The organism is Brevundimonas sp. AVps7, assembly GCF_058681545.1.
The window spans coordinates 2783321-2838294 of record NZ_CM178742.1 but is presented as its reverse complement, the minus strand read 5'-3'; the positions used below and the strand labels follow the sequence as shown (position 1 = coordinate 2838294).

The window sequence follows — 54974 nt, the reverse complement described above, 5'->3', positions numbered from 1 at the left end:
CCTATCGGCGGGATCAGCTGGCGGGCATCTATCGCGCCGCCAAGGTCTGTCTGGTGACGCCGCTGCGCGACGGCATGAACCTCGTCGCCAAGGAATATGTCGCCGCCCAGAACCCGGACGATCCCGGCGTCCTCATCCTGTCCCGGTTCGCCGGGGCGGCTGAACAGATGGGCGAGGCCCTGCTGGTCAATCCGTTCAGTCGTGAGGAAGTGGCCGACGCGATCAAGAAGGCCCTGACCATGCCGCTGACCGAGCGGATCCGGAAATGGACGGCGCTGATGCAGGTGGTGCGCGACACCGACGTCGGCATCTGGCGCGACAGTTTCGTTGGAGCGCTCAACGCGGTGGAGATCGTCGGCGACGGCGACGCGCCCTTCCATCAGGGCCACGCCGACGCCGCCTGATCGGCTTCAGGCCGCCGCGCTGCGCACGATCTCGCCGTCCCTCGCCATCGCGCGCTGATACGCCGGTCGGATCTGGATACGCGCCAGATAGTCGTCGATCAGCGGGCTGTCCGGCAGATGCTCCCGGCCCCAGCCCATGGAGGCGCCGATCATCACGTCAGCGACCGTGAACTGGTCACCCATCAGATAGGGGCCCACCCACAGGGCCTCCAGAATCCGCGCCATCGCCGCCTCATAGCGTTCCAGTGCGAAGGGATCACGCTCGGTCGCGCCGGTGATCTTGCCCCACATCGCCGGCTCCATCTCCCCCGCGGCCCAGCAGATCCAGGTCAGCAGCGGCCCGCGATGCGGCGAGTTCTGCGGGAAGCCCAGCCCGGCCTCCGGGTGCAGGCCGGTCAGATAGAGGGCGACCGCCGCCGATTCCGTGATCAGCGACCCGTCGTGGATCAGGGCCGGGACCTTACCGTCCGGATGCGGGTTCTTCGGATCGGGCGCGCCGCTTCCGTCCATCATGCGGCGGATGTCGCAATACTCGATCCGGCAGTCGGCCCCCAGCTCCTCAATCAGCCAGACCAGGCGCGACGAACGCGATTGCGGGGCGTGAAAAAGCGTCAGCATAGAGGTCTCTCCCATCCGCCTCGGCGATCTGCCTCGGCCCTGACAGATTGACTACCGCCACCCTGCTGCCAGCATGCTGTCAGCATCGGTACGCCAGGGTTCCATTCATGAGACGCGCCGACCGCCTGTTCCAGATCGTCCAGCTCCTGCGGCGGAGCTCCCAGCCGGTGACGGCGGAGTCTATTGCGGTGGAGCTGGAGACGTCGAAACGCAGCGTCTATCGCGACATCGCCGCCCTGATGGGCCAACGGGTGCCGATCCGGGGCGAGGCGGGCATCGGCTATGTGCTGGACAGCGGCTTCGACATGCCGCCCCTGATGCTGACCTCCGACGAAGTGGAGGCGGCTGTTCTCGGCGCCCAGTGGGTGGCGGGCAGGGGAGACGCGGCCCTGGCGCGCGCCGCCCGCGACCTGATCGCCAAGATCGCCTCGACCGTGCCCGAAAGGCTGCGGCCGGTGGTGCTGGAGCCGGCCCTGGGCGCACCCAGGAGCTGGAACGTCCTGCCCGAGACCCTCGACATGGCCGCCATGCGCGGGGCCATTCACGCGGCCCGCAAGGTGGCCCTCCACTATAAGGATGAGAAGGAGGTCGAGACCCGGCGCACCATCTGGCCGTTCCAGGTGGCCTATCGCGAGACCACCCGCATCATCATCGCCTGGTGCGAGACCCGTGACGACTTCCGCATGTTCCGGACCGACCGTGTGCTGGTCGCCGAGGTTCTGGACGAACGCTATCCGGCCCGGCCCGCGGCGCTACGCGCGCGCTGGCGGGCCTATCTGCGGGATCAGTACGGCGTCGAGGAGCACTGACCCCGACGCCGCCGAAGCCTGGCCTGGTAGATTTCGAACAGTCCCGCCGCGCAGCCCGAAACGCTCGCGTTCCGGGCCACTCCAGATGGATCGCGGCTTTCGGGCGTCCTCAGTAGATTTCGAACAGCCCGGCCGCGCAGCCCGAAACGCTCGCGTTTCGGGCCACTCCAGATGGGGCGCGGCTTTCGGGCGTCCTCAGTAGATTTCGAACAGCCCGGCCGCGCCCTGGCCGCCGCCGATGCACATGGTGACGACGCCGTACCTGGCGCCCCGACGCTTGCCCTCGATCAGGACGTGGCCGGTCATCCGTGCGCCCGACATGCCGTAGGGGTGGCCGATCGAGATGGCGCCGCCCGAGACGTTCAGGCGATCCATCGGGATGCCCAGGGTGTCGGCGCAGTACAGGACCTGGACGGCGAAGGCCTCGTTCAGTTCCCAGATGCCGATGTCGTCCATGGTCAGGCCGTGACGCTTCAGCAGCTTGGGCACCGCATAGACCGGGCCGATGCCCATTTCATCCGGCTCGCAACCGGCGACGACCATGCCGCGATAGGCGCCGAGCGGCTGCAGGCCGTGACGCACAGCCTCGCCGGCCTCCATGATGACCGAGGCGGAGGCGCCGTCGGACAGCTGGGACGCATTGCCTGCGGTGATGAACTCGCCCTGCTGGATTTCCTCGCCGCCACCGAAGACGGGCTTCAGCGACTTCAGGCCTTCCAGGGTCGTGTCAGCGCGGTTGCCCTCGTCCTTCGACAGGGTGATTTCCCGGGCCGAGGCCTGACCGGTCGCCTTGTCGACGACCTGCATGGTCGTGGTCATGGGCACGATCTCGGCATCGAAACGGCCGGCCTCTTGGGCGGCGGCCGTGCGCTGCTGCGATTGCAGGGCGTACTCGTCCTGGCGATCCCGGGAGATGCCGTAACGGCGCGACACCACCTCGGCCGTCTCCAGCATCGACATATAGATGTGGGGCGAGAGCTTCAGCAGCGCCTCGTCTTTCATCCGGTACAGGTTCATGTGCTGGTTCTGGACCAGGGAGATCGACTCCAGCCCGCCGCCGACGGCGACCTTTTGCTGGTCGAACACCACCTGTTTGGCCGCCGTGGCGATGCCCATCAGGCCCGAGGCGCACTGGCGGTCGATGGTCATGCCGGCCACGGTCGAAGGCAGGCCGGCCGCGAGGGCGATCTGGCGCGCGACGTTCTGGCTGGTCGATCCCTGCTGCAGGGCCGCGCCCATCACGACGTCCTCGACCTCGGCCGGGTCGATCCCGGCGCGGGCGACAGCGTGCTTCACGGCATGGGCGCCGAGTTGTTGCGCCTGGGTGTCGTTGAAGGCGCCCCGATAGGCCCTTCCGATCGGGGTTCTGGCCGTCGAGACGATTACCGCTTCACGCATTGTTCTCTCCCTGGTGGTCGATTTTGGCGACCTTGGCGATCTTGTTGGCCGACTTGACCAGATTTCTGGTCGGTTTGACGATCCGTTTGTTGATCGGATTATTGATAAGTCTGGCGGGTCAGGTGTGGGCGTTCTGGGCTTTGGTGAGTTCGATCATGCCCTGGGCGGCGCCCATCTCCGGCACGATCTCGCCGGTGCGATCCGAGATGGCCTCGAATTGGGCGTCGACCTGTTCCGGGGCGTCCTCGCCGACGATCCGCACGCCCTGGGTCAGTGTGACATAGGCTCGCTCGAAGCCGCCGGCGCCGGCGCCGAGGATGCAGCGGGTCGGCGCATCCTGGCTGACCAGATACAGAAGGCCGGGCGACACCAGCTCCGGTCCCAGCGCCTCCAGCGGCAGGCGACCCGCCAGATCCTCGGTCATGCGGGTGTGGGCCGTCGGGGCCAGGCAGTTGACCCGGATGTCGTTCTTTGCCCCCTCGATGGCCAGGGTCTGCATGAAGCCGACCAGGGCCATCTTGGCCGCGCCGTAGTTGGCCTGGCCGAAATTGCCGTACAGGCCCGACGACGAGGTGGTCATGACGATGCGGCCATAGTTCCGGTCACGCATGCCGTCCCACACCGCTTTCGTGCAGTTCACCGCGCCCATGACGTGCACGTCCATGACGAAGCGGAAATCCTCGATCTCCATCTTGGCGAACGACTTGTCCCGCAGGACGCCCGCGTTGTTCACCAGAATGTCGACCGAACCCCAGCGCGCCGTGGCCTCGGCCACCATCGCCTGCACGGCCTCGTAGTCGGTCACCGATGCGCCGTTGGCCATGGCCTCGCCGCCCGCCGCCTCGATCTCGGCCACAACGGCCTGGGCCGGGCTGGTGGAGGATCCGACGCCGTCGCGCGCCACGCCCAGATCGTTGACCACCACCCTGGCGCCTCGCGCCGCCAGGGCCAGGGCGTGCTCGCGCCCGAGACCTCCGCCCGCGCCCGTCACGATCGCCACCTTGCCGTCGAATCGCATCGCCATGACTGCCTCCCTTATCGTTGTTCACCCTGTTATCAGGATGAGGCCGCTCGCCAAGGGGGGGATATGTGTTGAAACGGCGCCACAGTCGCCGTATTGCGAACCGAAATAAGGAACTCCGGGCCAACTCTGCCGTTCGGCCCGGTGAGTGTCACGTGTAAGCGTGGCCTTTGGACATTCAACGATATGAGGACTGACATGAAGCTGAAACTTCTCGCCAGCGTCGCAGCCGCGGGGCTTTTCGCCGCTGGTGCTGCTTCGGCTGAGCCGGACGGCTGGTACGGCGCGATCGACGCCGGTTACCACAAGATCGACGACATCAACGTGGAAGCGTCCGGCAACGGCGTGAACTGGCAAGCTGAAGTGAACGACGGCTGGGCCGCGTTCGCTCGCCTGGGCTACCGGTTCAACCCGAACTGGCGCGTCGAGCTCGAAGGCGGTTACCGCTCGGGCGACATCGGCCGCATCCGCCACTCGACGGGTTCGGTTCCGTCGGGCGTGTGTAACTTCACGCCGGCCACGGGCCCCTGCTTCTCGCCGGAAGGCGACATCGAATCCACCACGCTCATGGCCAATGTCATCTATGACATCGGCGGCGAGTACTGGGGCGTTCGTCCGTTCGTCGGCCTGGGCGTCGGCGTCAACCGCGTCAACACCGAGTTCGTGGGCACGATCCGCGGCCAGCGCACGGTCTCGATCGCGGCTGACGACAGCTCGACCAAGTTCGCGGCTCAAGCCCTGGCTGGCCTGAGCTACGCCATCGGCGACCGCGCCAACATCGACCTGACGTACCGTTATCTGACGGGCGACATGGAGTTCCGTACCTTCACGAACTCGACCGCCGCGGTGAACAACTACGGCACGTTCGAAGGCGACTACGACGAGAGCCACACGGTGACCCTGGGTCTGCGTTACGCCTTCGGCGCTGACGAAGCCCCGCCGCCGCCGCCTCCCCCGCCGCCGCCCCCGCCGCCTCCCCCGCCCCCGCCGCCGCCTCCGCCGCCTCCCCCGCCGCCGCCTCCGCCGGCTCCGGTCGCGCGCGAGTTCGTGGTGTACTTCGACTGGGATCGTTCGGACCTGACGGCCGAAGCCCGCTCGGTGGTGACGCAGGCCGCCAACTACGCCAAGTCGGGTCGTCCGACGCGCGTGCTGGTCGTCGGCTACGCCGACACCTCCGGCTCGGCCGCCTACAACGTGGGTCTGTCGAACCGTCGCTCGCGCACCGTGGCTGACGCCCTGGTCGCTCAAGGCGTCGCCGGCGGCGTCATCGCTCTCGACGGCAAGGGTGAAACCAACCTGGCCCGTCCGACCGCCGACGGCGTTCGCGAGCCTCTGAACCGTCGCGCCACCATCGGCATCAACTTCTAGGACGCCTGACGAGGGTCCCGATCCCCGCAAGGGATCGGGACCCGATCAGACTGAAACAGAAGACGTCGGGGGGCGTCGGTGCAACAGGAAGGGCGACCTTCCCGATGACGACCTTTCCCGCTGATGATCCTATGATGGTCCGCCGGTTCTCCCTTTCAGGAGGCCGGCGGTTTCGCGTTTCCGGGAGGCGTTGCCCGAAAGTCTCGCTTCAAGCGCCACGGCCCGCGCCACGGCCTTTTCGAGCCCCTTCATCGGGATCGGAAGGCATGGAACTCGTCCGATGTCGCTGGAAGATTTCGTGAAATTTCGAACACGTCACTCGCTTTTTTGGACAAGTCGGTTGATCCGCGCGACGAGGCCAGCGACAAAGGCGGCCATGTCAGAGTTCCGACCCTCTCGTCCGGTCTTCGACGGAACCACGCCGCCCCTGGGTGGCGGCGGGTCCGGGTCGGGGCGCCGGATCGACGGCAGGGCCTCCAGCGTTTCATCCCGTCCCGAAGACTTCGCGTGAGCTGGTCCTGACTATGGCGGACGTTCGCATCACTCCCAGACACGCCTCGGGCGACAATCGCCATCCCGCGCCGGTGCGGGGTTCCGCGCGCGTCGTGGAGACCACTCCGGTCGCGGCTGTCGCGGCCGCCGTGCAAACGCCGTCCGCGCCCGGCGCGCGCCCGCGCCCCGGCCAGTCCCTCGCCGGACGCCGGTTCCTGATCGTGACGGCGCCGTTCGGTCCGTTCGGCCGGACGCTGGCCGAGCAGTTGACGTCCGAGGGCGCCTCGGTCGCCAGAATGCTGTTCAACGCCGGGGACGCGGCCTACTGGCGCCGTTCCGGGGCCCAACCCTACACCGGCGACGTGCGCCGCTGGCCCGCCCGGCTGGCCAAGCTGGTGCAGGATCAGGGCCTGACCGACCTGATCGTGTTCGGCGAGGGCGGCCCCTACAATCAGGGCGTCCTGTCCCAGGCCGGAAAGCTCAAGGCCGCCACAGCGCTGGAACCGGACCGGATCCATCCGCTGCGCGTCTGGGTGCTGGAGAACGGCTATTTCCGTCCCGACTGGATCACGGTCGAGGAAAACGGCGTCAACGCCTCGTCCGGGCTGCCGCGCGAGCGTGCGGCCTACGACCCGCCGATCCCCGAGATGCTGCCCACGCGTCCGGTGGGAAAGATCCTGCCGCACCACGTCATCAACATAAGCCTGTACCACGCCGCCCAGCCGCTGGGCCGGCTGGTGTTCCGCCGCTACGTCTATCCTTACACCCAGTCGCCCTGGCTGCAGTTCGTGGGCCACGTCAGGCGCTATCTGTCGCTGACCTTCCGTTCCAAGGCCGAGAGCGACGCCCAGGTCATCCGCGCGCGGGGCCCCTTCTTCCTGGCCTGCCTGCAGCGCGAGGGTGACGCCCAGTTGCTGCGGTACTCGCATTACGCTGACAACACGGCCTTCCTGGCGGAGGTCCTGTCCTCGTTCGCCAAAAATTCGGATCCCGACACCCGTCTGGTGATCAAGAACCATCCGCTGGATCCCGGTCTGGTCGATCTGGCGCGCATGACCCATGTGCTGGCGGTCGAGCGCGGCATCGCCGACCGGGTCGATTTCATCGACGGCGGCAACCTGGCCGCCCTGTGCCGGGCCTCATCGGGGATGGTGGTCAACAATTCCTCGGCGGCCCTGTCGGCCCTTGGGTTCTCCACCCCGGTCAAGGTGCTGGGCGAGGCCTTCTTCGACATCGACGGCCTGACCGACCAGCAGCCCATCGACGGCTTCTGGACCGCCCCCTCTCCCCCCGAGGATGACCTGTACAAGCGGTTCAAGGCCCACGTGATCAACCGCACCCAGGTCAACGGCAACTATCACGAGCCCAAGGCGCTGAAGCCCACGGCCAAGGCTCTCGCCCGCCGGTTCGCTGCGGCGCGCTGATCCTGCAGCTCGGAACCGCAGAAAGACTGCATTCCCGAACCGCCGAAACCGCAGACATCGCAGCCAAGGCCGCTGACCCAGCAATCGCGCCTGACAGATGGGGCGACTTGTATCCGGATGCGGTGTTCCAGCGTAGCTGAGGGTAGTCGCCTGATCAGAAGGCGGTGTCTGGAGGTTTCCATGTCCGTTCTTTCCCGGTTGGCCGTGATCGTCGCGATCAGCATCGCGGCCTGTTCCCAGGGCGAACCCGCCGCGAGCGCCCCGACGGTGCAGAGCGGTCCGGACAGCGGTCGGCGCGAGGTCGCCCTGTTCGCTGGCGGCTGCTTCTGGTCGACCGAAGCGAACTTCGAACACATGCCGGGCGTGGTCTCGGCGGTCTCGGGCTTCGCAGGCGGGACCGTGGCCAATCCCGGCTACGAACAGGTCGTGCGGGGCGGCACGGGCCACCTTGAGGCGGTCCAGGTCACCTATGACCCGGCGCGGATCACCTATCGCCAGCTCGTGGATCGGTTCTGGCGCACCATCGACCCTACGGACCCCGACGGACAGTTCTGCGATCAGGGCGCGTCTTACGCCACGGCCGTCTTCGCGACAGCCGCGCAGCGGCCCATCGCTGAGGCCTCGCGGGCGGCGGCCGCGGCCGTCATTGGAGAGCGCCGCTTCGTGACCCCCGTGCGAAACGCAGCCCGCTTCTGGCCGGCGGAAAGTTATCACCAGGATTTCGCGCGCCTGAATCCCGTGCGGTATGGAGGTTACAGTCGCTTCTGCGGCCGGGAAGCGCGACTGCGGGCTGTCTGGGGTGCCTGAGTCTTTCGGGATTCGGGGGTGTGGCGCCACGGTCACCCCCGGTCGCTGTCACACCAGTGTCACACGACTGTCGTCGATGGTTCCGAGACCGACCGTAGAGGGGGCAAGATTTTCGACGTTCGCGGCTCTCTCTGGCCGCAATTTGACGCGCGCCGGGCGCTGACCCGCAACCATCTGGGGATACACAATGAACTCTCGCACTCGTGCGCTCTGGGCGACCACCGCCCTCGTCAGCGGCATGCTCCTCGCGGGCGCCGCCTCGGCCCAGTCGTCGGGCACGGACGCCGCTGAAGGCACCGTGGTCGACACCGTTGTCGTCACTGGCATCCGCGGCCCGCGCACCATCTCGGGCGCCGTCGTCGCCCAGACGGTCGACAAGACCCGCTCGACCATCACGCAAGAGTATATCAGCCGCCAGCAGTCCGGTCAGTCGATCATCTCGCTGCTGAACAACGTCCCGGGCCTGAACTTCACCAACAACGACCCCTACGGCAACTCGGGCGGCAACATCCGTCTGCGCGGCTTCGACGGCAACCGCGTTTCGCTGACGTTCGACGGCATCCCGCTGAACGACACCGGCAACTATGCGGTGTTCTCCAACCAGCAGGTCGATTCGGAAATCATCGACCGCGCCTCGGTCAACCAGGGCTCGACCGACGTCGACAGCCCGACCGCCTCGGCCAGCGGCGGCACCATCTCCTACGTGACCGCACGTCCGCTGGAAGAAATGGGCGCCCAGATCCGCACCTCGATCGGCAGCTTCAACTACGGCCGCGTCTTCGGCCGCTTCGACACCGGAGCCTTCGGTCCTTGGGGCACGACGGCCTTCATCACCGGTTCGTACACCAACTACGACAAGTGGAAGGGTCCGGGCGAACTGGAGAAGAAGCAGTACAACGGCCGCGTCTTCCAGGACCTGGGCGACGGCGATTTCGCCAGCCTGGCCTTCCACTGGAACGAGAACCGCAACAACTCGTACAACACCTTCATCAACCTTTCGCAGTTCAACCTCGGCCTCAAGCCCGAGAACGACATTGCCTGCTTCCGCCCGATCCCGGGCGCAGGCACGGTGCAGAACGAAGCCACCGGTTCGAGCATCATCACCTACTTCGGCGGCAACGCGACCGGCAGCTGCACCAACGATCACCGCACCCGGATCAACCCCTCCAACACGGGTAACATCCGCGGCCAGTTCAGCTACGGCCTGACCGACAACATCCGCATCACGATCGACCCCTCGTTCCAGTATGTCATCGCCAACGGCGGCGGTTACACCCTGACGAGCGAGCGTGACGACCGTCTGGACCAGAACACCGCGAACAACCTGGGCACCGCCGGCGCTATCGCCGCTCCCACGGCGGCCCAGTGCATCAGCGCGGCCATCCTGAACACCGGCACGGACCTGAACGGGGACGGCGACAGCTGCGACAACGTCGGCCTGTACACGCCGTCGAACACCAACACCCGCCGCTATGGCGTGCTGTCCTCGCTGATCTGGGACATCAACGACGACAACCGCGTCCGCATCTCGTACACCAACGACTACGGTCGTCACCGTCAGACGGGTGAGGCGATCCGCTACAACGCCGACGGTTCGGTGCCGGAAGTGTTCGCCGGCGAGAACACCTGGGGCAACGAAGATCTGCGCGTCTTTGGCCGCGACGGTTCCTATCTGCGGAGCCGCGACCGGTTCTCGATCGCCCTGCTGAACCAGATCTCGGCCGAATGGCGCGGTCAGTTCATGGACGACGCCCTGTCGGTGACCCTGGGCGTGCGCGCTCCGTTCTTCACCCGCGACCTGAACCAGTTCTGCTTCTCGCAGAGCGGCACCTCGAACGTGCGCTGCACGACCGAGACGCCGTCGTTCACCCTGGCCAACGGCAACGTCAACTTCGCTTCGACGGGCTCGTCGCAGTTCATTCGTCCTTACTCCCAGACGCTGAAGTACGACGCCGTCCTGCCGAACCTGGGCGCAAGCTACCGCTTCCTGGACAACAACTCGGTCTACGCCAGCTACGCCGAAGGCATCTCGCTGCCGCGCACCGACAACCTGTACCAGCCGGTCCGCAACGCCGCCGGCGCCCTGGACTTCTCCAGCGTTCAGCCGGAGACCACCAAGTCCTATGACGTCGGCTATCGCTACACCTCCTCGACCCTGATCGCCTCGATCGCGGCCTGGTCGGTGTCGTTCGAAAACCGGATCGTGACCTCGTTCGATAACGATCCGGCCTCGCCGACCTTCAACCTGTCGATCGACCGTAACCTGGGTTCGGTCGAGCAGTCGGGCGTCGACGCCCAGTTCGAATACGCCCTGGCCGACAACTTCTCGGTCGGCGGTTCGGCCTCGTACAACACCTCGGAAGTCCAGGACGACGTCCCGCTGGGCACCGGCCGCTTCCTGCCGACGACCGGCAAGTCGCTGGTCGAGACGCCGGAGTGGACCTACAGCCTGCGCGCCAACTGGGATGTGACCGAGAACTGGTCGCTGGGCCTGCAAGGCAAGTATGTCGGCGAACGCTTCACCACCGACGTCAACGACGAAAAGACCCCTGAGTACACCGTCGTCGACTTCGACAGCCGCTACGACCTGACCGACACCTTCGGCATCCGTAACGCCTTCGTTCAGTTCAACGTCACGAACCTGTTCGACGAAGAATATCCGGCCTCGATCTCGTCGGGTAACAACGCGATCACCATCGACGTCGATCCGTCGGCGGCCGTGTTCAACCAGAACGGCGTGGTCCGCACCTTCTCGCTCGGCGCGCCGCGCACGATGATGCTGACCCTGGGCACGAGCTTCTAAGCTCGAACCCGGCACGAAACTGGATCAGGGCGGCCCTTCGCGGGGCCGCCCTTTTCTTTTGTCCTGAACCGGCTTTCGTGCCCCGGCATTGAAGTGGGGGGAGGGGGTCGCTATCTGGCGCGGTCCTCCACCGTTCTCTCCAAGGAAGTCTCCTGCCCATGGCCGTCTCGCCGATCCCCGCCGAATGGTCGCCTCACCGGGCGATGTGGGTCGGCTGGCCCAGCCACGAAGCGCTGTGGGTCGATAATCTCGCCGACGCCCAGGCTGAGGTGGAGGCGCTGGTTCTCGCTCTCGCGGGGCCGGGCCGGGAGCAGGTCAAGCTGATGATCGGCAGCGAAGAGGCGCTGGCGGATGCCCAGGCGCGGTTCGACGGCGTGGCGGGCGTGACCGTCGTGCCGGGCCGATTCGGCGACATCTGGCTGAGGGACACGGGGCCGATCTTCGGCGAGGGCTCGAAGACGGCGGCGGCCTTCCGTTTCAACGGCTGGGGCGGCCAGTTCGAGATGGAGTTCGACGATACGGTCGCGGACCAGATCGGCGAACAGTCGGGCGTACCGCTGAGCCGCAATGATTTCATCCTTGAGGGCGGGGCTCTCGACCACGACGGGGCCGGAACGATCCTGACCACGCGCCAGTGCCTGTTGAACCCGAACCGCAATACCGGATGGACCGAGGCGAAGGCCGAGGCCCTGCTGGGCGAGGCGCTGGGCGCGACGCGGGTGATCTGGCTCGGTGACGGGCTGTTGAACGACCACACCGACGGTCACGTCGACAATCTGGCGCGGTTCGTCGCGCCGGGCGTCGTGGCCTGTCCGGTCGCCTTCGGGGCCGATGATCCGAACGCGGAGGTTTACGACGCCTGCGCACGCGATCTGGCCGAGGCCGGCTTCAAGGTCGTGCGAATTCCTTCGCCGGGGCGGCTGGAGGACGCGGACGGCGAGCCGATCCCGGCCAGCCACATGAACTTCCTGATCGCCAACGGCGCCGTCGTCGTGCCGACCTATGGCAATGAAGCCGCAGCCCGCATGGCCGGAGAGGCCCTTGCCTCGGTCTTCCCGGACCGCGAGATCATCCTGTCGCCGTCGATCAACGTCCTTACGGGCGGCGGATCCTTCCACTGCATCTCACAGCAGGAGCCCGCCTGATGGCCCGCACGATCTCGGTTGCAGCGCTCCAGACCGCCTACGGCGAAGACATGGAGGCCAATATCAACAAGACCGCCGACCTCGTGCGCGAGGCGGCGTCGAAGGGCGCGCAGGTCATCCTGCCCAGCGAACTGTTCCAGGGGCCGTATTTCTGCGTCTCCCAGGAAGAGAAATGGTTCGGCACGGCGTATCCGTGGCGCGAGCACCCGGCCGTGATCGCCATGGCCGGGGTGGCGAAGGATCTCGGCGTCGCCATCCCCGTCTCGATCTTCGAACGCGAGGGGCCGCACTATTTCAACTCGATGGTCATGCTGGACGCCGACGGCTCGCCGCTGGGCGTCTATCGCAAAAGCCACATCCCCGACGGACCCGGCTATCAGGAAAAATACTACTTCCGCCCGGGCGATACGGGCTTCAAGGTCTGGGACACCCGCTTCGGGCGGGTCGGCGTCGGCATCTGCTGGGACCAGTGGTACCCGGAGACGGCGCGGGCGATGATGCTGCAGGGCGCCGAGGTGCTGTTCTATCCGACCGCGATCGGGTCCGAGCCGCATGACGCCGAACTGCATACGGCCGAGCCGTGGCGCCGCGCCATGCAGGGCCATGCCGTCTCCAACGTCGTGCCGGTCGTGGGCGCGAACCGGATCGGGCATGAGACGGTGACGCCGACCGGCCAGTCCTTCTACGGCCACTCCTTTATCTCGGATCACCGGGGCGATCTGGTCGAGAGCTTCGGCGCGGATGAGGAGGGCGTGCTGGTTCACAGCTTCGACCTCGACTACCTCGACCGGCACCGGGCGGCATGGGGTTTCTTCCGCGACCGGCGGACGGACCTCTACGGCGCCCTGACGGCGCCGCGTCCGGCCTGAACCGGGGACGGCAGCCCGCGGAAGCCCGTGGTGTTGCCGGTGACGACATTGCCGGCCGGCCGGTCGCCGTCGTCGGCGCTTGATCCGAACGGGTAGCCGGCGTCGTCGCCGCAGTAGCGCCGGCGGCCTTCGCGTGAACCAACGACGATCGGACGAGGCGTTAGCCAGGCCGCGCCTTCGAAACGGTTGCCGGTGATGAGGTTGTGCGACGGGGTCTGGTGACGGATCACGCCGTCCTCGCCGCAGTTCCGATAGAGGAAGACGCCGCCGCGGCCGCGGAGGTCGAAGCGGTTGTCCTCGATGCGGTTGCGGGCCGAGCCGTCGACGGCGATCTGTTCGCGGGCTGTGCGAATGTCGAAGACGACGTCGCGGATCACGGCGCCGGCGCTCTCGGCGTCTAGATAGACGGCCGTGGAGACGGACTGGCCGCGAAAGCCGCCGCCGGTCATGCGGAGGCCGGTTGCGCCGGGGCCGATGTAGAGCGGGATCGACCCGGTGGCGACGAACGCGACAGTGTCGAGCGTCAGGCCGCTGGGAGCCGCCGCCTGAGCCGCTGCGGTATGGCCGGGTGTGCGCGACGAGACGCGCAAGGCGTCGATGTCGTCGCGGCCGAGGCCCCAGACGCGCAGGTTGCCGTGGATCGTGCAGCGGGTGATGCGGATATCGCGAGGGACGCTCCAGCCGGCGCCTTCGCGACGGGACCAGATGGCGACGGTCGGGTCGCGGGTCGTGCTGGGCTGGCCCGGCACGCCGACCGAGCCTCCATTGCAGTCGAGGCCCGCACCCGAGGCCTCGGCGCCTTCGAACACGAGGCGCCGCCGGATGGCGGCGCCCGGCGGGAGGGCGGCGAAACAGGTCAGGCGGACGGCGGGCGCATCGGCGGCGGCCGGGGCGGTGAGGGCCGCGACCTCGGCCGATGAGCAGGGACGGGCGACGACCGGGTCAGGCGCCAGAAGGGCGAGCAGGACCACAGCAGACATCGGTGGCCCTAGGGTATGGGCATGGCGAGGGCGGCACGCTCGGCGGCGCAGGCGGGGCTGGTCAGACCGGCCGCACGGGCGCGGGCGATCTCCTCGCGGGCGACGACGGCGTCAGCCTGATACGCCGGCGTGGCGGCGATCTGCCGGAAGGCGGCCACACCCAGTTTCTCGCCCTCGGCGACGTCGGAAGGGTAGTGCATGCCGCAGACCATCCGGCTGACTGCGATTTCGTGGCCGATGCGAGTCGCCTCGGCGGCGTGGTCCGGGGCCAGCGCGGCGATGGCCTCGCCATAGGCCGAGCCGACCGTGGCGCTTCCCGATGGGTAGGAGGGGCTGGCGCGACCGGCGGGCGAGACAACCGTGCAGGCCGGGCGCTCCAGATCGGCGCCGACAGGGCGGGGGCGGAAGGCGCGGGCCTTGGCCAATTCCGCAGCCTCGTTGGCGTCACGCAGGATGCGTTCGAGGATCGACACCAGCCGGGGCGAATCCTCTGCGGTCAGACGAAAGCCCAGGGCGCAATCGAAATGGGCGAGGGCGATCGTGGGGCGCAGCTCGGCGTGGCGGGTGGCCAGCATCCAGCGGTCCGTGTTCTCCAACGCGCGCATACGGTTGGAGGCTGCGACGTCGGTCAGATCCTGGGGCGAACCGGCGACGGGCGCCGATGGTACGGCATCAGCCAGGGCCTGGATGGCCGCATGGTCAAGGTAGCTTGCGGGCGGGGTCGCTTGGCGGGCGTGGGCCGGCACGGTCATGATGCAGGCGGCGGCGAGGATCAGGGCGGCGCGTTTCACTGTCCGGCGCTCCAGGTCAGCTGGACCGAGGTCGGGCCATCCTCGGTGGCCGAGGCGACGACCTGAAAGCTGGCTCCACTGTCGGTGCTGGCGGCGCCATAGGCGCGAGCATCACCCTGGTTCATGGCCATGGCCGTCGTCAGGCCGGCAGCCTCGGCGCGGCCGCGGTGGAAGGCGATTACCGCGTCGGGGTCCGCGTCGGTCGTGTAGGTGGCGACTCCGCCCGGGCCGGACGGTCCGGAGGCTGTGACGGCAGGGGCGTCAAGGACGCCGCCGGGATAGAGGACGGTAAAGGCAGGCGCGCCGGGTGCGGCGGCGGAACCTCCGGCCGGAGCGGGGGGCGTTGCGGCTGTCGTCGGCACGACGTCAGCCGCGGGCGGCGCCGCTTCGGCGGATGCTGCCGGTTCGGGGACCTCGGCGGACGCAGGACTCTCGGCCTTCGGGCCGCAGGCCGCAGGCAATGCGGCTGCGCACGAGAGCGCGATAACCGCCAGAATACGCTTCATTCCGTGTCGTCCCTGAGACCTGTTCTTCTCCCACCGTGGCCTATCGGTGGGGCGGCAGCAAGGCAGTCAGCCGGTCGCGGCGTCTGCATCCGTGGGGCGCCTGCCCTCGGCGGGATCGGCGTCCCCTTCGCCCGGGGCGACACCGGTGTTGACGATAGCTTTGGGATCGCCATCGGACGGCGGCTGGGGAGCTGCGCTCGCGCGGCCATGATCCGCCATGAGGCGATCGACGGCGGCCTGATCTGGATCGTCATCGGAGCCCGTAGCCGCCCCACCCTGAAGGGAGCCGGCGCGCGTGTCGGAGCCCACGCCAGATCCGGTAAGCGCCTCGTTAAGCGCGTCCGGCGTGCGGCCCAGGTCGGGACGTTCGCCCATGTCCTCGGCTTCGACGGCTTCGGGAGTTTCGGGCTTGGCGTCGGTCATGGAGGGCTCCTGCATTCGGTGAAGGTTGAAGGCCCGGCGCGGCCCCCGGTTCCGGAGAGTGCAACACAAGATATATCGTGCTCTTGTGCATCCCGACAAAAGATATATCGTATAGACATGACGAATGACAAAGGAGCGAACATGTTCGGACATCACAGAATGAAGCACGGCTGGCGCGACCATCGCTGCGGGCCGGAAGGCGAGGGGCGTGGTCGTGGCCACGGCCATGGGCGGGGTCGCTTCGGCGGGCCCGGAATGTTCGGCGGACGCGGCGGCCCCGGCCGGCGCATGTTCGGCCCGGGCGACCTCAGGATCGTGGCCCTGGCCCTGATCGAGAAGGAGCCGCGCCACGGCTACGACCTGATCAAGGCGATCGAGGCCATGTTCGGCGGGGCCTATGCGCCGTCGCCGGGCGTGGTCTACCCGACCCTGTCGATGCTGGCCGACGAAGGCCTGATCGCGGGCGTCGAGGATGCATCCGGCAAGCGTGTCTTCTCATTGACCGGGGCCGGACAGGCCTGGCTGGACGAGAACCGCACGGCCGTCGACGGCGTCATGCAGCGTATGGTGCTTGCGGCGCGGCTGATCTCCGGCGAGCAGACGCCGGACGTGGTCAAGGAGGCGCTGCATACACTGCGCCAGGCCGTTATCATGAAGCCCGGCGACTGGTCGGATCCCGAGACCGCCCGGGTCGTAGAGAGCCTGATGAAGGCGGTCCGTGAGGTCAGCGGGCAGTAGGCCTTCGGGCAAAAGAGAAGGGGCCGCGATCGCTCGCGGCCCCTTTTTGTGCGCCATCGCCCGGCTCACGGAGCCTCGCTGCTTGAGCGCGGCCTACTTGCCGAAAAGCTTGGCCCAGCGGCGCTTGTCGCGGTTTTTCCAGGCGCCGCGATGGTACGCGTCGGAGCCGATCAGCGGAACGACCGTGGTGGCCTCTGCGAAGACCATCTGTTCGTGGGTGGTCTGGACCTTGCCCCAGGAGGCGGCTTCCTTGAGCGTCGACGACGAGCAGGCGCCGTCGCGGACATCGGCGACCGTGATCTGGACCGCATACCGGTGCATTTCGGCCTCGATGCCGAGGATTTCGGCGCAGACGACCGTGTCCTGCGCAAAGTTCTTCGGCACCCCGCCGCCGACCATGAACAGGCCGGTCACGCCTGCGGCGATCTTGATGTCGGTCAGTTCGCGGAAGTCGGCGACCGCGTCGATCATCAGGTACGGTTTGCCCTCGGCGATCCGCTCCTTCTGGTGCTTGACCAGGCCGAAGCCGGCCGAGGAGTCGACGAAAGCCGGGCAGAAGATCGGCACGCCTTCCTCATAGGCGGTCTGGATCAGGGAGCCGGGCTTCTTCGCGTTGCCTTCCGACAGCCATTTGCCCATTTCCCAGATGAACTCGCGGCTCGAGTAGGCGCGCGGCTCCAGCGCGTTGCAGATCTCCAGGATCGTGTGGTCGCAGTTCTGGAGCTCTTCCTCGTCGATATAGGTGTCGTAGATCCGGTCGATGTAGTTGTCGCGCAGGACGTTGTCGTCCACCTCCCCGGCGGCCTGGTAGTGTTTGAAGCCAAGGGCCTCGAAGAAATCCATGTCGACGATCGAGGCGCCGGTGGCGACGATCGCGTCGATCATGCCGAACTTCACCATGTCGCGGTACACATGCATGCAGCCGCCGGCCGAGGTCGAGCCGGCCAGGATCAGCCACGGCGAGCAGTCCTTGTCCTCGATGGCCATGGAGAAGATGTCGGCGGCGCGGGCGGTGTCGCGCGACGAGAAGCTCATCTTGCGCATGGCGTCTACGATCGGACGGGCGTCGAACGAGGTGATGTCGATGTGTTCGACGACGTTCTGGAGCAGCTCGGCCTTGGTGTTTTTTTGAACGGGAGCGTTCATTGCAAGGGTTTCCCTTTGGTTTGAGCGCCCGTCGTCAAAATCAACAGCGGCCCGGACGGAGCGACGGGCTGCTGTGTGTCGTCTAGTCAGGAAACGTGACGAAGGTCAGACCGTTTCGACGATCGTCGGCTTCATCGCATTGGCCTCGTTCGCCTGCCGGATCCAGCCCGGGAGCATCACGGCGTCGACGATCCACCAGATCGTCATCGGGATGCCCAGATAAGGACCGAGCATCCCGGTCATAATCCAGGTCACGAAACCCGCCGCCGCCATGCCGAGCGCCGATTTCCAGCGGCCGACGTAGAGGCGGTGTCCGCCGACCCAGCCCAAGAACAGCCACAGGACATAGCCGATCAGCACCGTGCGGCGGCCGTCCCACTGTTTGATCGAGGGATCCGAAGCCAGGAACTGAGCATGAGCCAGGTCATGCATCATCTGCTGATGGCTGGGACCCGCCGCGCCGTAGTCGACACTGGGCCCCGGATCGGACTGACCGGACGAGTCGGACATCACACCCCTCCCAAGCGTTGCCTTTCGGGAAGGTGTGGCGCCGACCCGCGCCGTTCACAAGCCAATGTTACTTGCGGCTCTTCCTCCGCTGACCGGCCTTGCCTTTCGGACGAGACAGGCGAACGATCTTGCGGGCCTGCTCTTCCGCCGTGGTGCGCACGGTCGGAATGGAGCGGGGAGCGAGGCCGTAGAGCGAAGCCATGGGGGCGTCCTCGACCACGGCGACGTCGTGCTCGCCATAGCCGTTGAAGCCCGTCGACATGGCGACGCCGTAGGCGCCCAGCATGCCGATCTCGATGAAGTCGCCCTCACGGATGTCGGCCGGCAGCCAGAACGGACCCGGCATGTGGTCGATCGAATCGCAGGTCGGTCCGTAGAACTGGAACGGCTTCAACTCGTCCGAGCTTTCGCCGTCCCGGACCAGCTTGGTCGGGAAGGGCCAGCGCGAGTGGGTCGCGTCGAAGAGAGAGCCATAGGACCCGTCGTTCAGATACAGGGCGTCGCCCTTGCGCAGATCGACGCGGGCCAGAACCGACGAGGATTCGGCGACCAGGGCCCGGCCGGGCTCGCACCACAGCTCGGTGGTTTCCGACACCGGCATCTCGTTGAAGCCGCGATGGATGGCGTCGGCGTATTCGCTCATGTCCGGCGGGACCATGCCCGGATAGACCGAGGGGAAACCGCCGCCGATGTCGACGATGTCCACAATCACGCCGGCCCGCGAGATGGCGCGACCGACCTGGGCCATGGCGGCCTGATAGGCGGTCGGACGCATGCACTGCGAACCCACGTGGAAGCAGACGCCCATCAACCCATCCTTGACCGCGCGACGCACGGACAGCAGCAGGGCCGGGGCCTGATCGGTCGAGACGCCGAACTTGCCCGACAGGGAGTAGGCCGCGCCGTCGGCGGAAACCGCCATGCGCACGAGCAGATTCAGATCCGTCGCGCCGCCGGTGGCGTCGAGGATCTTCTGCAGCTCGTCCTCGCAATCGAGCGAGAAGGTGCGGACGCCGTGATCGAAATACGCCCTGGTGATCGCCGAACGGCTTTTCACCGGGTGCATGAAGGCGATGCGCGCGTCGGGATCGACCGAGCGCACGAGTTCGATCTCGGCGATCGAAGCCGCATCATAGCCTTTGACGCCGACGTCCTTCAGGGCCTCGATGACCCACCGCGAAGGGTTGGCCTTCACAGCATAGAAGACGTCAGCCTTTAGATTATCCTGGAACCAGCGCGCCGCTACGGAAACCGAACGCGGCCGCACGAGTGCGACTGGACGTTCAGGGGACCGCTCGCGGACCAGGTCCAGGGGAAATGGATACGTGCGCAATTCACGTAAACCCCTGTAATTGTTAAACCCAGACCGGCGTTAGCAGCGCAACGTTAGACCTACGGGGTCCGCCGGAAGCAGCGCATGTAGGGTCACGGACCTGTCATGTAAAGCGGTTTTTTCGTGACGTGGCCTGACGGGAGGCGGGGGTGCTCCGGGTCCTGAACATGTTTGATTTCAAAGGCGGAGGCGCTGCGGCGCGGTCACGCTGGACGTCTGCTCTCGCCGCGTGGCATTAAGACTTGCCGGACCGCCTTTCTCGCGTCATTCGGCGCCTGTTTCGTCAGCCGCCCACAGCGAGTTCATGAGTTCATCAGCCGTTAGCTCCGCGCCCGGCCCCCTCGTGGCTGGGCTCGTCCTGGCCCGCGACGTGTCCAAGACCTTCGGATCCCGAAAGGCGCTGGACGGCGTTTCTGTGTCTGTCGCCGCCGGAGAGATGGTCGCGCTGATTGGTCCGTCCGGGTCGGGCAAGTCCACCCTGCTGCGTTCCATCACCGGCCTGCAGACCATCGACGCCGGGCCCGGCCAGATCGATGTCTTCGGCGTCTGCGTTCAGAAGAACGGCCGCACGACGGGAGCGGTGCGCGCCGCGCGCCAGAAGCTGGGCATGATATTCCAGCAGTTCAATCTGGTCGGCCGGTTGAGCCTGTTCACCAACGTCATGCTGGGCGCCCTGGGGCGTCTGCCGGGCTGGCAGGGTCTGTTCGGGGCCTGGCCCGGCGCGGACAAGGACAAGGCCATGGCCGCCCTGCACCGGGTGGGCGTCTCCGACTACGCCGCCCAGCGCGCCAATACGCTTTCCGGCGGCCAGCAGCAGCGCGGCGCCATCGCCCGGGCCCTGGTCCAGGGCGCCCAGGGCATCCTGGCCGACGAGCCCGTCGCCTCGCTGGACCCCGTCTCCGCCCGCAAGGTCATGGAGCTGCTGGTCGAACTGAACCGGCGCGACGGCCTCGGCGTCATCGTCACCTTGCACCAGGTCGACTACGCCATCCGATATTGCGACCGGGTGATCGCGCTGAAGGCCGGCAAGGTCGTCTACGACGGCCCGTCGACCAGCCTCGACACCAAGCAATTGATCGACATCTACGGTCCCGAGTTCGAGGACGCGTTCTGGGAAACCAAGGCATGACCTTCGCCTCATTCACCCGCCGGGCCGGTCTGGTCGGCGCCGCGATCGCCCTGCTCGGCCTCCCGGCCTGCGGCGGCGGGGATGACGCCAAGTCGGGCGGCGCGCCGTCCAAGATCACCTTCTCCATCCTGTCGGCGGAAGGCCAGGCCTCGGCCGGCCCGCTGTGGCAGCCGCTGCTGGAGGACATGTCCGAGGCGATCGGCGTCGAGGTGGAGCCCTTCTTTGGCTCGAACTACACCGTGCTGGTCGAGGCCATGCGCGGCAACCAGACCCAGGTCGCCTGGTTCTCGGCCAAGCCGGCGGTCGAGGCCATCGACCGCGCCGACGCCGAGGTCATCGCCCGCACGGTCAACAAGGAAGGCCTCGACAGCTATCGCTCGACCCTGGTCGTCAAGACTGGCTCGGGCATCACGCTCGATCAGGTCCTTGCCTGCGGCAAGCGGTTCGACTTCGGCATCGGCGACGCCCAGTCGACCTCGGGAACGCTGGCCCCCATGGCCTTCCTGTTCAACCCGCGCAATATCGTCCCGGCCCAGTGCTTCGCCACCGTGCGTTCGGCCAATCACCAGGCCAACGCCTTCGCCGTGGCCACGGGCGTGGTCGATGTGGCGACCTCGAACACCGTCAACACGGTCTTCCTGAACCGCCAGAATCCGGCCATTGCGGCGCAGATCACCGAGATCTGGCAGTCCCCGCCGATTCCGGAATCGGGCATCCTGGTGCGCAGCGACCTTGATCCCGCGATCAAGGAAAAGATCCGCAGCTTCTTCCTGACCTACGGCCAGGGCGAGGGCGTGGAAGCCGATCGGCAGCGCCAGGTGCTCGCAGGACTGGAGTATTCCCAGTTCCGTTCGGCGGACGACAGCTACCTGAACCCGATCCGCGAGATGATCGCCGACCAGAAGCTGCAGGAAGCCCGCGAGAAGGGCGACACCGCCGGCGTCACCGCCGCCGAGGCCGAACTGCAACGTCTGCGCGCGCTCCGTGAGGTCCAGCCTTGACCGACGGCGTTCTCCCGACCGGCTCCATTCCCAAGCATCCGTCGAAGTCGATGGGGGCCTGGGCGCTTGACGTCCTGATCTGGGGCGGGGTCCTGGCCCTGCTCGTCTACAGTGTCGGCGACGTCGACCTGGGCAACCTGTCGCGCCTGTTCACGAACAGCGCCAACATCCAAACCTTCGCCAGCGACCTGCTGAAGCCGAATTTCGCCAACTGGCGACTGTTCGTGGAGCAGATGTGGCTGACGGTTCAGATCGCGCTGTGGGGCACCTTCCTTGCGGTCTTCCTGGCCGTGCCGTTGGGCCTGGCCGCAGCCCGCAACATCGCACCGGTCTGGGTTGTGACGCCGGTCCGCTGGGTCATGAACCTGCTGCGTTCGATCCCCGACCTTGTCATCGGCCTGCTGTTCATCGTGGCCGTAGGTCTTGGACCGCTCGCGGGCGTCCTGGCCATTACGCTGAACACGGCCGGCGTCCTGGCCAAGCTGTTCTCGGAAGCGGTCGAGTCGATCGACAAGGGACCGGTCGAAGGGGTGCGCGCCACAGGCGCTTCGGGCCTTCATGAGATTGTGTGGGGGGTGATCCCGCAGGTCGCGCCGCTTTGGACCTCGTTCGCCCTTTACCGGTTCGAATCGAACAGCCGGTCGGCGACGGTCCTGGGTCTCATCGGCGCGGGCGGGATCGGTCAGGTGCTGTTCGACAGCATGAACGCCTTCGACTTCCGCTCGGTGTCGGCCATCGTCATCATCGTCGTCATCGCCGTGACCTTGATCGACATGCTGTCACAGGCCATGCGCAAACGTCTGCTTTAAGCGTCGCACATTCGCTCCGCTCGAGAGACCGCCTGATGTCGTCCATCCTGCCTCGCCGGCTTTTCGTCGCCGGAACCGCCGTCATGGCCCTGACCGTCGCCGCCTGCGGGCAGGGCGGGGGGCAAAGGAACGGCATCTGGGCGGCGGGATCCTCGACCGTCTTCCCGTTCGCGACCCGGGTGGCAGAGAATTTCGGGCGCAACAATCCGGAAGGCGCTCCGCCGCGCGTTGAGGCCCTGGGCACCGGCGGCGGCATCCAGGCCTTCTGTCAGGGCGTGGGCCCGTCCACCCCGGACATCGCCAATGCTTCGCGGCCGATGAAGCGGTCCGAGTTCGACAAATGCGCGGAGAATGGCGTCACAGAGATCGTCGAACTGAAGATCGGCTATGACGGTATCGTCGTCGCCACGGCGCGCAACGGGGCCAGCTTCAACTTCCAGCTCAACGATCTCTACGAAGGCCTGGCCAAGGAATCGCCCGGGCCGAACGGGACCTTCGTGCCGAACCCGGCCCGGACGTGGGCCGACATCAATCCTTCGCTGCCGAACCAGCGTATCCAGGTCTATGGCCCGCCGCCGACATCGGGCACGCGCGACGCCTTCCTGGAACTGGGCATGACCCCGGGCGCCAAGCTCATCCCGGCGGTCGCCGCCGTGGAAGATCAGGACGAGGACCGGTTCGAGGCATTGGCCCACACGGTGCGCGAGGACGGCGCCTGGGTCGACTCGGGGGAGAACGACAACGCCATCCTCCAGACCCTGACCCGGACGCCGGGCTCGCTGGGCGTGTTCGGCTTCTCGTTCCTGGAGCAGAACCTCGACACGGTGAAGGCCGAGACCATCGACGGCATCGCCCCCAGCCCGGAGACGATTTCAAACGGAACCTATCCGCTGGCGCGGAGCCTCTACATCTATGTGAAGAAGGCCCACATCGGCGTGACGCCGGGCCTGCAGGAATTCCTGATCGAGTTTACCTCCGAGGCCGCCGTGGGCCGGGGCGGCTATCTGCAGGACCGCGGTCTGGTGCCGCTGCCGGAGGCGGAATTGATCCAGCAACGCGCCATCGCCACGGCACTGACGCCCATGGCGCGGCCGGACTAGTCGAAATAGCCGGATTCCTGAAAACGGAGTCCAGATAGTCCGTTGAGTCCCGTTTCCGTGTTCCGGGAGCGGTGATGTCAAAGACCGGGCCGGAGGATACCACCCCTCAGAACAGTGATGGATACAGAGCGCGATCTCCAACAAATAATCTTTGAAAACCGTGACTTGACCCGTCGAGCAATGGTGGGTCTGCGGGCGATCAGGCCGCCGCTGCTCTGCGCCGAACCCGGGCGATGCGGCGGAGCCGGCGCCAGAAGCGTCCGCGCTCGGGCTCCGGATAGGGCTCAAGGTTCTGCACGAATTGTTCGGCCGAGGCGCGCCAGCTGAACTTCTCGGCATAGGCGCGGGTGGCGGCGCGGTCGCACTTCAGGGCTTCCAGGCAGGCCGTGCGCAGGTCCTCGTCGATGGCTCCGGCGTTCGAGCCGGGGACCAGGTCGATGGGGCCGTGAGCGGGGTAGGCCGCAACGGGCGTGCCGGTGGCCATGGCCTCCAGGATCACCAGGCCGAAGGTGTCGGTCCAGCTGGGGAAGACGAAGACGTCGGCGTCGCGGAAGCAGCGCGCGAGTTCCTCGCCGAAGCGGGCGCCCAGGAATTTCGCCTCGGGATATTTGGCTTCCAGCTCGGCGCGGGCAGGGCCGTCCCCGACGACGATCTTGGTGCCCGGCAAGTCAGTTTCGAGGAAGGCCTCGATGTTCTTTTCGACGGCGACGCGGCCGACGTTCAGCCAGTAGGGGCGCGGCCAGTCCTTGCCGCCCAGGTCATCGAAGATGCGCTCCAGATCGGGACGGAACTGTTCTGTGTCGACGCCCCGCGTCCAGGGCGAGATATTCTTGAACCCGTGGTCCTCGAGCTCCTTCTTCAGCGTCGGGGTGGCGACCATCAGCCGGCCCGAAGGCTTGTGGAACCATTTCATGTAGGCGTAGCCGACCTGGACGGGGACCGGGAAGCGCGCCGAAATATATTCAGGGAATTTCGTGTGATAGCTGGTCGTGAAGGGCAGTTTCCACTCGACGCAGATGCGGCGGGTGGCGATGCCGATCGGGCCTTCGGTGGCGATGTGCACGGCGTCCGGCTCGATGGCGCGCAGGCGTTCGCGGATCTCTTCCTCGGCGCCCAGGGCCAGTCTTATCTCGGGATAGGTCGGCGCCGCGATGGTGCGGAACTGGCTGGGTTCGATGACGTCGACCTCGTGACCCATGCCGCGGCATTCCGCGACGGTGCGGGTCAGGGTGCGGACGACGCCGTTGACCTGGGGCTCCCAAGCGTCGGTGGCGAGAACGATGCGCATGTGGGCCGAACGGCTCCGCCTTCTTATCAAGCAGGCAGCTTTAGCGGGTCATGTCGACGAAGGCGAGACAGTCCTACAAAGGCAGGGCGGTGGTGGACTTCACCTCTTCGAGAACAGCATAGGTTCGCGTCTCACGCACCCCGGGCATCCGGGTCAGGACGTCGCCGAGGAAGGCGCGATAGGCATCCATGTCGCCGACCCTCGCCTTGAGCAGATAGTCGAAGCCGCCCGCCACCATATGACATTCCAGAACCTCGGGCTGCCGGCGAACCATGTCAGCGAAGGCTTCGAACTGGTCGCCGGTCGTTCGGTCCAGCAGCACTTCCACGAAGATCATGAGGCCGCGCCCGACCTTGGTCGGGTCGATCAGGGCCGCGTAGCCGATGATGACCCGACGCTCGCGCAGGCGGCGGACCCGCTCGAAACAGGCCGCTGGCGACAGATTGCACCGCCGGGCCAGTTCAGCATTGGATACACGGCCGTCCGCCTGCAGCACCTTCAGAATGCGGCGATCAACGGCGTCCAAATTTTCAACGGTCATATGCGCAATTTTCCGAAGGATCGTCGGCTGAGGTCTCGATCATACGATGCACATTCGGATGGGTCCGACATATAGGCAAGTTCATACAGGACAGGATCCCCGCCGACGCCATGACGCCCCTCAACGCTTATCTTGTCCCTTCTCTGTCTCAGGACTGGGACACACTGGATCACGGCAAGTTCGCCGACGAACCCTCGACCGTTCGGGCCCTGCTGGCCGCCTCGCCGCTGGACGCCGCCTCGCGTCAGGCGGTGGTGGACGAGGCCGTCCGACTGGTCGAACACGCCCGCAAGAGCCAGAAGAAACAGGGTGTGGTCGAGAGCTTCCTGCAGGAGTTCAGCCTGGGGACCCGCGAGGGGCTGGCCCTGATGTGTCTGGCCGAAGCCCTGCTGCGCACGCCGGACGAAGAGACGCGCGACCGGCTGATCGCCGAGAAGATCGGCTCGGCCGACTGGGCTTCGCACCTGGGCCAGTCCGACAGTCTGTTCGTCAACGCCTCGACCTGGGGATTGATGCTGACGGGCAAGCTGGTCGATGCCGACGAACAGGCCAAGACGGACCTGCCGGGCTTCCTGACCCGTGTCGCCGGGCGTCTGGGCGAGCCGGTCATCCGTCAGGCTGTGGCCGCCGCCGTCCGCATCATGGGTGAGCAGTTCGTGGTCGGGCGCACCATTGAGGCGGCGCTGAAGCGGGCCAACCGCGAGGGCTGGTTGTGCAGCTTCGACATGCTGGGCGAGGGCGCAAGGACCGCCGCCGACGCCGAGCGGTATGAAAAGATCTACGCCGACGCGATCACCGCCGTCGGCAAGACCGCCGGCGGGCAGGGGCCGGAGGTCGGTCACGGCGTCTCGGTGAAGCTGTCGGCCCTGTCGCCGCGCTACGAGGCGACGCACGAGGAGAGGGTCTGGGATGAGCTCTATCCGCGCATCAAGCGGCTGGCCCTGATCGCAGCGCGCGCCGACATCAACTTCACCATGGACGCGGAGGAGGCGGACCGTCTGGCCCTGTCGCTGAAGCTGCTGGACCGGCTGGCCCACGAACCGGAGCTGGGCGACTGGACCGGGCTGGGCCTCGCGGTGCAGGCCTATCAAAAGCGTGGGCCCGAGGCGATCGCGCGGATCGCGCAGCTGGCGCGGACCTCGAACCGGCGGCTGATGGTGCGTCTGGTGAAGGGCGCCTACTGGGACACGGAGATCAAGCGGGCCCAGGTCATGGGTCGGACCGACTATCCGGTGTTCACGACCAAGGCGGCGACGGACCTCAACTATCTGGTCTGTGCGCAGGCCATGATCGACGCCTCGCCGCATCTGTATGCCCAGTTTGCGACCCACAACGCTCACTCGCTGGCCGCCGTGCACGACATGGCCAAGGAGGCCGGGGTCAAGATCGAGTTCCAGCGGCTGCACGGCATGGGCGAGGCCCTGTACGACGCGGCGGCCGAGACCTTCGGCGCGATGACGGTGCGGGCCTACGCCCCCGTCGGCGGACACGAGGACCTGCTGCCCTATCTGGTCCGGCGTTTGCTGGAGAACGGGGCCAACTCGTCGTTCGTCCACGCCCTGCTGGACGAGCGGGTGCCGGCCTCCGCCGTCGCCGCCGACCCCATCGCCTCGGTCGAGGACCATCCTGACCGCCACGTCAAAATCCCCACGCCGAAGGACATGTACATGGACCGCCAGAACTCGCTCGGCCGTGACTATTCGCAGAAGGCCGACCGCGAGCGGCATGCCGCCGCCCTGCAGAAGGTCGATGCGGAGAAGCTGACCTCGGGTCCGATCGTCGGCGGCAGGCTGATGGCCGGGACGAACGCCCAGGCCGTGACTAACCCCTACGACCGGTCGCAGGTTCTGGGTCATGTGTCGGAGGCGTCGAGCGACGACACCGACAACGCGGCCAATGCGGCGGCAAAGGCCCAGATCGCCTGGGACCGCGCGGGGGGATCCGGTCGGGCGCCGGTGCTGCGCGCCATGGCCGATGCGCTGGAAGCCGACATGGACCGGCTGGTGGCCCTGCTGAGCCGCGAGGCGGGCAAGACGCTGAACGACGGCGTGGCCGAGGTGCGCGAGGCCGCCGACTTCTGCCGCTACTACGCCATGCTGGCCGAGAAGGATTTCGGCGGGCCACAGACGCTGAACGGGCCGGTCGGCGAGACCAACCGTCTGGTCCTGCACGGGCGCGGCGTGTTCGCCTGCATCAGCCCGTGGAACTTCCCTCTCGCCATCTTCACCGGCCAGATCGCGGCGGCGCTGGCGGCCGGCAATGCGGTGCTGGCCAAGCCGGCCGAGCAGACGCCCCTGATCGCGGCCGAGGCGGTGCGCCTCTATCACAAGGCCGGCCTCAACCCCGACCTACTGGCCCTGGTTCCCGGGCGCGGCGAGACGGTGGGCGCGGCGCTCGTTTCGCATCCGGGCGTCCACGGCGTGGCCTTCACCGGCGGGACGGACACGGCGGCCGCGATCAATCGCTCCATCGCCGCCCGCCCTGGCCCAATCCTGCCCTTCATCGCCGAGACGGGCGGGTTGAACGGCATGTTCGTGGACACCACGGCCCTGCGCGAACAGGTCATCGACGACGTGATTTCGTCCGCCTTTGGCTCGGCCGGTCAACGCTGCTCCGCCCTGCGGGTGCTGTATGCGCCGAGAGATTCGGCTGACAGCCTGATCGAGGGGCTGAAGGGCGCGCTGGCGGCGCAGGTTCTGGGCGATCCTGCCGATCCGGCCTCCGACATCGGGCCGGTGATCGATCCGGAGAGCCGCAAGGCCCTGGAAGCCCACATCGAGCGACTGGGCAAGGACGCCAAGATCGTCGCCCGCGCCATGATGCCGAACGGCTCCGAGCGCGGCGACCTGTTCGCCCCTACGATCGCCGAGATTCCGACCCCGGATTATCTGGAGCGCGAGGTGTTCGGCCCGATCCTGCACGTCTATCGCTACGATCCGGCCGACCTGAAGTCGGTGGCCGGCAAGCTGGCGGCGCGGGGTTACGGCCTGACGCTGGGCGTGCACTCGCGGATCGAGGCCTTCGCCGAGCAAGTCATGCAACTTGTCCCGGCGGGCAACGTCTACATCAACCGGGGCGTGACCGGCGCCGTGGTCGGTGTCCAGCCGTTCGGCGGCGAGGGCCTTTCAGGGACCGGTCCCAAGGCGGGCGGGCCGAACAGCCTGATCCGCTATGCGTCGGAAAAAGCCATCTCGAACAATATCTCGGCCCAGGGCGGTGATCCGGCGTTGCTGAACCTCTAGGGCCGGGGCCAGCCGCCGGAGCGGCTGAGCGCGCTGGGCGCGGGACGGCCGATCTTCTCGCCGATCCAGCGGGCGGTCCGGATCAGGGCGTCGAGGTCGTAGCCGGTCGAATAGCCGGCGCGCTCCAGCATGTAGACCAGGTCCTCGGTGGCGACATTGCCGGTGGCGCCCGGCGCGAACGGGCAGCCGCCGATCCCGCCGACCGAGGCGTCCAGCACGTCGACGCCCGCCTCGACGGCCGCATAGGCGTTGGCGACGCCGGTGTTGCGGGTGTCGTGGAAATGCAGGCGCAGGACGGCGTCGGGCGCGACGGCCCTGGCGGCCCCGACCTTCTTCGTGACCGTCCACGGATCACCGACGCCGATGGTGTCGGCCAGGCCGATCTCGGCGACGCCGACGGCCGCGAGTTCGCCGACCAGATCGCTGACCTGACCGACCGAAACCTCGCCGTCGAAGGGACAGCCCCAGACGCAGCTGAGGGTGGCCGACAGGGCGGGAACCGGCGTGTCCGTGCCGTCGGAGTTGTGACGTCGGGCGAGGATGTCGGACAGCATGGCGACCTGATCGCGGACGGCCAGACCCTGGTTCTTCAGGCCGAAGCCGTCGGTGACGGAGAGGGAGACATTGACCTCGTCGACGCCGGTTCCGAGCGCGCGGTCATAGCCCTTGCCGTTGAGGACGAGGCCGATGCGGCTGCGGCCCGGGTCGGGGGCAAGGGCGGCCATCACGTCTTCGGCGCCGGCCATCTGGGGCACGAGTTTCGGATGGACGAAGCTGACCGCCTCGATGCGGCGGGCGCCGGCGGCCTCGAGGCGCAGAACGAGCTCGGCGCGGGTCGCCGGATCGAGGATGGCCTTCTCGTTCTGCAGGCCGTCGCGGGGGCCGACCTCGACGATCTGGATCGGGCGGGGGTTCACCGGCGCGGCTCCGGCGCCTCAGGCGTGGGGGTGTCCGGCGGGGCGTAGACGGTCAGGCGGACGTCGTCGCCGCTGGAATAGTTGTGGCCGGTAACCACGCCGACGGCGCGGCCGGGGACCCCGGTCCTGGCGGTCGCTTGGCGGAAGGCCTCGTCGTCGCCGGCTTCGACGATGGCGGGACGGCCCTCGGCCAGGGCCTTGGCGGCGCCGGCGGCGTCGGTCAGTTCGGTGTCGCGGCCGGTGACGAAGACAAAGCTGGGCTCATGGAAGGTGGTGATCGCGACGGGGCCGGGGGTCAGGCCCTGGCGCGGCGACAGGCCGTTCAGTTCGAGCATCTTCTCCAGACGGGGGGCGATCGACAGGGGGCGCAGCTGACGGAGGGTTCCGGCGAGGGCCGCATGGGCGACGATGCCGAAGCCCAGCGCGATCAGGACGCCGGTGACGGCGGCGCGGTTGAGCAGCAGGAAACCCCCGATCAGGGCGGCCATGGCGGCGCAGACGACAGTGATCGTGGCCCAGGTCTGGGCCGTCGAGGTGCCGAAGGCGGTCAGGCCATAGACGGTGATCCCGCTGATCACCACGGCCCCGAAGACGGCGAGACCGGCGCCGGTCCAGCGCGAGATCTTGCCGATCGGCCGGGTCAGGGCGGCTGCCATGAGCAGGGCGATCGCGCCGAAGGTGGGCAATGTGTAGTGAAACAGCTTGGTCGGGGCGATTTCGAAGATCAGCCAGCACGGCACCAGCCAGCAGACCAGGAAGCGGATCGCGGGCTCGGCGCGGCGGCTCCAGCCCGTCGACAGGGCGGCCGGCAGCATCAGGGTGGCCGGGAAGAGCAGCAGGGGCGCCAGCACGGCGTACATGCCCGGGAAGCCGGCATGGCTTTCGGCTGCGCCCGTGACCTTGGAACCCAGGTCATGACCGATCGATTCGCGCCAGAAACCGCCGTCGGTGGCGATGGTGATGGCGATGGCCCAGGGGCCGACGATCAGCACAAGCAGTGGCACGCCCCAGCCCCAGCCGAGCCGCTTCAGCCAGGCCCACTGACGGTCCCACAGACACAGCATCAGAACGGCCGGGACGATGACCAGCAGGCCGATGGGGCCTTTGATCAGGATGGACAGGCCTAGCCCGACCCAGAGCATCAACTTCCATAGCCGTTGGGTCGGGTCGCCCTTGATCAGCGGTGCGACGCGGGAGGCCATGTAGAGGCGCGCGAGGCCTGCCATCGCCAGGGTCACAGAGCCGCACAGCATGGCGTCGGTCTTGGCGATCCCGGCCTCGGATGACAGCAGGAAGGTCGCGCCCAGCATGGCGCCGCCGAGGAAGCCGGCGCGCGCTCCGAACAGCGCCGATCCCGCCCAGGCGCAGGCCCAGGCGGCCAGCATCGCCCCGATGATGGAAGGGATGCGGTACGGGGCGATGTCGCGATTCTCGACCTGCGAGGTCAGGCCCACGGCCACGGCCTGCATCCAGTAGATGCCGATGGGCTTTTTCCAGCGCGGGTCGTCCTGGAAGCGGATATCGACATAGTCGCCGCTCTCCAGCATCTGTGACGTGGCCTGGGCATAGCGGCTTTCGTCGCGGTCGAGCGGCGGCAGCAGCAGCAGGCCGGGCAGGCCGGCGATCAGGGCGACGAGCGCCGCCAGCAGGGGGCCGCGCCAGCCGGCGACATATCGATCCAGGTTCGGGCGCGTCATGGAACCGTTCCTAACACGGCGATTGCGCGGGCGTCAGCGGCTCGACATCGCAGACCGTGGCGTCGAGCGCCGTTTTGCGTCTAGAGAGCAGGAATGCAGAGCGCCGAGACCCCGCAAATCTCCATCGTCGTGCCGGTCCATAACGAGTCCGGCGCGGCGGGGCCGCTGGCGCGCGAGATCGCCGCAGCCTTCGGCGGGCGGGCGCACGAGATCATCTTCGTCGACGACGCCAGCCGCGACACAACCCTGGCCGAACTCAAGGCCCTGATGGCCGAACTGCCGACGCTGCGGGTGCTGGCGCACACGACCAATGCGGGCCAGAGCCGGGCAGTTCGGACGGGCGTGCTGGCCGCGCGGGCCCCGATCGTTGTCACCCTGGACGGCGACGGCCAGAACCCGCCCGAGGACGCGCCGAAACTGGCGGACGCTCTGATCGCCGCGCCGCCGCAGGTCGCCCTCGTCGGCGGCGTGCGCCAGAAGCGACAGGATTCCGAGGCCAAGCTGTGGGCCTCGCGCTGGGCCAACCGGATCCGGAAGCGGCTGCTGGGCGACGACGCCGACGACACGGGCTGCGGGCTGAAGGCCTTCCGGCGTGAGGTCTTCCTGAGACTGCCCTATTTCGATCACGTGCATCGCTACCTGCCGGCGCTGGTGATCCGCGAGGGCTACGAGAACCGCTATCTGCCGATCGGCCATCGTCACCGCGAGACGGGCCAGTCGAAATACACGAACTGGGGGCGGCTCAAGAACTCGTTCTCGGACCTGCTGGGCGTGATGTGGCTGAAGACCCGGTCGCGCCGGCCGGGGGCCATCAGCGAGTTCTAAGTCGCCTGTTTGGCGAACCTGCGTAGCCGTATGGAGCGAACGGGAGTATCCGTGGTTAACAAGCTGCGCCGTTCCAACGCGAGAGACAGACCATGCTGATCGCCCTGCCCCTGCTCGTCATTCCGGTGATCCTCTACAACATCGTCGTGCTGTCCGGACTGGGCGGCGGCGGTCTGGCGGCGGCGGACGACGCCCTGCGTCAGGCCATGTTCTCGATCCCGATGGCGTCGGGCGCGAGCTGGAACGTGGGGGTTGGCGACCTGATCCTGTTCCTGTCGCTGATCCTGCTGTTCTTCGAACTGCTGAAGTCGACGTCGAGCCAGAAGGTGGCGATCGTCAATCACGCCCTGTCGATGATCCTGTTCGTCATCTGCCTGGTCGAGTTCCTGCTGGTGCGCGGGTTCGCGACCTCGACCTTCTTCCTGATCGTGACGATGGTCATGCTGGACGTGCTGGCCGGGTTCATCGTGACCATCATCTCGGCCCGCAAGGACCTGGATTTCGGCGCCGGCGCCTAGGCTAGATCAGGGCGGCGAAGATCAGCGAGACGACGATCACGTCGAAGGTCTTGGCGGCGAAGGCGAGGGTCATGGCGGCGTCCGAAGGCGAGAGTTCGCCTCGTTCGCTGCAAGCCCCGGGCCAGCTCAGAGTTCGGTCTTTTTGATCAGTCCGGCGGGCGGGCGGCGGTCCTTCTCGCCCGAATATTCGGCCCCGAGGTAGCTGGCGCGGGCGGCATCCATCACCGGCGGGCCGCCCTTCAGGCCTTTGCGCTGGCCCGTCTGCCCCATCATCTGGGCGGCGAAGGCTGCGGCCGGATCGAGGGGGTTGGTATCGGCTGCGGAGTGCGACGCGGCAGGGCTTGCCGGGTCGGGGATTTCATCGACCACCTTGCCGACCGGGACCAGCTCGCGGCTGGTGGAGCCGGCGCGGCGTTCGGCTTCACGCCGCTGGGCCGCGCGACGGTCGCGGCCCTCGACCGGTCCGACAGGGCGGACGCCGTCGGTCACGGCTTTGCAGCGCCCGCGATACGGTCGATCTGGGCGCGCATCTCGTCCATCTGGCGGCGCATCTCGTCGATGGCCGGGTCCGCCGCCGGTTGCGCCGCGGGGGCGGCCTGGGCCGGAGACTCGCCGTCCGTGCGGCCATAGGCGAAGGCCGGGAACATCTTCATGGCGTTCTGGAACATGGCCATGTTCTGCTTGGCCGCCGCCTCCATGAGGCCGCCGCCCATCAGGCCGGTCGCCGGGTTTGCACCGAGGACCTTGGTCATCTGGTCGCGGAACTGCTCCTGCTGGCGGGAGAAGTTCTCCAGCGACATCTCAAGGTAGGAGGGCAGGACGCCTTCCATCTGACCGCCGTAGAAGCCGATCAGCTGGCGCAGGAACTGGACCGGCAGCAGGGCCTGACCCCGGCTCTCTTCCTCGAAGATGATCTGGGTCAGGATCTGACGGGTCAGCTCCTCATTGGTCTTGGCGTCGAAGACGACGAAGTCGACGCCTTCGCGGACCATCTTGGCCAGGTCCTCGAGCGTGACATAGGTCGAGGTCGAGGTGTTGTAGAGCCTGCGGTTGGCGTATTTCTTGATGATGACGGGGTCGCCTTCCTTGGCGCCGTCCTTGGTCTTTCCGCCCTGGGTATTGCTGTCGGCCACTGCAGTGTCCTTGTTGCTATGCGGTCGTTATCCCGCACCGCGAAGCAACGCGCCAGTGGGCATGTGACTGTTCGATGTCAGGTGAGGTTGGGGGCCAACACCACCCCCACCAGAACGGCTGCCCAGTGCACCCCGGCGCCGGCCACCACGAAGCCGTGCCAGATGGCCCGGCGATACTTCAGCCTGGGTGAGATGAAGAAGAAGACGCCGACGGTGTAGATAAGGCCGCCGAGCACCAGCAGGCCGAGCGCGATGGGGTGGACGGTATCGATCATCGGCTTCAGCGCGATCACCGCCAGCCAGCCGAACAGGACATAGACCCCGCTCCAGAAGGCGTCGGAGATGCGGGGCGCGACCAGTTTGGCGGCGACGCCCGCGAAGGCGATGGTCCAGACCACCAGGGTGAAGCCGATGGCCCACCAGCCCTCGAATCTCTGGGTCGTGAAGGGGGTGTAGGAGCCCGCGATCATCAGGAAGATGGCCGCCTCGTCCAGCCGGCGCAGCACGGGGCGCGCCGCGCAGGGACGGGTCAGATTGTAGATGGTCGAACAGGTCAGCATGGCGATCAGGCAGAGCGCATAGATCGCCGTCGCGAAGACCGCGCCGAAGCCCGCGTAGAAGGCCGAGAGGATGGCCAGTGCAATCCCCCCGACCGCGGCCAGGGTCAGGCCGACGACGTGAACGATCAGATCGGCGGTGTGTTCGGACGGCGACTGGTAGTGCTCTTCCAGATCGATCTGATCCGGGGTGCAAATCCGTCGGGCGTGGCGCTTCAGCGTGTTCAGCATGGTCCCACCAAACTCGGCAATTCTGCCTGTCGTTCCCTGAATAATGGGACGGGTGGATGACTTTCACCTGAACGGGGCGAGCGGACGTGACGAAAGCGCGCGGATGCGGCAGAAACGCCACGCAAAGTTTCCAGCGGCCTAACGGAGCGCTCCTCCGGAAAGGCCCGACAAAGGATAATCCCATGACCGACGTCGTCATCGTCTCCGCCGCCCGCACCCCGGTCGGATCGTTCCTGGGCGCACTGTCCAGCGTGCCGGCGTCCAAGCTCGGCGAGATCGCCATCAAGGCGGCTCTGGAGCGGGCGGGCGTGTCGCCGGCCGACGTCGACGAAGTGATCCTGGGCCATGTGCTGCAGGCGGCGACGGGTCAGGGCCCGGCGCGTCAGGCCTCGATGGGGGCGGGCATCCCCAAGGAGACCCCGGCCTGGAGCCTGAACCAGATCTGCGGTTCCGGCCTGCGAGCCGTCGCGCTGGGCTATCAGCAGATCGCCATGGGCGATGCGAAGGTGATCGTCGCCGGCGGTCAGGAGAGCATGAGCCAGGCGCCGCACGCCCAGCACCTGCGCACCGGCCACAAGATGGGCGATCTCGCCTTCACCGACACCATGATCAAGGACGGTCTTTGGGACGCCTTCAACGGCTATCACATGGGCCAGACGGCCGAGAACATCGCCGAGAAGTTCCAGATCAGCCGCGCCGATCAGGACGCCTTCGCCCTGGCCAGCCAGCACAAGGCCGAGGCCGCCCAGAACGCGGGCCATTTCGACGAGGAGATCGTCCCGGTCGTGATCCCGGGCCGCAAGGGCGACGTCACCGTCGACAAGGACGAATACATCCGTCACGGCGCGACGCTGGAGTCGATGGAGAAGCTGAAGCCCGCCTTCACCAAGGAGGGGTCGGTCACGGCGGCCAACGCCTCGGGTTTGAACGACGGGGCGGCGGCCATGGTCCTGATGTCGGCCGATGAGGCCAAGGCGCGGGGGCTGGAGCCGCTGGCGACCATCCGCTCGTGGGCCTCGGCGGGCGTCGATCCGGCGATCATGGGCACGGGCCCGATCCCGGCGTCGAAGAAGGCGCTGGAGAAGGCGGGCTGGACCGTCGCCGATCTGGACCGGGTCGAGTCGAACGAAGCCTTCGCGGCCCAGAGCCTGTGCGTGCTGAAGGAGCTGGGGCTGGACCCGGCTAGGGTGAACGTCAACGGCGGCGCCATCGCCATCGGCCATCCGATCGGCGCCTCGGGCGCCCGCATCCTGACCACCCTGCTGCATGAGCTGAAGCGGTCGGGCGGCAAGAAGGGTCTGGCGACCCTTTGCATCGGCGGCGGCATGGGCGTGGCCATGTGCGTGGAGCGGGTCTGAAGCCCGGCATCCGGACTCCAGAAACAGAGTCCGGCGAGTCCGAAGCATCGAGGCGTGCGGACGCGTGTGGGGGCGCGGCGGGGGTGGTGACCATGAGCGGGCTAACGACTGAAAGGGGACGCAGTGTGCGCTCGTTTTCAGGGGTGATGAATAAAAGGCGTCTCGTCAGGACCGGCCGTTGATTTCAAAGGCGGATTCGGGAGATCCGTTGATGGGGATGGCCTGATTTCCTTCTCCCCTTGCGGGACAAGGTGGCAGCCGAAGGCTGACGGATGAGGGGTCACGCGGGCGGCTGGAGGGGCGTGACGAGGTTCACCGGTTGAAATGGCGTGACCCCTCACCCGACCGCGCCAGGACGACGGCTGCGCCGCCGTGCGCGATCTCCCTCTCCCGCAAGGGGAGAGGGAGATCGGTTTCGCTGGGCGGCCTGACAGTCTATTCACCCGCCGATGACGACTTCCATCCTCTATGGCCGCCCCCCGCTGGTGTTCGATCCGCCGGGCGCGGCGACCCAGACCTCTCCGCAGATCGTCGGTTCGACGGCGCTGGAAGGTTTACCTGACAATTCGGTCGAGACGGCCATGGTCTATGCGCCCCCCGGGGTGCTGGAGCGGCGCTATACGCTGGCGCAGGCGCTGCGGGCGCTGAAGGTCGGCGGGCGTCTCGACGTCATGGCGGCCAAGGACAAGGGGGGCTCGCGGCTGAAGAAGGAGCTGGAGGCGTTCGGGCTGGAGGTCGGCGAGACGGCCAAGGCGCACCATCGACGCTGCGTGGTGATCAAGACCGGTAAGGAGACCGGGCTGGAGGCAGCGATCGCGGCGGGGGCGATGCAACTGGTCGACGGACTGGAAGCCTGGTCGCAGCCGGGCGTGTTCGCCTGGGACCGGATCGACGCCGGGTCGGCGCAGCTGGCCGCATCCATGCCGACGCTGAAAGGCGCGGGGGCGGATCTGGGTTGCGGCTACGGGGCGCTGGCGACGGTGGTGCTGCGTTCGCCGGCTGTGGCCTCCTTGCGGCTGATCGATCTGGACCGGCGGGCCGTCGAGGCGGCGAGGAAGAACGTCGAGGACGCGCGGGCTTCGTTCGAATGGGCCGATGTGCGGACCATCGAGGCGGCGGGCGATCTCGATTTCATCGTCTCCAATCCGCCCTTCCATGACGGCGGGGCCGAGGACCGGCGGCTGGGGCAGGCCTTCATCCGCAAGGCGGCGGAGATGCTGAAGAAGGGCGGGAGCCTGTGGCTCGTGGCCAATCGGCACCTGCCCTACGAGTCCGAGCTGAAGGAGGCGTTCAAGCGGGTGACGCCGATCAGCGACGGCGGCGGGTACAAGCTGTTCGAGGCCACCAAGTGAAGACACCCACGGCCCGGGTCGACAAGCTGCTCGGCTCGATGGGCTATGGCTCGCGGAGCGAGATCGCGCGGCTGGGCAAGGTTGGAGGGATCGTGCTGGACGGCGTCGATCTGACCGATGTGTCGCAGCGGATCGCGGTGACGGCGGACCTGCCGGGACGGATGCAGATCGACGGGCGGCCGCTGGATCCGCCGGCGGGGCTGGTGCTGATCCTCAACAAGCCGCTGGGCATGACCTGTTCGCACAAGGAGGACGGGGCGCTGGTCTATGATGTCCTGCCCGAGCGGTGGCGCAGGCGCGATCCGGCGATCTCGACGATCGGGCGGCTGGACAAGGAAACGTCAGGGCTGCTGCTGCTGACCGACGACGGGGACCTTTTGCACCGGGTGATTTCGCCCAAGCGCCATGTGGCCAAGGTCTATCGGGCGACGCTGGCGCGGCCGCTGGTCGGGACGGAGGCGGCCCTGTTCGAGGCGGGCGGTCTGGTGCTGGAAGGCGAGGACAAGCCGCTTGCGCCTGCCGCGCTCGAAGTTCTGAGCCCAACCGAGGCGCGGCTGTCGGTGACCGAGGGGCGCTATCATATGGTGCGCCGGATGTTCGCCGCCGTCGGCAACCACGTCGAGGCGCTGCACCGCGAGCGGATGGGCCAACTGGCCTTGCCGGAGGATCTGGCGCCGGGGGAATGGCGGCCGGCGACGCAGGCCGAGATCGACCTGATCTTCGCCTGATGGAACCCGTGAGGTCCGGCTGACTTAAGGCTCCGCTTCCGCGGAGTGAACATGACCGGCGCGACCATCAAGAGAGACCTGAGGACCGGGCGGTCGGTGTGGGCGGACAGCCCCGGCCTGGGCGTGCCCGTGCGGCCACTGACCCAGGCGATCAGCGTCGATGTCTGCATCGTGGGCGCGGGGATCAGCGGAGCCTTCATGGCGCATGAGCTGAGCCGGGATCACTCGGTGGCGGTTCTGGATCGCAGGCCGCCGCTGATGGGGTCGACGGTGGCTTCGACCGCCATGCTGCAGTGGGAGATCGACCTGCCGCTGACGGCGCTGGGCGAGAAGATCGGGGCGAAGGATGCGGCGCGGGCCTGGCGACGGTCGCGGTCGGCGGTAGACGACCTCAAGCGGATTGTGGCCGAGGAACGGATCGTCTGCGGCCTCAAGGACAAGGGGTCGCTCTATCTGGCGGGCGATGAATACGGTCACCGGGCGCTTGAGGTGGAGGCCGGGGCGCGGGCGGCGCTGGGGCTGGATAGCCGGTATCTGGGCCCGGCCCAGCTGCGCGACCTTTATGGCATGGAGCGGACCGGGGCGATCGTGTCCGAGGGCTCGGCGAGCGCCGACCCTGCAAGGCTGGCGGCGGGGTTGCTGAGGCGGGCGCAAGCGAACGGGGCGCTGGTATACTCGCCGGTCGAGGCGCTGGAGGTGCTGGGCGATCCCGACGGTGTGACCCTGACGACCGATGCCGGTGCGGCGGTGCGGGCCAGAAAGGTCGTGTTCTGCTGCGGCTACGAGTTTCCGAAGGTGGTGCCGACGCCGGAGGCGGAGGTGATCTCGACCTGGGCGATGGCGTCGAAGCCGCGGGCGGCTTGTCCCGCATGGCTGCGCGACATGCTGGTCTGGGAGGCGTCGAACCCGTACCTCTATTTCCGCATGGGCGGCGACGGGCGGCTGATCGTCGGCGGCGAGGACGAGGCCGATCCGGTCGCGCACGAGGACAAGGCGAAGCTGAAGCGGAAGTGCGAGACCATCGCCGGCAAGCTGAAGCGACTGCTGCCGCAGGTCGAGTTCGAGATCGATTACAGCTGGGCCGGGGCGTTCGGGGAGAGCACCACCGGGCTGCCGAGCATCAGGCCTGTGCCGGGTCTGGAACATGGCTGGGCAGTGATGGGCTTCGGCGGCAACGGCATCACCTATTCGGTCATCGCCTCCCGGATCGTGGCGACGGAGGTGCGGGGCGGGAGCGATCCGGACGCGGACCTGTATCGGGCTTGACCCGCTCGGCGGCGAAGGTCACCAGCGGCGTATGACCGGTGTGAAGATTTGCGGCCTGACGACGCCCGAGACGCTGGACGCCGCCCTCGACCATGGCGCGGCTTTCGTGGGGGCGGTGATGTTCACGCGGAGCCCCCGCAACATCGCGCCGGAGGATGCGCGGCCGCTGTTCGAGCGGGCGCGGGGCCGGGCCGGGATCGTGGCGGTGACGGTGGATGCGGACGACGATCTGCTCAGCCGGATCGGGGCGCATCTGAGGCCGGACTTCGTGCAACTGCATGGGCGCGAGACGGTGGCGCGGGCGCACCAGGTGCGGACCCTGACAGGGGCGGGGATCATCAAGGTGCTGTCGGTGTCGACGGCGGAGGACCTTGAGGCGGCGTCGGACTGGGAGGATCACGTCGAGCACGTGATGTTCGACGCGAAGCCGCCGGAGGGGTCGGCCTTGCCCGGAGGCGTGGGCGCTTCGTTCGACTGGTCGATGCTGAAGGGGCGGTCATTCAGGAAGCCCTGGTTCCTCGCGGGTGGTCTGACGCCCGGGAATGCGGCCGAGGCTGCGGCGATCAGCGGCGCACCCCTGCTGGACGTGTCCTCTGGCGTCGAAAGCGCCCCGGGTGTTAAGGACGCGGCCCGGATCGCGGCCTTCCTGAAAGCCGTCGTCTGACCCTGATGTCCGGCCGTATTTCCGGCCCATGCCTGCGCGAAAGCTCGTTCCCGTGAACGCCATCCTCCCCAACGAATACTCCATGCCGGACGCGGAGGGCCGTTTCGGTCCCTATGGCGGGCGGTTCGTGGCCGAGACCCTGATGCCGCTCGTGCTGGAGCTGAACCAGGCCTATGAGGCCTGCAAGGCGGATCCGAGCTTCCAGGCCGAGCTGGACGACTTCCTGACCCACTATGTGGGGCGGCCCAGCCCGCTGTATTTCGCCGAGCGCCTGACCGAGCACCACGGCGGGGCGAACATCTGGTTCAAGCGCGACGAGCTGAACCACACGGGCGCGCACAAGATCAACAACTGCATGGGCCAGATCCTGCTGGCCATGCGGATGGGCAAGAAGCGGATCATCGCCGAGACCGGCGCGGGTCAGCATGGCGTGGCGACGGCGACCGTCTGCGCCCGCTTCGGCCTGCAATGCGTCGTCTACATGGGCGCGACGGACGTCGAGCGTCAGTCGCCCAACGTCTTCCGGATGAAGCTGCTGGGCGCCGAGGTGGTGCCGGTGACCTCGGGTCGCGGCACGCTGAAGGACGCGATGAACGAGGCGATGCGTGACTGGGTCACCAATGTCGAGGACACCTATTATCTGATCGGCACGGCGGCGGGGCCTCACCCCTATCCGGCCATGGTGCGCGACTTCCAGTCGGTGATCGGCAAGGAGACGCGGATCCAGATGCTGGCCCGTAAGGAGAAGTTGCCGGACGCGGTTGTCGCGGCCATCGGCGGCGGATCGAACGCCATCGGCCTGTTCCACCCCTTCATCGAGGATGCCGGCGTGCGGATGATCGGGGTCGAGGCGGCCGGGCGCGGGCTGGACGGGCCTGACCATGCGGCGTCGATCCAGGGCGGCCGGCCGGGCGTGCTGCACGGCAACCGGACCTATCTGCTTCAGGACGACGACGGGCAGATCGTGGAAGGGCATTCGATCTCGGCTGGGCTCGACTATCCGGGCATCGGGCCCGAGCACGCCTGGCTGAACGACATCGGCCGGGCCGAGTATCGCACGGCGACCGATGTCGAGGCGCTGGAGGCGTTTCAGCTGTGTTCGAAGCTCGAAGGCATCATCCCGGCGCTGGAGCCCAGCCATGCTCTGGCCCGGATCGGCGAGATCGCCGACGAGGTCGGCAAGGGCGGCGACGTGGTGCTGAACATGTGCGGGCGGGGCGACAAGGATATCTTCGCGGTGGCGAAGCATCTGGGCGTGGAGTTGTGACGATGAAGACGATGATGATGGCGGCCGTGCTGGCCCTCATGCCCGCAGCGGCGATGGCCCAGGCGACGGGGATCGGCGTGCCGATCGAGGCTCCCGTCCTGCCCGGGGCCATGCTCGATCCGACGTGCGGCGCCCTTTACGACATGGCCGGCAAGGCGTTTTGCGTGACGGCGCCCCTGGCCTCGATCGGCGCGATCGCCGAGGCCTATATCACCCACTTCGAGAGCCAGGGCTGGATCGCGGCCGCGGGCGACGACAACCGCGTGGTCTTCATCCAGCGGCGCGAAGCCGGAGGATGCGATGGCATGCAGATCCAGGCCTACTACGATCCCAACCGCCCTGCGGGACCGGAGGTGCCGGGTTATATCGCGATGGCGACCATCCCCGGCGACGTTTGCGCCGCCGCTCCGGCCGCACCTGCGGCCCCTGTGACGCCGCCGGTTCAATGACGACCGCGCGCATCGACGCCCGTTTCGCGGCGCTGAAGGCCGAGGGCCGTGCCGGGTTCGTGGCCTATGTCATGGCCGGCGATCCCACGCGCGATCAGGCGCTGGAGATCCTGCGCGGCCTGCCTGCAGCCGGGGCCGACATCATCGAACTGGGCTTCCCGTTTTCCGACCCTATGGCCGAGGGGCCTCCAATCCAGCGGGCGGCGCTGCGTGGCCTGAAGGCCGGGCTGACGCTCAAGGGCACGCTCGACCTGGCCGCCGCCTTCCGCGAGGGCGATGCGGATACGCCGCTGATCCTCATGGGCTATCTCAATCCGATCGAGAGCTACGGCTATGAGGCCTTCGCACGCGATGCAGCGGCATCCGGCGTGGACGGCTGCATCGTCGTCGATTGCCCTCCGGAAGAGGCCGATCCGCTGACGGATGCGCTGGACGCGGCATCCGTGTCCCTGATCCGCCTGGCCACGCCGACGTCGGACGACGCCCGTCTGGAAGTGATCGCGCGGCGGACCTCGGGCTTCGTCTATTATGTTTCGGTTGCGGGCGTGACCGGGGTGAAGGAGGCGCAGTCGGCCTCGGTCGCCCCCGCCGTGGAACGCGTGCGCAAGGCCTCGGGCCTGCCGGTCGCGGTCGGCTTCGGGGTCAAGACGCCGGAACGGGCCGGAGAGATCGCCCGGGTCGCCGACGCCGTTGTCGCGGGCTCCGTCCTGGTCGACGAGGTCGCGGCGGCGCTGGAAGCGAACGAGCCGGCGGCTCCCCGGGTTCTGTCGAAGGTGAAGGCGCTCGCCGATGCGGTACGCGGTGCGCGGGTGAAGGAAAGCGTCTAGAGACACGCAAATGGCCGACAAGAACCCTCCCAAACCTCCCCAGGAAAAGCGCGGCGGCTGGCTCAGCCGGTTCGCGCCGGGCGTCCGCAAGATCGTCAGCCGGCGCGAGACGCCGGACAATCTGTGGGTCAAGGACCCGGACTCGGGCGAGATGCTGTACCGCTCCGACCTGGAGGCCGCCCTCTGGGTGACGCCGTCTGGCCGGCACATGCGCATCAATGCGACGCAGCGGCTGGGCTACACCTTCGACGACGGCGAATATGAGCCGATCGCCTCGCCCGACGTGGTCGAGGACCCGTTGAAATTCTCGGACGGCAAACCCTATCGCGAACGGCTGATCGCGGCGCGCAAGGCGACGGGATCGAAGGACGCCATGTCGATCGGTTTCGGCGACATCGGCGGGACGCCCGCCGTGGCCGTGGTGCAGGACTTCGCCTTCATGGGCGGGTCGCTGGGCATGGCCGCAGGTGAAGGCTTCATCGCCGCCGCCCGGGCCGCGATCGAACGCAACGTTCCGCTCGTCTGCTTCACCGCCGCCGGCGGCGCCCGGATGCAGGAGGGCGCGCTGAGCCTGATGCAGATGGCGCGCACGACCCTGGCCGTGCAGGAGCTCAAGGACGCGCAGCTTCCCTACGTCGTGGTCCTGACCGATCCGACGACGGGCGGGGTGACGGCATCCTACGCGATGCTGGGCGACATCCACCTGGCCGAGCCCGGCGCCCTGATCGGCTTCGCCGGGCCTCGGGTGATCGAGACGACCATCCGCGAGAAGCTGCCACCCGGGTTCCAGCGGTCCGAATACCTGCAGGAAAAAGGCATGGTCGATCGCGTAGTCGCCCGCGCCGACCTGCCGGAGACCCTCGGCAAGCTGCTGTCGATGCTGATGGGCGGACGGCGTCAGGCGGCCTAGGGGCGCCGCAATGGATCCCGTCTCCGAACGTCTGCGCCTTCGCCACCCGCAAAAGATCGACCTGTCGCTGGACCGGATGCGCACCCTGTGCGCCGTGCTGGGTAATCCTCAGGATCGGTTGCCGCCGGTGATCCATGTGGCCGGGACCAACGGCAAGGGTTCGACGATCGCCTTCATCCGCGCGATGGCGGAGGCGGCGGGGCTGAAGGTGCATGTCTACACCTCGCCCCATCTGGTGCGGTTCAACGAGCGGATCCGGCTGGCCGGGGAATTGATCTCCGACGAGCGACTGTCGGCGATCCTGGACCGGATCGAGGCGGTGCAAGGCGTCGAGGCCACGGTGTTCGAAAGCACCACGGCCGCGGCCTTCGTCGCCATGGCCGAGACGCCGGCGGACCTGTGCATCATCGAGGTCGGACTGGGCGGGACGCTGGACGCGACCAATGTCATCGAGCGGCCCCTGTTGAGCGTCATCGCGCCTGTGGACCTGGACCACGCCGAGTTTCTGGGGACCCGGATCGAGGGCGTCGCGGGCGAGAAGGCGGGGATCCTGAAAGCCGGGGCGCGGGGGATCGTGGCGCGACAGTCGGAAGTGGCGATGGCGGTGATCGAGGCGCGGGCGGCTGTCGCGCAGGCTCCGCTGACGGTCATGGGGGTGGATTTCGACGCCTGGGACGAGCGCGGCGGGATGGTCTTCCAGGATCAGGAACAGTCCTTCGATCTGCCGGCGCCCGCGCTGAAGGGGCCGCACCAGATCGCCAATGCGGGGCTGGCCGTCGCCGTGGCGCTGGAGCTGGACCTGCCGGCGGAAGCGATCGCGGAGGGGATGGCGAAGGCGAGCTGGCCGGCGCGGATGCAGCGGGTGTCGGCCGGTCCCTATGGCGAGATGGCGCGGGCGGCGGAGGCGGAGCTGTGGCTCGACGGCGGGCATAACCCGCACGCCGGACGGGCATTGGCTGCGGCTCTGGCGGAACGGCAGCGCAAGGCGCCGCGACCGCTGGCCCTGATCGTGGGGATGCTGGCCAACAAGGATCACGGCGGGTTCTTCGAGGCGCTGAAGGCCAGTGAGGCGCACGTCTTCACCGTCGGCTTCGAGGGCGCGGCGGCGGACCCGGCGGCGCTGGCGGCCGTGGCGCGCGGGCATGGGCTGGGCGCGCAGAGTTCCTCTTCGGTCGAGGCCGCGCTGAGCCGGGCGCTCAGGCTCGGGGCCGGGCGGGTGGTGATCTGCGGGTCGCTGTATCTGGCCGGAGAGGTGCTGGGGGCGTCCGAGGAGACGTGGCCGAGTTGAGGACCCCTTCTCCCCTTGCGGGAGAAGGTGGCAGCCGAAGGCTGACGGATGAGGGGTCACACCGGCGGCTGGAGTTGGCTGATCGTGCGCTGACGTTTGATGTCAGCGTGACCCCTCATCCGACCTCGCTCCGCTCGGTCACCTTCTCCCGCAAGGGGAGAAGGGAAGCTATTTTGCGCGCAACCCCGTGATGGTCCGGTTCGGCGCGATGTCTTCGGCCGAGGTGATCAGGTGCACCAGGGCCGGGCGGTCCTTCGCGGCGTCGCGGGCGGCCTGAAGTGCTGAGGGGAAGTCGGCGGTGGTCTCGCAGCGGATGCCGAAGGCGCCAAAGGCCTCGGCGTATTTGACGAAGTCGGGGTTCTTGAGGTCCGTCGCAATGACCCGGGCGGGGTAGTGGCCCTCCTGGTGCATGCGGATGGTGCCCAGAGTGCCGTTGTCGACGACGATGACGACGACGTTGATCCCGTACTGGGCGGCGGTGGCCATCTCCTGGCCGGTCATCAGGAACTCGCCGTCGCCGGCGACGCAGATGACCTCGCGCTCGGGATGCAGGGACTTGGCGGCGATGGCGGCCGGGTAGCCGTAGCCCATGGCGCCTGACGTCGGGCCCAGCTGGGTGCGGCAGGCCCGGTGGCGATAGAAGCGGTGCAGCCAGGCGGCGAAGTTTCCAGCGCCATTGGTGACTACGGCGCTGGGCGGCAGGACCTCGCCGAGGTGCGCCATACACTCCGACATATTGACCGCCCCGGTAACGGGCACGGGCGTCGAGAAGGCCTGATAGTGGTTGTGAGCGGCCTTCGCTTCGTCATGCCAGGTGCGACCCGGCTCCAGCGTCGCCAGTGCATGGGCGGCGAGGCTGTTGTCGGCGACGGCGCTGGTTAGAGGCGTCCAGACGCGGCCGAGCTCCTCGGGGGCGGGATGGATGTGGACGAGCCGGTCGGCCGTGTGGTCGCGGGTGAACAGGGTATAGCCTTGGGTCGGATTCTCGCCGAGCCGGGCGCCGAGCGCGATCAGCAGGTCGGCGTCGCGGGCCCGCTTCATCAGCTCCGGATTGCAGCCGAGGCCGAGGTCGCCGGCGTAGTTCGACCTGTCGTTGGACAGGATGTCCTTCCTGCGGAACGACAGGGCGACCGGCAGGCCCAGCCGTTCGGACCAGTCGCCGATGGCGGCGGCGGCCTCATCGGTCCAGCCGGAGCCGCCGAGGACCAGGAGGGGGCGCTCGGCCTTCGACAGTCGATCGCCCAGGTCGGCGAGGAAGGCGGGGTCGAGGCCGCCCTTCGCGGGCGTCACGGCGCGGACGGGCGCAGGGCCGCCGGGCTCGTGCAGGATGTCTTCGGGCAGGGCGATGACGACCGGACCCATCCGGCCCTGCTGGGCGGTGGCGAAGGCGCGTTCGACGATCTCGACGGTGCGCTCGGGGCTCTCGAGTTCGGTGGCCCATTTGGCGAGGCCGCCGAAGACCTCGCGGTAGTCAACCTCCTGGAAGGCGCCGCGGCCCCGGTCGGTCAGGGCGATCTGGCCGACGAACAGGATCATCGGCGTGGAGTCCTGATGCGCCGTATGCACGCCGATCGAGGCGTGGGTCGCGCCGGGTCCGCGCGTGACCATGCAGACCCCTGGGCGACCTGTAAGCTTGCCGTAGGCCTCGGCCATGTTGGCGGCGCCCGCCTCGTGGCGACAGGTGATGACCTCGATCTCGGGATGGTCGACCAGGGCGTCGAGCACGGCGAGATAGCTTTCGCCCGGGACGCAGAACACGCGGGTGACGCCGTTGACGGCGAGGGTCTCGACAAGACGGCGGGCGGCGGTTCCGGCGGGCTGGCTCATGGCGAACGACCTAGCAGATCGTCGGCGGACTTGGCCATGCAACCCACGGCCAAGCTCGGCGTTATCGGAGCTTCACCATTGGGGATTTCCACCATGAAGAAAATCATCACCCTGTCGCTGGTCGCCGCCGCCCTGGCCGTGTCGGCCTGCAACACCATCTCGGGCGTCGGCCGCGACGTCTCGGCCGCCGGCAATGCCGCTTCGACGGGCGCCGAAGAAGCCAAGAACTAGGTTTTCGCACTGGCGAAGATTGCAGAAGCCCGCCGAGACCCGGCGGGCTTCTTGCTGTTGAGGCCGCGCTGACATCAAAGCGTCGTCGCTGGCCGGGCAATCTCCGCAGCAGCATCAATGGAGAGCGGTCATGGGTCTTTTCGACAACGTTCTGAACGGGCTGGGCGATCAGGCTGCTGGCGGTCTGGGCGATCTGCTCAAGAGCCAGGGCGGCGTAGCGGGTCTGGCCGAAAAATTCGGCGGCGCCGGGATGGCCGGAACGGTCCAGTCGTGGATCGGCACGGGTGGAAACATCAACGTCTCGCCTGAGCAGATCAGCCAGGTGCTGGGTTCGGGACCGATCGCCGAATTCGCATCCAAGCTGGGCATCTCGCCCGAACAGGCGTCAGAAACCCTCGCGGGCCTGCTGCCCGAAGCCGTGGATCGTCTGACGCCGAACGGTCAGGTCGCCGATGCGGGCGGGCTGATGGATCAACTGCCGGGCGGTCTGGGTGACATGTTGGGCGGACTGCTGAAGCGCTGATCGCGCGAGGTTCAGCGTCAGTAGACGAAGTCGCGATAGATGCGGTCGACGTCGGCCTGCAACACCATCTCGGGCGTCGGCCGCGACGGTTCCGCGGCAGGCAACGCGGTCGCGACAGGCGCCGAAGACGCCAAGAACCAGAGAGCCTCCCGTTCGAATCGAACGTAGAAGCCCGCCGTGACCCGGCGGGCTTTTTCATGGGCGGTGGTCGATCCCGGGCTGGACCGAATGCCTCCGAATCCGTTAGGTGAACGACGTTCTCATTCCGCGCGGATTCTCCATGCTCAATCGCTTGCTGACTGCGGCCGCCGTGGTCGCCATCGCATCGGCCTCGTTCGCCGCCCCCGCATCCGCACAGGACGCCGACCCGCTCAAGGAGACGACGTCGCAGATCATAGCCCGCTTCGACGCCGCGCTGCGGGCCTGCGGCGTGACGCCTCCGTATGTGCCCGGCGTCGTGGTGGACTCCACCCCGAGCCTCGTCTCCTTCTACATCAGCGATCGATCCGTGCATCAATCGCGCTGGTCAGAGATGCCTGCGGAAATTCAAGGCATGCTGGGCGGCTGGGCGGCGGCCGGGACCCTGGGGCTGTCGCCGGAAGGGCAGTTCGCGGAGATCTTCAACAGCCTGCTGGTCCCGCATGAGCTGGGACATTTCGTGGCGTCGTTCGACGGCCGGTGGGAGCGGGAAGACAACTGGACCAACGAGGTCCTGGCCAATCGCATCGCGATCGCCTTCTGGGCCCAGGATACGGCGGGCGGGGCGCCGATCGCCGACCGGGTCGAGAACTTCAACGGCTTCCTCAGCCAGTTGCCCAACCCGGTTCCGGGAGGGGAGGATCCCCACGCCTATTTCGAAAGCCACTATGAAGCCCTGTCGAACGACGCGGCCGCCTATGGCTGGTACCAGGGCGCCTTCATGCGCACGGCCTGGGCCGGGCGTGAGGAGGCCACCTTCTGCGACCTGGTGAAGCCCGACGCGACCTGATCGTCAGTAGGCGAAGTCGCGATAGATGCGGTCGACGTCGCCCTTCCAATCGCCGTGGTACAGGTCGAGCATCCGCTCGGCCGGGGTCACGCCGGTGTCAGCGATGTCTTCCAGCTCCGAAAGGTAGCCGCGCTCGTCGACCATGCCGCCCGAGAATTTGGCGCGGTTCTTCAGGCCTTCCCGGGCGATGGCGACCATGTCGACGGCGATGTCCCGCACGGAGCGGCCGGCGACCTCGGCGCGCAGGCCCAGCCGGGTCACGTCGCGACGCAGCCGCTCGTGGTCCTCGATGTCCCAGTCCTTGCAGAGGTCCCAGGCGGCGGCCAGCGACGGGGCATCGTAGAAGATGCCGGTCCACAAGGCGGGCAGGGCGCAGATCCGGCTCCACGGGCCGCCGTCCGATCCGCGCATCTCAAGGTACTGTTTGAGACGGACTTCCGGGAAGAGGGTGGTCAGGTGGTCGCCCCAGTCCTTCAGCGTCGGTCGTTCGCCGGGCAGGGCGGGCAGCTTGCCGTCCATAAAATCGCGGAACGACTGGCCCGAGGCGTCGACATATTTCTCGCCGCGCTTGGCGAAATACATCGGGGTGTTGAGGGCGTACTCAGCATAGGTCTCGAAGCCGAAGCCGTCCTGGAAGACGAAGTTCAGCATGCCGGTGCGGTCCGGATCGGTGTCGGTCCAGACATTGGCGCGGGCGGACAGGAAACCGTTGGGCCGGCCTTCCGTGAACGGGCTGCAGGCGAACAGGGCGGTTCCGATGGGCTGGAGCGCCAGCGAGGTGCGGAACTTGGCCACCATGTCGGCCTCGGACTCGAAGTCGAGATTGGCCTGGATGGTGCAGGTGCGCAGCATCATGTCGAGGCCGAGATTGCCCTTCTTCGGCATATAGGCGCGCATGATGTCGTAGCGGCCCTTGGGCATGACAGGCACGTCCTCGCGCCGCCATTTCGGGTCGAAACCGGCGCCGAGGAAGCCGAGGTTCAGCTCGTCGGCGACCATCTTCACCTCCATCAGGTGCTGGCCGGTCTCCGAACAGATGTCGTGGATGGTCTGGAGCGGGGCGCCCGACAGTTCGAACTGGCCGCCGGGCTCGAGCGAGATCGAGGCGGTGTAGCCTTCGGCGTTCTTGCGCTCCAGGGCGATGACGTGGCCCGCCTCCTCGACCGGGGCCCAGCCGAAGCGCTGCAGGCCGGTCAGCATGGCGAGGATGCCGTTCGGTCCTTCGTAGGCCGGGCGGCGCAGTGTGGATTTGTCGAAGCCGAACTTCTCGTGCTCGGCGCCCACGCGCCATTCGGACCTGGGCTTGGAGCCCCTGGACATGACTCCGACCAGGTCGGCGAAGGTGAGCGGCGCAGTATCCGTCATGGGAGCCCCAGCGGGCGACTGGCCCGTGGCGGCTAGATGGGTGAGATTGCGGCCGGTCTCAAGGGGTTGGGCGGAGGATGACATGGGACGCGAGGCGTTCGTGGATGCGGCCTACGCCGGGCGGTCCGGAAAGGTCAGGGCCCTGCTGGAGGCGGAGGGGATCATCTTGCGCCGGCCGCTGGGGCTGACGATCGCGCGGGGTTCGATCCGGGCGCTGACCGTCGACGGCGGCGATCTGGTCGGGCAGGCGGACCAGGGACCGTTCCGGCTGGCCCTGGGGGCGGGCGAGGCGCTGAAGTGGAAGGCGATGCTGGAGAAGCCATTGCCGACCCTGGCCGAGAAGATGGGACTGTCGCCGGGAATGGCGGTGTGGACGTTCGGGACGCTGGACGGGCCGGAACTGGAAGAGGCGCTGGCAGGCGTCCAGAGCGCCGAACCGGAGGCGGCGGCCCAGGGGGTCGCGCGGGTCGAGGGTCCGGAGGCGATAGAGGCCGTCGCGGCGCTGGCGCCGTCGCCCGTCTGGATCATCCACGGCAAGGGCAAGAGCGCCGTGTTCGGCGATAACGCCGTCCGGGCGGCGATGCGGGCGGAGGGCTGGATCGATGTGAAGGTCTCGTCGGTGTCGGAGACACTGTCGGCGACACGCTACCGAAGACGCTGATCAGCCGTCGTGACGACGCGCGGGCAGGAAGCGGGTCATCAGGGTGACGAAGAAGGCGACGGACCAGCCGAGCAGAAGCGCGCCGTTGATGCCCTCCAGTGCGCCGAGCAGCTTCCACTCCGGGGCCATGGCGGCGTCCGAGAAGCCGATCGAGGCATAGGCAATGGTCGAGAAATAGACCGCCTCGCGCACGGTCTCCACCGCGCCGATCAGCCGATACAGAATGGCATAGAGCCAGATCTCGACCCCGTGCAGGACAAGGAGGCCCAGAGCGGCGAGGACCGCGACGATGGCGCCCTCGATCGACATGGGGCTGATGCGGGTCTTGCCGATCGAGTGTTCGCGCATCTCCATCAGATGTCCGAGGGCGAGCAGGCCCGCGCCGTGCAGGGTGACGGTCATCAGGACCATCGCTGTCGCGATCACGAGCTCAATCAGCATGATCTCACCACGGCACGACCTGGCCGGACGGCATGTCCGCAGGCGCCATCACCGTCCAGCCTTCTTCCAGCGGCGCGGTCGATGCGCGGTCGCGGGACCAGCCCCATTCGTAGACGACGCCGTCCGGCTCGAACGTCTGGCGGCCTTGCAGGACCATGATGCGGGTGCAATCGGCGCTGTTCTGAACCGAAACGAACCGCAGCTCCTGCGCCGCCAGATTGTTGAAGGGCGTCAGGTACAGGGTGGTCGGCAGGGCGCTGAACCAGTTGGCGTTGGCGGCGGCGGCGTCCGTGAGCCGCTCCAGCCCGGCCGTCGGGTCGGCCGTGTGTTCGGTGAAGAAGGCGTCGAGGACGGGGAAGGCCCTTGTGGGCTCGGGCCAGCCGTTGCTGTTTCGAAAGACGGCGGCGTGCAACAGCCGCGACAGGCTCAGTTCGTAGACGTTGAGGTCAGCCGCCCTGACGCGGCCGGGCGAGGGCATGGCGCTGCCCTCCAGCCCCTCGACCCGGCGGAAGTCCTGCCCCGGATCGGCGACATAGAGAGCGAGGCCGAACTCGGCAGCGGCGGTCCGCGCCACGGCCTCGACGCGGCGGCCCATGACCGTCGCCGTCGCCCATCCGTCGGATGGGGTGATCGCGGGACATTCCAGCCGGTTGCCGAAGACGGCGTAGCGCAGGACGGCGCGCGGATCGCGACCGGCCTTCGGCCCGGCGCGCGTGGGCAGGGCCAGCCAGATCTGGCCGTTCCGTGCGACCATCAGACTGGGTTTGCGCTCGGCGGCCGCGATCTCGAGGTCGATGACGCTGAACGGGTTCTCGTAAGGGTGGGTGTGGCCGCTGATGGGCCGGGAGAAGTTGCAGTCGGTGCAGACGCCGCTGGCGCGATAGCGGGTCCCGGCTATGGAGCGCCGGAGCGTGAGGATCCCGTCGTCCAAGGCGAAATAGAGGGTCTTCTCCTGCCCGCCGGGCAGGGGTTCGGCGCGTAGGGCGGCGGCGAGGTCTGGCGCGATCGAGATGGAGGTCGGGGCCGTCTGCGGGCTGGCGGGATATCTCTGGGCCTGGGCGTCGGCAGCGATCGAGGACAGGGTCGGGGTCTGGGCGTCAGCGGGCGACGCCGACAGGGCGATCAAGGCGAACAGGACGGCGATGCGCATGCAAATGTCTCCAGCCGGGCGAGACACTAGGGTCAGCGAAGCGTCGCTGGCAAACCGGGTTCAGCGCTCCCAATCGCCGACGGCGGCCTGCCACAGGGTCATGGCGGCGATGGCGGCGGTGTCGGCGCGCAGGATGCGCGGGCCAAGCGACACGGCCGTGGTGAAGGGCAGGGCGCGAAGGCGGTCGCGCTCCTCGGACGAAAAGCCGCCTTCGGGGCCGATCAGTATGGCCCAGGGGCCGGACCCGGTAATCGCCGAGGCGACGGGAGCGCCGCCGGTCTCGTCGCAGAACATCAGGCGGCGTGAAGCGTCCCAGCCGTCGAGGATCGCGCCCAGCTTTTGGGGATCGTCGATGGTCGGGACGTCGAGGCGGCCGGTCTGTTCCGCGGCCTCTATGGCGATGGCGTCAAGGCGGTCGAGGCGGACGTGTTCGACATTGGTGCGCTGGGTGACGGTCAGGCGGACCCGGCGGGCGCCCAGTTCGGCGGCCTTCTCGACGATGGTCTCGACGCGCGATTTCTTGACCACGGCGACGATCAGGTCGAGGTCGGGGCCGAGGGTCTGGGGCCGGACCTGCTCCTCAGCCCGAAGGACGACGCCCTTCTTGAGCACCTCGGCGATGGTCGCGCGCCATTCACCGTCGCGGCCGTTGAAGATCAGCAGATCGTCGCCGAGCTTCAGTCGCATGACCTGGGTCAGGTAGCGCGACTGGTCGAGCGTTGGCGCTATCGCGGCGCCGGCGGAGAGTTCGGGCGTGACGTGGAGGCGGATCATCCCGCGATCCTAGCCGCCCGTCGGCGTGTCCGGAAGTTTGACGCCGAAGGTGCGGGCGACAACGGGGAAGATTGCGTCCGCGTCTTCCTCCGTCGTTCCGAACGGAGCGCGCAGGTCGATCCAGTACTCGCGGAACTCGACGCCGTCCGATGAGGCCAGGACCGTCAGGGCGGCCTTGATCCGGCCTTGCGTCTCGCGAGTCAGTTCGGCGAACGGACCGGTGATCTCGGCCTTGAGCGCGAGGGCGACATCGGCTGGGTCCTGCGGGTCAACCAGGTCGAGGCGGTTCAGCCTTGCCAGATTGCCCGCCTGGCCGATCCAGGCGTCGAACAGACTGTCGAGCAGTTCCGAGCGGGCCCGGGCCTCGCGTTCGGCCAGTCGTTGAGGGGCGGTCTTTCGCATCCAGATGGTCTTACAGGGAAGGGGCGGTCAGATGAACGCTCAAGTTTTCCGCTCATCCCCGCGAAAGCGGGGACCCAGTGAGCGCCTCAGGACAGATCCTCAAACAGATCGCGCCAGCCGGGATTCATCGCCTCGATCAGCTCGAGTTTCCAGACCCGGTCCCACTTCTTGATCCGACGCTCGCGGAGGAAGGCGGCATGGCGGCTCGCATGGAGCTCGTACCACACCAGTATGGTGCAGCCGTACTTGGCGGTGAACCCGGCGAAGGTCTTTTCCCGGTGCTGGGTGGTCCGCAGGATCAGGCCGTCCGTCGAGCCCGTGTAGAGCGTCCCGTTCCTCTGGCTGGCTACGATGTAGGTATAGAACGCCACAGCCTGCCTCGGGAAAGGACTGGGTCCCCGCTTTCGCGGGGATGAGCGGAGTTCTATTTTAGCGCGTAACCTAGAGAATTACAAACTCCGCGCGATCAAGACCTTCATGATCTCGTTGGTGCCGCCGTAGATGCGCTGGACGCGGGCGTCCTTGTAGAGCTGGGCGATCGGGTACTCGTTCATGTAGCCGTAGCCGCCGTGCAGCTGGAGCATCTCGTCCAGCACCTCGCCCTGGATGTCGGTGACCCAGTATTTGGCCATGGAGGCGGTGACGGCGTCGAGCTGGCCCTTGAGGTGCAGGCCGATGCAGTGGTCGACGAAGACCTTGGCGACGGTCAACTTGGTCTTGACCTCGGCCAGTTTGAACTGGGTGTTCTGGAACTCAAGGATCGACTTGCCGAAGGCCTTGCGGCCCTTGACGTATTCCAGCGTCTCCTTGAGTCCGCGCTCGGCGGCGGCGATGCCCTGGACGGCGATGTTCAGCCGCTCCTGGGGCAGTTGCTGCATGAGCTGGATGAAGCCCATGCCCTCGCCGCCGCCGATGATGTTGTCGCCCGGGACCTGGACGTCGTTGAAGAAGAGTTCGGAGGTGTCGTTGCCCTCCATGCCGATCTTGTGGAGATTGCGACCGCGCTCGAAGCCTTCGGCGCCGTCGGTCTCGACCACGATCAGCGACGTGCCTTTCGATCCCTGTGTCGGGTCGGTCTTGGCGACGACGATGATGAAGTTCGCCAACTGGCCGTTGGTGATGAAGGTCTTCGACCCGTTCACGACATAGCCGTTGCCGGACTTGATGGCGGTGGTCTTGATGCCCTGCAGGTCCGAACCGGCGCCCGGCTCGGTCATGGCGATGGCGCCGACCAGTTCGCCGGTGGCCAGACGCGGCAGCCAGCGCTGCTTCTGCTCCTCGGTGCCGTAGTGCCAGATGTAGGGCATGACGATCGCATTGTGCAGCGAGATGCCGAAATGGTCGGAGCCCTTCCACCCGAGCTGACGCATCAGCACGACCTCGTGGCGATAGTCGCCGCCCATGCCGCCATCTTGCTCGGGCATCGACAGGCCCAGCAGGCCCGCCTCGCCGGCGTCGTTCCACAGTTGGCGCGGGACGGAGGAGTTGGCGATCCACGATTGGACAGCCTCGGGCGGCGCATGTTCGTCGATCCATTTGCCGACGCTGTCGGAGAAGAGGGTGATCTCCTCGTCCTGCATGAAGTCGGGTTCGGGGACGTTGAGGACGTTCAGGCTCATCAGAACGCCTCGGCCGGCATCTGCATCAGGACCTCGGCGCCGGTCTTCAGCTTGACCAGGTGCGGGGCGGCGTCGGGCAGGATGCGTTCGACGAAGTAGCGGCCGGTCTGCATCTTGGTGACGTAGAAGGGGTCGGTCGAACCGGCGTCGATCTGGGCCTGGGCCGCCTTGGCCATCTGGGCCCAGAGGTAGGCCAGGGCGGTCAGGCCGAACAGGTGCAGATAGTCGGTCGAGGCGCCGGCGGCGTTGTCCGGGTTGGCCATGCCGTTCTGCATCAGCCACATGGTGCCTTCCTGCAGCTTCTTCTTGGC

General features: G+C 67.5%; 56 protein-coding genes (2 of these 56 running past the window's edge). 30 read left to right on the top strand and 26 right to left on the bottom strand.

Going from position 1 to position 54974, the window contains the following annotated elements:
- Nucleotides 1-404, top strand: the final stretch of a protein-coding gene (locus tag ACW17Y_RS14155) for an alpha,alpha-trehalose-phosphate synthase (UDP-forming) (protein WP_492036320.1). 1024 nt of this gene lie to the left of the window's left edge; 404 of the gene's 1428 nt are visible here — the last part of the coding sequence; the start codon falls outside the window, past its left edge; the stop codon is at nt 402-404.
- A 6-nt stretch (nt 405-410) separates the two neighbouring features.
- On the opposite strand, the gene ACW17Y_RS14150 is transcribed toward ACW17Y_RS14155, so the two are convergent.
- On the bottom strand, nt 411-1022 hold the full coding sequence (locus tag ACW17Y_RS14150) for a glutathione S-transferase family protein (RefSeq protein WP_492036319.1): 612 nt from the start codon (nt 1020-1022) through the stop codon (nt 411-413).
- Between the two features lie 107 nt (nt 1023-1129).
- Here ACW17Y_RS14150 and ACW17Y_RS14145 point away from each other — a divergent pair, with 107 nt between their 5' ends.
- Entirely contained in the window at nt 1130-1831 is a 702-nt protein-coding gene (locus ACW17Y_RS14145) for a helix-turn-helix transcriptional regulator (protein WP_492036318.1), read from the top strand.
- A 195-nt stretch (nt 1832-2026) separates the two neighbouring features.
- On the opposite strand, the gene ACW17Y_RS14140 is transcribed toward ACW17Y_RS14145, so the two are convergent.
- Together ACW17Y_RS14140 and ACW17Y_RS14135 are read right to left on the bottom strand one after the other, a co-directional pair.
- Entirely contained in the window at nt 2027-3229 is a 1203-nt protein-coding gene (locus tag ACW17Y_RS14140) for an acetyl-CoA C-acyltransferase (RefSeq protein WP_492036317.1), read from the bottom strand.
- A 118-nt stretch (nt 3230-3347) separates the two neighbouring features.
- Entirely contained in the window at nt 3348-4253 is a 906-nt protein-coding gene (locus ACW17Y_RS14135; RefSeq protein ID WP_492036316.1) for an SDR family NAD(P)-dependent oxidoreductase, read from the bottom strand.
- Between the two features lie 195 nt (nt 4254-4448).
- Between ACW17Y_RS14135 and ACW17Y_RS14130 the strand changes: the two genes are divergently transcribed.
- The 6 genes from ACW17Y_RS14130 (at nt 4449) to aguB (ending at nt 13158) form a co-directional block, all read left to right on the top strand.
- Entirely contained in the window at nt 4449-5618 is a 1170-nt protein-coding gene (locus tag ACW17Y_RS14130; protein WP_492036315.1) for an OmpA family protein, read from the top strand.
- 524 nt (nt 5619-6142) lie between these two features.
- Complete coding sequence (locus ACW17Y_RS14125; protein WP_492036314.1) at nt 6143-7534, top strand: capsular polysaccharide export protein, LipB/KpsS family; 1392 nt, start codon at nt 6143-6145, stop codon at nt 7532-7534.
- A gap of 180 nt (nt 7535-7714) precedes the next feature.
- Complete coding sequence (msrA, locus tag ACW17Y_RS14120) at nt 7715-8341, top strand: peptide-methionine (S)-S-oxide reductase MsrA (RefSeq protein WP_492036313.1); 627 nt, start codon at nt 7715-7717, stop codon at nt 8339-8341.
- 187 nt (nt 8342-8528) lie between these two features.
- Nucleotides 8529-11144: a TonB-dependent receptor gene (locus ACW17Y_RS14115; protein WP_492036312.1), complete on the top strand. Its 2616-nt coding sequence runs from the start codon at nt 8529-8531 to the stop codon at nt 11142-11144.
- A 158-nt stretch (nt 11145-11302) separates the two neighbouring features.
- The gene (locus tag ACW17Y_RS14110) at nt 11303-12289 is read left to right on the top strand and encodes an agmatine deiminase family protein (protein ID WP_492036311.1); all 987 of its coding nucleotides are present in this window, start codon (nt 11303-11305) and stop codon (nt 12287-12289) included.
- Complete coding sequence (gene aguB / locus ACW17Y_RS14105) at nt 12289-13158, top strand: N-carbamoylputrescine amidase (protein WP_492036310.1); 870 nt, start codon at nt 12289-12291, stop codon at nt 13156-13158. The genes ACW17Y_RS14110 and aguB overlap by 1 nt, the downstream gene beginning before the upstream one ends.
- Here aguB and ACW17Y_RS14100 read toward each other — a convergent pair.
- The 4 genes from ACW17Y_RS14100 to ACW17Y_RS14085 form a co-directional block, all read right to left on the bottom strand.
- The gene (locus ACW17Y_RS14100) at nt 13125-14138 is read right to left on the bottom strand and encodes a right-handed parallel beta-helix repeat-containing protein (RefSeq protein ID WP_492036309.1); all 1014 of its coding nucleotides are present in this window, start codon (nt 14136-14138) and stop codon (nt 13125-13127) included. The two genes, aguB and ACW17Y_RS14100, sit on opposite strands and share 34 nt — an antisense overlap.
- Nucleotides 14139-14146: 8 nt before the next feature.
- Nucleotides 14147-14929 (bottom strand): phosphatase PAP2 family protein, encoded by a 783-nt coding sequence (locus ACW17Y_RS14095; RefSeq protein WP_492036308.1) that lies wholly within the window; start codon nt 14927-14929, stop codon nt 14147-14149.
- Nucleotides 14926-15435 carry a hypothetical protein gene (locus tag ACW17Y_RS14090; RefSeq protein ID WP_492036307.1) on the bottom strand — a complete coding sequence of 170 codons (510 nt, stop codon included), beginning with the start codon at nt 15433-15435 and terminating at the stop codon, nt 14926-14928. Before ACW17Y_RS14090 ends, ACW17Y_RS14095 begins: the two co-directional genes overlap by 4 nt.
- A gap of 66 nt (nt 15436-15501) precedes the next feature.
- Complete coding sequence (locus tag ACW17Y_RS14085) at nt 15502-15858, bottom strand: ribonuclease (RefSeq protein WP_492036306.1); 357 nt, start codon at nt 15856-15858, stop codon at nt 15502-15504.
- Nucleotides 15859-15999: 141 nt separating this feature from the next.
- On the opposite strand from ACW17Y_RS14085, the gene ACW17Y_RS14080 reads away from it, so the two are divergent.
- Nucleotides 16000-16596: a PadR family transcriptional regulator gene (locus ACW17Y_RS14080; protein ID WP_492036305.1), complete on the top strand. Its 597-nt coding sequence runs from the start codon at nt 16000-16002 to the stop codon at nt 16594-16596.
- A gap of 93 nt (nt 16597-16689) precedes the next feature.
- Here the strand turns inward: ACW17Y_RS14080 and ACW17Y_RS14075 are convergent, their stop codons facing one another.
- From ACW17Y_RS14075 to ACW17Y_RS14065, 3 genes are all read right to left on the bottom strand, one after another.
- Nucleotides 16690-17742, bottom strand: a complete 1053-nt coding sequence (locus ACW17Y_RS14075) for a 1,9-bis(guanidino)-5-aza-nonane synthase (protein WP_492036304.1) — start codon at nt 17740-17742, stop codon at nt 16690-16692.
- 105 nt (nt 17743-17847) lie between these two features.
- Nucleotides 17848-18252, bottom strand: coding sequence for a TM2 domain-containing protein (locus tag ACW17Y_RS14070; RefSeq protein WP_492036303.1), 405 nt, complete (start codon nt 18250-18252; stop codon nt 17848-17850).
- A gap of 67 nt (nt 18253-18319) precedes the next feature.
- Nucleotides 18320-19585, bottom strand: coding sequence for a type III PLP-dependent enzyme (locus ACW17Y_RS14065; RefSeq protein WP_492036302.1), 1266 nt, complete (start codon nt 19583-19585; stop codon nt 18320-18322).
- A gap of 304 nt (nt 19586-19889) precedes the next feature.
- On the opposite strand from ACW17Y_RS14065, the gene phnC reads away from it, so the two are divergent.
- Genes phnC through ACW17Y_RS14045 form a run of 4 tightly spaced genes read left to right on the top strand, consistent with a single transcriptional unit; the run spans nt 19890 to nt 23624 of the window.
- Entirely contained in the window at nt 19890-20714 is an 825-nt protein-coding gene (phnC, locus tag ACW17Y_RS14060) for a phosphonate ABC transporter ATP-binding protein (RefSeq protein WP_492036301.1), read from the top strand.
- Entirely contained in the window at nt 20711-21715 is a 1005-nt protein-coding gene (gene phnD / locus ACW17Y_RS14055; RefSeq protein WP_492036300.1) for a phosphate/phosphite/phosphonate ABC transporter substrate-binding protein, read from the top strand. Before phnC ends, phnD begins: the two co-directional genes overlap by 4 nt.
- 50 nt (nt 21716-21765) lie before the next feature.
- Complete coding sequence (gene phnE, locus ACW17Y_RS14050) at nt 21766-22524, top strand: phosphonate ABC transporter, permease protein PhnE (RefSeq protein WP_492038310.1); 759 nt, start codon at nt 21766-21768, stop codon at nt 22522-22524.
- 35 nt (nt 22525-22559) lie between these two features.
- Nucleotides 22560-23624 carry a substrate-binding domain-containing protein gene (locus ACW17Y_RS14045; RefSeq protein WP_492036299.1) on the top strand — a complete coding sequence of 355 codons (1065 nt, stop codon included), beginning with the start codon at nt 22560-22562 and terminating at the stop codon, nt 23622-23624.
- Nucleotides 23625-23823: 199 nt separating this feature from the next.
- Here ACW17Y_RS14045 and ACW17Y_RS14040 read toward each other — a convergent pair whose 3' ends face one another.
- Entirely contained in the window at nt 23824-24912 is a 1089-nt protein-coding gene (locus tag ACW17Y_RS14040) for a glycosyltransferase family 4 protein (protein ID WP_492036298.1), read from the bottom strand.
- A 73-nt stretch (nt 24913-24985) separates the two neighbouring features.
- Nucleotides 24986-25453: an Lrp/AsnC ligand binding domain-containing protein gene (locus ACW17Y_RS14035; RefSeq protein WP_492036297.1), complete on the bottom strand. Its 468-nt coding sequence runs from the start codon at nt 25451-25453 to the stop codon at nt 24986-24988.
- 110 nt (nt 25454-25563) lie between these two features.
- Between ACW17Y_RS14035 and putA the strand changes: the two genes are divergently transcribed.
- Nucleotides 25564-28695: a bifunctional proline dehydrogenase/L-glutamate gamma-semialdehyde dehydrogenase PutA gene (gene putA, locus ACW17Y_RS14030; RefSeq protein WP_492036296.1), complete on the top strand. Its 3132-nt coding sequence runs from the start codon at nt 25564-25566 to the stop codon at nt 28693-28695.
- On the opposite strand, the gene ACW17Y_RS14025 is transcribed toward putA, so the two are convergent.
- The gene (locus ACW17Y_RS14025) at nt 28692-29612 is read right to left on the bottom strand and encodes a hydroxymethylglutaryl-CoA lyase (RefSeq protein ID WP_492036295.1); all 921 of its coding nucleotides are present in this window, start codon (nt 29610-29612) and stop codon (nt 28692-28694) included. The two genes, putA and ACW17Y_RS14025, sit on opposite strands and share 4 nt — an antisense overlap.
- A complete protein-coding gene (locus ACW17Y_RS14020) occupies nt 29609-31309 on the bottom strand; it encodes an ArnT family glycosyltransferase (RefSeq protein WP_492036294.1) in 1701 nt (566 codons plus the stop codon). The genes ACW17Y_RS14025 and ACW17Y_RS14020 overlap by 4 nt, the downstream gene beginning before the upstream one ends.
- 93 nt (nt 31310-31402) lie before the next feature.
- Between ACW17Y_RS14020 and ACW17Y_RS14015 the strand changes: the two genes are divergently transcribed.
- Complete coding sequence (locus tag ACW17Y_RS14015) at nt 31403-32134, top strand: glycosyltransferase family 2 protein (RefSeq protein ID WP_492036293.1); 732 nt, start codon at nt 31403-31405, stop codon at nt 32132-32134.
- A gap of 92 nt (nt 32135-32226) precedes the next feature.
- Nucleotides 32227-32652 (top strand): hypothetical protein, encoded by a 426-nt coding sequence (locus ACW17Y_RS14010; protein ID WP_298162459.1) that lies wholly within the window; start codon nt 32227-32229, stop codon nt 32650-32652.
- A gap of 126 nt (nt 32653-32778) precedes the next feature.
- Here the strand turns inward: ACW17Y_RS14010 and ACW17Y_RS14005 are convergent, their stop codons facing one another.
- The 3 genes from ACW17Y_RS14005 to trhA all read right to left on the bottom strand — a co-directional run bounded on the left by ACW17Y_RS14005 (nt 32779) and on the right by trhA (nt 34573).
- Nucleotides 32779-33141, bottom strand: coding sequence for a hypothetical protein (locus ACW17Y_RS14005; protein ID WP_492036292.1), 363 nt, complete (start codon nt 33139-33141; stop codon nt 32779-32781).
- Nucleotides 33138-33785, bottom strand: a complete 648-nt coding sequence (phaR, locus tag ACW17Y_RS14000; protein WP_492036291.1) for a polyhydroxyalkanoate synthesis repressor PhaR — start codon at nt 33783-33785, stop codon at nt 33138-33140. The genes ACW17Y_RS14005 and phaR overlap by 4 nt, the downstream gene beginning before the upstream one ends.
- A 77-nt stretch (nt 33786-33862) precedes the next feature.
- Nucleotides 33863-34573, bottom strand: a complete 711-nt coding sequence (trhA, locus tag ACW17Y_RS13995; protein WP_492036290.1) for a PAQR family membrane homeostasis protein TrhA — start codon at nt 34571-34573, stop codon at nt 33863-33865.
- Nucleotides 34574-34755: 182 nt separating this feature from the next.
- On the opposite strand from trhA, the gene ACW17Y_RS13990 reads away from it, so the two are divergent.
- From ACW17Y_RS13990 to ACW17Y_RS13945, 10 genes are all read left to right on the top strand, one after another.
- On the top strand, nt 34756-35931 hold the full coding sequence (locus ACW17Y_RS13990) for an acetyl-CoA C-acetyltransferase (RefSeq protein ID WP_492036289.1): 1176 nt from the start codon (nt 34756-34758) through the stop codon (nt 35929-35931).
- 449 nt (nt 35932-36380) lie between these two features.
- Nucleotides 36381-37283, top strand: coding sequence for a class I SAM-dependent methyltransferase (locus ACW17Y_RS13985; RefSeq protein ID WP_492036288.1), 903 nt, complete (start codon nt 36381-36383; stop codon nt 37281-37283).
- A 38-nt stretch (nt 37284-37321) separates the two neighbouring features.
- Nucleotides 37322-38011 (top strand): pseudouridine synthase, encoded by a 690-nt coding sequence (locus ACW17Y_RS13980; protein WP_492038309.1) that lies wholly within the window; start codon nt 37322-37324, stop codon nt 38009-38011.
- A gap of 51 nt (nt 38012-38062) precedes the next feature.
- Nucleotides 38063-39277, top strand: a complete 1215-nt coding sequence (locus ACW17Y_RS13975; protein ID WP_492036287.1) for an NAD(P)/FAD-dependent oxidoreductase — start codon at nt 38063-38065, stop codon at nt 39275-39277.
- A gap of 31 nt (nt 39278-39308) precedes the next feature.
- Nucleotides 39309-39941, top strand: a complete 633-nt coding sequence (locus ACW17Y_RS13970; RefSeq protein WP_492036286.1) for a phosphoribosylanthranilate isomerase — start codon at nt 39309-39311, stop codon at nt 39939-39941.
- A gap of 82 nt (nt 39942-40023) precedes the next feature.
- On the top strand, nt 40024-41208 hold the full coding sequence (gene trpB, locus ACW17Y_RS13965; protein ID WP_492038308.1) for a tryptophan synthase subunit beta: 1185 nt from the start codon (nt 40024-40026) through the stop codon (nt 41206-41208).
- 2 nt (nt 41209-41210) lie between these two features.
- Complete coding sequence (locus ACW17Y_RS13960) at nt 41211-41657, top strand: hypothetical protein (protein WP_492036285.1); 447 nt, start codon at nt 41211-41213, stop codon at nt 41655-41657.
- Entirely contained in the window at nt 41654-42484 is an 831-nt protein-coding gene (gene trpA / locus ACW17Y_RS13955; RefSeq protein ID WP_492036284.1) for a tryptophan synthase subunit alpha, read from the top strand. The genes ACW17Y_RS13960 and trpA overlap by 4 nt, the downstream gene beginning before the upstream one ends.
- Before the next feature lie 10 nt (nt 42485-42494).
- A complete protein-coding gene (gene accD / locus ACW17Y_RS13950; RefSeq protein ID WP_492036283.1) occupies nt 42495-43394 on the top strand; it encodes an acetyl-CoA carboxylase, carboxyltransferase subunit beta in 900 nt (299 codons plus the stop codon).
- A gap of 10 nt (nt 43395-43404) precedes the next feature.
- Complete coding sequence (locus tag ACW17Y_RS13945) at nt 43405-44682, top strand: bifunctional folylpolyglutamate synthase/dihydrofolate synthase (protein ID WP_492036282.1); 1278 nt, start codon at nt 43405-43407, stop codon at nt 44680-44682.
- A 168-nt stretch (nt 44683-44850) separates the two neighbouring features.
- Here the strand turns inward: ACW17Y_RS13945 and ACW17Y_RS13940 are convergent, their stop codons facing one another.
- The gene (locus ACW17Y_RS13940; RefSeq protein ID WP_492036281.1) at nt 44851-46509 is read right to left on the bottom strand and encodes a thiamine pyrophosphate-binding protein; all 1659 of its coding nucleotides are present in this window, start codon (nt 46507-46509) and stop codon (nt 44851-44853) included.
- A gap of 93 nt (nt 46510-46602) precedes the next feature.
- Here ACW17Y_RS13940 and ACW17Y_RS13935 point away from each other — a divergent pair, with 93 nt between their 5' ends.
- From ACW17Y_RS13935 to ACW17Y_RS13925, 3 genes are all read left to right on the top strand, one after another.
- A complete protein-coding gene (locus tag ACW17Y_RS13935) occupies nt 46603-46740 on the top strand; it encodes an entericidin A/B family lipoprotein (protein ID WP_492036280.1) in 138 nt (45 codons plus the stop codon).
- Nucleotides 46741-46870: 130 nt separating this feature from the next.
- A complete protein-coding gene (locus ACW17Y_RS13930; protein WP_492036279.1) occupies nt 46871-47263 on the top strand; it encodes a YidB family protein in 393 nt (130 codons plus the stop codon).
- 280 nt (nt 47264-47543) lie between these two features.
- On the top strand, nt 47544-48251 hold the full coding sequence (locus tag ACW17Y_RS13925; RefSeq protein WP_492036278.1) for a hypothetical protein: 708 nt from the start codon (nt 47544-47546) through the stop codon (nt 48249-48251).
- Between the two features lie 3 nt (nt 48252-48254).
- On the opposite strand, the gene ACW17Y_RS13920 is transcribed toward ACW17Y_RS13925, so the two are convergent.
- Nucleotides 48255-49616, bottom strand: coding sequence for a glutamate--cysteine ligase (locus tag ACW17Y_RS13920; protein ID WP_492036277.1), 1362 nt, complete (start codon nt 49614-49616; stop codon nt 48255-48257).
- An 82-nt stretch (nt 49617-49698) separates the two neighbouring features.
- On the opposite strand from ACW17Y_RS13920, the gene ACW17Y_RS13915 reads away from it, so the two are divergent.
- On the top strand, nt 49699-50277 hold the full coding sequence (locus ACW17Y_RS13915) for a hypothetical protein (protein ID WP_492036276.1): 579 nt from the start codon (nt 49699-49701) through the stop codon (nt 50275-50277).
- Here the strand turns inward: ACW17Y_RS13915 and ACW17Y_RS13910 are convergent, their stop codons facing one another.
- The 7 genes from ACW17Y_RS13910 to ACW17Y_RS13880 all read right to left on the bottom strand — a co-directional run.
- Nucleotides 50278-50718 (bottom strand): ion channel, encoded by a 441-nt coding sequence (locus ACW17Y_RS13910; protein WP_492036275.1) that lies wholly within the window; start codon nt 50716-50718, stop codon nt 50278-50280.
- A 4-nt stretch (nt 50719-50722) separates the two neighbouring features.
- Nucleotides 50723-51868 (bottom strand): hypothetical protein, encoded by a 1146-nt coding sequence (locus tag ACW17Y_RS13905; protein WP_492036274.1) that lies wholly within the window; start codon nt 51866-51868, stop codon nt 50723-50725.
- A gap of 60 nt (nt 51869-51928) precedes the next feature.
- Nucleotides 51929-52642: a 16S rRNA (uracil(1498)-N(3))-methyltransferase gene (locus ACW17Y_RS13900; RefSeq protein WP_492036273.1), complete on the bottom strand. Its 714-nt coding sequence runs from the start codon at nt 52640-52642 to the stop codon at nt 51929-51931.
- A gap of 9 nt (nt 52643-52651) precedes the next feature.
- Complete coding sequence (locus ACW17Y_RS13895; RefSeq protein ID WP_492036272.1) at nt 52652-53044, bottom strand: hypothetical protein; 393 nt, start codon at nt 53042-53044, stop codon at nt 52652-52654.
- 86 nt (nt 53045-53130) lie between these two features.
- Nucleotides 53131-53415 (bottom strand): GIY-YIG nuclease family protein, encoded by a 285-nt coding sequence (locus ACW17Y_RS13890; protein WP_492036271.1) that lies wholly within the window; start codon nt 53413-53415, stop codon nt 53131-53133.
- 78 nt (nt 53416-53493) lie between these two features.
- Nucleotides 53494-54657: an acyl-CoA dehydrogenase family protein gene (locus ACW17Y_RS13885; RefSeq protein WP_492038307.1), complete on the bottom strand. Its 1164-nt coding sequence runs from the start codon at nt 54655-54657 to the stop codon at nt 53494-53496.
- A 5-nt stretch (nt 54658-54662) separates the two neighbouring features.
- Nucleotides 54663-54974, bottom strand: partial view of an acyl-CoA dehydrogenase C-terminal domain-containing protein gene (locus ACW17Y_RS13880; protein ID WP_492036270.1) — the end only. 1470 nt of this gene lie beyond the right edge of the window; 312 of the gene's 1782 nt are visible here — the last part of the coding sequence; its start codon lies off the right edge, out of view; its stop codon occupies nt 54663-54665.

Excerpts from the sequence above, each read along its gene's own strand:
- ACW17Y_RS14145 (WP_492036318.1), top strand. The coding sequence starts at position 1,130 with ATGAGACGCGCCGACCGCCTGTTCCAGATCGTCCAGCTCCTGCGGCGG.
- ACW17Y_RS14085 (WP_492036306.1), bottom strand. The coding sequence starts at position 15,858 with ATGACCGACGCCAAGCCCGAAACTCCCGAAGCCGTCGAAGCCGAGGAC.
- ACW17Y_RS14135 (WP_492036316.1), bottom strand. The coding sequence starts at position 4,253 with ATGGCGATGCGATTCGACGGCAAGGTGGCGATCGTGACGGGCGCGGGC.
- ACW17Y_RS14045 (WP_492036299.1), top strand. The coding sequence starts at position 22,560 with ATGTCGTCCATCCTGCCTCGCCGGCTTTTCGTCGCCGGAACCGCCGTC.
- ACW17Y_RS14130 (WP_492036315.1), top strand. The coding sequence starts at position 4,449 with ATGAAGCTGAAACTTCTCGCCAGCGTCGCAGCCGCGGGGCTTTTCGCC.
- ACW17Y_RS13915 (WP_492036276.1), top strand. The coding sequence starts at position 49,699 with ATGGGACGCGAGGCGTTCGTGGATGCGGCCTACGCCGGGCGGTCCGGA.
- ACW17Y_RS14150 (WP_492036319.1), bottom strand. The coding sequence starts at position 1,022 with ATGCTGACGCTTTTTCACGCCCCGCAATCGCGTTCGTCGCGCCTGGTC.
- phnD (WP_492036300.1), top strand. The coding sequence starts at position 20,711 with ATGACCTTCGCCTCATTCACCCGCCGGGCCGGTCTGGTCGGCGCCGCG.
- trpA (WP_492036284.1), top strand. The coding sequence starts at position 41,654 with ATGACGACCGCGCGCATCGACGCCCGTTTCGCGGCGCTGAAGGCCGAG.
- ACW17Y_RS13925 (WP_492036278.1), top strand. The coding sequence starts at position 47,544 with ATGCTCAATCGCTTGCTGACTGCGGCCGCCGTGGTCGCCATCGCATCG.
- accD (WP_492036283.1), top strand. The coding sequence starts at position 42,495 with ATGGCCGACAAGAACCCTCCCAAACCTCCCCAGGAAAAGCGCGGCGGC.
- ACW17Y_RS13935 (WP_492036280.1), top strand. The coding sequence starts at position 46,603 with ATGAAGAAAATCATCACCCTGTCGCTGGTCGCCGCCGCCCTGGCCGTG.
- ACW17Y_RS13990 (WP_492036289.1), top strand. The coding sequence starts at position 34,756 with ATGACCGACGTCGTCATCGTCTCCGCCGCCCGCACCCCGGTCGGATCG.
- ACW17Y_RS13975 (WP_492036287.1), top strand. The coding sequence starts at position 38,063 with ATGACCGGCGCGACCATCAAGAGAGACCTGAGGACCGGGCGGTCGGTG.
- ACW17Y_RS14110 (WP_492036311.1), top strand. The coding sequence starts at position 11,303 with ATGGCCGTCTCGCCGATCCCCGCCGAATGGTCGCCTCACCGGGCGATG.
- ACW17Y_RS13895 (WP_492036272.1), bottom strand. The coding sequence starts at position 53,044 with ATGCGAAAGACCGCCCCTCAACGACTGGCCGAACGCGAGGCCCGGGCC.
- ACW17Y_RS14010 (WP_298162459.1), top strand. The coding sequence starts at position 32,227 with ATGCTGATCGCCCTGCCCCTGCTCGTCATTCCGGTGATCCTCTACAAC.
- ACW17Y_RS14015 (WP_492036293.1), top strand. The coding sequence starts at position 31,403 with ATGCAGAGCGCCGAGACCCCGCAAATCTCCATCGTCGTGCCGGTCCAT.
- msrA (WP_492036313.1), top strand. The coding sequence starts at position 7,715 with ATGTCCGTTCTTTCCCGGTTGGCCGTGATCGTCGCGATCAGCATCGCG.
- ACW17Y_RS14075 (WP_492036304.1), bottom strand. The coding sequence starts at position 17,742 with ATGAACGCTCCCGTTCAAAAAAACACCAAGGCCGAGCTGCTCCAGAAC.
- aguB (WP_492036310.1), top strand. The coding sequence starts at position 12,289 with ATGGCCCGCACGATCTCGGTTGCAGCGCTCCAGACCGCCTACGGCGAA.
- ACW17Y_RS13985 (WP_492036288.1), top strand. The coding sequence starts at position 36,381 with ATGACGACTTCCATCCTCTATGGCCGCCCCCCGCTGGTGTTCGATCCG.
- ACW17Y_RS14125 (WP_492036314.1), top strand. The coding sequence starts at position 6,143 with ATGGCGGACGTTCGCATCACTCCCAGACACGCCTCGGGCGACAATCGC.
- phnC (WP_492036301.1), top strand. The coding sequence starts at position 19,890 with ATGAGTTCATCAGCCGTTAGCTCCGCGCCCGGCCCCCTCGTGGCTGGG.
- ACW17Y_RS13900 (WP_492036273.1), bottom strand. The coding sequence starts at position 52,642 with ATGATCCGCCTCCACGTCACGCCCGAACTCTCCGCCGGCGCCGCGATA.
- trhA (WP_492036290.1), bottom strand. The coding sequence starts at position 34,573 with ATGCTGAACACGCTGAAGCGCCACGCCCGACGGATTTGCACCCCGGAT.
- ACW17Y_RS13905 (WP_492036274.1), bottom strand. The coding sequence starts at position 51,868 with ATGCGCATCGCCGTCCTGTTCGCCTTGATCGCCCTGTCGGCGTCGCCC.
- ACW17Y_RS13920 (WP_492036277.1), bottom strand. The coding sequence starts at position 49,616 with ATGACGGATACTGCGCCGCTCACCTTCGCCGACCTGGTCGGAGTCATG.
- ACW17Y_RS13960 (WP_492036285.1), top strand. The coding sequence starts at position 41,211 with ATGAAGACGATGATGATGGCGGCCGTGCTGGCCCTCATGCCCGCAGCG.
- ACW17Y_RS13980 (WP_492038309.1), top strand. The coding sequence starts at position 37,322 with ATGGGCTATGGCTCGCGGAGCGAGATCGCGCGGCTGGGCAAGGTTGGA.
- ACW17Y_RS14115 (WP_492036312.1), top strand. The coding sequence starts at position 8,529 with ATGAACTCTCGCACTCGTGCGCTCTGGGCGACCACCGCCCTCGTCAGC.
- ACW17Y_RS13930 (WP_492036279.1), top strand. The coding sequence starts at position 46,871 with ATGGGTCTTTTCGACAACGTTCTGAACGGGCTGGGCGATCAGGCTGCT.
- ACW17Y_RS13910 (WP_492036275.1), bottom strand. The coding sequence starts at position 50,718 with ATGCTGATTGAGCTCGTGATCGCGACAGCGATGGTCCTGATGACCGTC.
- ACW17Y_RS14140 (WP_492036317.1), bottom strand. The coding sequence starts at position 3,229 with ATGCGTGAAGCGGTAATCGTCTCGACGGCCAGAACCCCGATCGGAAGG.
- ACW17Y_RS14090 (WP_492036307.1), bottom strand. The coding sequence starts at position 15,435 with ATGAAGCGTATTCTGGCGGTTATCGCGCTCTCGTGCGCAGCCGCATTG.
- ACW17Y_RS13970 (WP_492036286.1), top strand. The coding sequence starts at position 39,309 with ATGACCGGTGTGAAGATTTGCGGCCTGACGACGCCCGAGACGCTGGAC.
- ACW17Y_RS14040 (WP_492036298.1), bottom strand. The coding sequence starts at position 24,912 with ATGCGCATCGTTCTCGCCACCGACGCTTGGGAGCCCCAGGTCAACGGC.
- ACW17Y_RS13940 (WP_492036281.1), bottom strand. The coding sequence starts at position 46,509 with ATGAGCCAGCCCGCCGGAACCGCCGCCCGCCGTCTTGTCGAGACCCTC.
- putA (WP_492036296.1), top strand. The coding sequence starts at position 25,564 with ATGACGCCCCTCAACGCTTATCTTGTCCCTTCTCTGTCTCAGGACTGG.
- ACW17Y_RS14100 (WP_492036309.1), bottom strand. The coding sequence starts at position 14,138 with ATGTCTGCTGTGGTCCTGCTCGCCCTTCTGGCGCCTGACCCGGTCGTC.
- ACW17Y_RS14020 (WP_492036294.1), bottom strand. The coding sequence starts at position 31,309 with ATGACGCGCCCGAACCTGGATCGATATGTCGCCGGCTGGCGCGGCCCC.
- ACW17Y_RS14070 (WP_492036303.1), bottom strand. The coding sequence starts at position 18,252 with ATGTCCGACTCGTCCGGTCAGTCCGATCCGGGGCCCAGTGTCGACTAC.
- trpB (WP_492038308.1), top strand. The coding sequence starts at position 40,024 with ATGCCGGACGCGGAGGGCCGTTTCGGTCCCTATGGCGGGCGGTTCGTG.
- ACW17Y_RS14035 (WP_492036297.1), bottom strand. The coding sequence starts at position 25,453 with ATGACCGTTGAAAATTTGGACGCCGTTGATCGCCGCATTCTGAAGGTG.
- phnE (WP_492038310.1), top strand. The coding sequence starts at position 21,766 with ATGGGGGCCTGGGCGCTTGACGTCCTGATCTGGGGCGGGGTCCTGGCC.
- ACW17Y_RS14080 (WP_492036305.1), top strand. The coding sequence starts at position 16,000 with ATGTTCGGACATCACAGAATGAAGCACGGCTGGCGCGACCATCGCTGC.
- ACW17Y_RS13945 (WP_492036282.1), top strand. The coding sequence starts at position 43,405 with ATGGATCCCGTCTCCGAACGTCTGCGCCTTCGCCACCCGCAAAAGATC.